This window comes from Corynebacterium propinquum DSM 44285 (assembly GCF_000375525.1).
GTDB classification, from domain to species: Bacteria; Actinomycetota; Actinomycetes; order Mycobacteriales; family Mycobacteriaceae; genus Corynebacterium; species Corynebacterium propinquum.
The window spans coordinates 57,672-99,983 of sequence record NZ_AQXC01000012.1 but is presented as its reverse complement, the minus strand read 5'-3'; the positions used below and the strand labels follow the sequence as shown (position 1 = coordinate 99,983).

40 protein-coding genes (1 of these 40 cut by a window edge) are annotated in these 42,312 nt (G+C 58.0%); 27 read left to right on the top strand and 13 right to left on the bottom strand.

The genetic code is table 11. The features are described from left to right. The coding region (locus B142_RS0110340) for an IS256 family transposase (RefSeq protein WP_018121476.1) at positions 1-699 on the top strand (699 nt) is incomplete at its 5' end. Positions 700-701: 2 nt separating this feature from the next. Here B142_RS0110340 and B142_RS13685 read toward each other — a convergent pair. Next, positions 702-866, bottom strand: coding sequence for a hypothetical protein (locus B142_RS13685; protein WP_018121475.1), 165 nt, complete (start codon positions 864-866; stop codon positions 702-704). A 5-nt stretch (positions 867-871) separates the two neighbouring features. Here B142_RS13685 and B142_RS0110330 point away from each other — a divergent pair, with 5 nt between their 5' ends. Further along, entirely contained in the window at positions 872-1,441 is a 570-nt protein-coding gene (locus B142_RS0110330; RefSeq protein WP_018121474.1) for a hypothetical protein, read from the top strand. A 3-nt stretch (positions 1,442-1,444) separates the two neighbouring features. Continuing rightward, the gene (locus B142_RS0110325; protein WP_018121473.1) at positions 1,445-2,776 is read left to right on the top strand and encodes a carboxylesterase family protein; all 1,332 of its coding nucleotides are present in this window, start codon (positions 1,445-1,447) and stop codon (positions 2,774-2,776) included. 110 nt (positions 2,777-2,886) lie between these two features. Here B142_RS0110325 and B142_RS0110320 read toward each other — a convergent pair whose 3' ends face one another. Further along, on the bottom strand, positions 2,887-3,450 hold the full coding sequence (locus tag B142_RS0110320) for a hypothetical protein (protein ID WP_018121472.1): 564 nt from the start codon (positions 3,448-3,450) through the stop codon (positions 2,887-2,889). A gap of 222 nt (positions 3,451-3,672) precedes the next feature. Here B142_RS0110320 and B142_RS0110315 point away from each other — a divergent pair, with 222 nt between their 5' ends. The 8 genes from B142_RS0110315 (at position 3,673) to B142_RS0110280 (ending at position 14,311) form a co-directional block, all read left to right on the top strand. Then, the gene (locus B142_RS0110315) at positions 3,673-5,556 is read left to right on the top strand and encodes an ABC transporter ATP-binding protein (RefSeq protein WP_026168065.1); all 1,884 of its coding nucleotides are present in this window, start codon (positions 3,673-3,675) and stop codon (positions 5,554-5,556) included. 56 nt (positions 5,557-5,612) lie between these two features. After that, positions 5,613-6,785 carry a MalY/PatB family protein gene (locus B142_RS0110310; protein WP_018121470.1) on the top strand — a complete coding sequence of 391 codons (1,173 nt, stop codon included), beginning with the start codon at positions 5,613-5,615 and terminating at the stop codon, positions 6,783-6,785. Between the two features lie 104 nt (positions 6,786-6,889). Next, positions 6,890-8,293 (top strand): branched-chain amino acid transport system II carrier protein, encoded by a 1,404-nt coding sequence (gene brnQ, locus B142_RS0110305; protein ID WP_018121469.1) that lies wholly within the window; start codon positions 6,890-6,892, stop codon positions 8,291-8,293. Positions 8,294-8,382: 89 nt separating this feature from the next. Then, positions 8,383-9,471, top strand: coding sequence for an LLM class flavin-dependent oxidoreductase (locus tag B142_RS0110300; RefSeq protein WP_018121468.1), 1,089 nt, complete (start codon positions 8,383-8,385; stop codon positions 9,469-9,471). Between the two features lie 13 nt (positions 9,472-9,484). Next, on the top strand, positions 9,485-11,035 hold the full coding sequence (locus B142_RS0110295; protein WP_039734288.1) for an ABC transporter substrate-binding protein: 1,551 nt from the start codon (positions 9,485-9,487) through the stop codon (positions 11,033-11,035). Continuing rightward, positions 11,032-11,988, top strand: a complete 957-nt coding sequence (locus B142_RS0110290; RefSeq protein ID WP_018121466.1) for an ABC transporter permease — start codon at positions 11,032-11,034, stop codon at positions 11,986-11,988. Before B142_RS0110295 ends, B142_RS0110290 begins: the two co-directional genes overlap by 4 nt. Next, positions 11,985-12,821, top strand: coding sequence for an ABC transporter permease (locus B142_RS0110285; RefSeq protein WP_018121465.1), 837 nt, complete (start codon positions 11,985-11,987; stop codon positions 12,819-12,821). The genes B142_RS0110290 and B142_RS0110285 overlap by 4 nt, the downstream gene beginning before the upstream one ends. Then, a complete protein-coding gene (locus B142_RS0110280; RefSeq protein WP_236658175.1) occupies positions 12,818-14,311 on the top strand; it encodes an ATP-binding cassette domain-containing protein in 1,494 nt (497 codons plus the stop codon). The genes B142_RS0110285 and B142_RS0110280 overlap by 4 nt, the downstream gene beginning before the upstream one ends. 28 nt (positions 14,312-14,339) lie before the next feature. Here the strand turns inward: B142_RS0110280 and B142_RS0110275 are convergent, their stop codons facing one another. The 9 genes from B142_RS0110275 to B142_RS0110235 form a co-directional block, all read right to left on the bottom strand. Beyond that, a complete protein-coding gene (locus tag B142_RS0110275; RefSeq protein WP_018121463.1) occupies positions 14,340-15,656 on the bottom strand; it encodes an alpha/beta fold hydrolase in 1,317 nt (438 codons plus the stop codon). A 68-nt stretch (positions 15,657-15,724) separates the two neighbouring features. Next, complete coding sequence (locus B142_RS13040; RefSeq protein ID WP_161796679.1) at positions 15,725-16,264, bottom strand: DUF4230 domain-containing protein; 540 nt, start codon at positions 16,262-16,264, stop codon at positions 15,725-15,727. A 360-nt stretch (positions 16,265-16,624) separates the two neighbouring features. Further along, positions 16,625-18,220 carry a succinic semialdehyde dehydrogenase gene (locus tag B142_RS0110265; RefSeq protein ID WP_018121461.1) on the bottom strand — a complete coding sequence of 532 codons (1,596 nt, stop codon included), beginning with the start codon at positions 18,218-18,220 and terminating at the stop codon, positions 16,625-16,627. A 61-nt stretch (positions 18,221-18,281) separates the two neighbouring features. Beyond that, complete coding sequence (locus B142_RS0110260; RefSeq protein WP_018121460.1) at positions 18,282-19,277, bottom strand: bile acid:sodium symporter family protein; 996 nt, start codon at positions 19,275-19,277, stop codon at positions 18,282-18,284. 36 nt (positions 19,278-19,313) lie between these two features. Further along, positions 19,314-20,273 (bottom strand): bile acid:sodium symporter family protein, encoded by a 960-nt coding sequence (locus tag B142_RS0110255; protein WP_018121459.1) that lies wholly within the window; start codon positions 20,271-20,273, stop codon positions 19,314-19,316. A gap of 163 nt (positions 20,274-20,436) precedes the next feature. After that, complete coding sequence (purE, locus tag B142_RS0110250; protein WP_018121458.1) at positions 20,437-21,000, bottom strand: 5-(carboxyamino)imidazole ribonucleotide mutase; 564 nt, start codon at positions 20,998-21,000, stop codon at positions 20,437-20,439. A 51-nt stretch (positions 21,001-21,051) separates the two neighbouring features. Then, entirely contained in the window at positions 21,052-22,317 is a 1,266-nt protein-coding gene (locus B142_RS0110245) for a 5-(carboxyamino)imidazole ribonucleotide synthase (RefSeq protein ID WP_018121457.1), read from the bottom strand. Positions 22,318-22,388: 71 nt separating this feature from the next. Continuing rightward, complete coding sequence (locus tag B142_RS0110240; protein ID WP_018121456.1) at positions 22,389-22,904, bottom strand: hypothetical protein; 516 nt, start codon at positions 22,902-22,904, stop codon at positions 22,389-22,391. Then, entirely contained in the window at positions 22,904-23,641 is a 738-nt protein-coding gene (locus B142_RS0110235; protein WP_018121455.1) for a biotin--[acetyl-CoA-carboxylase] ligase, read from the bottom strand. The genes B142_RS0110240 and B142_RS0110235 overlap by 1 nt, the downstream gene beginning before the upstream one ends. Before the next feature lie 32 nt (positions 23,642-23,673). On the opposite strand from B142_RS0110235, the gene B142_RS0110230 reads away from it, so the two are divergent. From B142_RS0110230 to B142_RS0110175, 12 genes are all read left to right on the top strand, one after another. Then, complete coding sequence (locus tag B142_RS0110230) at positions 23,674-24,879, top strand: ABC transporter ATP-binding protein (protein WP_018121454.1); 1,206 nt, start codon at positions 23,674-23,676, stop codon at positions 24,877-24,879. A gap of 202 nt (positions 24,880-25,081) precedes the next feature. Beyond that, positions 25,082-26,392 carry an ABC transporter substrate-binding protein gene (locus tag B142_RS0110225; protein WP_026168058.1) on the top strand — a complete coding sequence of 437 codons (1,311 nt, stop codon included), beginning with the start codon at positions 25,082-25,084 and terminating at the stop codon, positions 26,390-26,392. A 1-nt stretch (position 26,393) separates the two neighbouring features. Next, on the top strand, positions 26,394-27,365 hold the full coding sequence (locus B142_RS0110220) for a carbohydrate ABC transporter permease (protein ID WP_018121452.1): 972 nt from the start codon (positions 26,394-26,396) through the stop codon (positions 27,363-27,365). After that, positions 27,366-28,253 carry a carbohydrate ABC transporter permease gene (locus B142_RS0110215; RefSeq protein WP_018121451.1) on the top strand — a complete coding sequence of 296 codons (888 nt, stop codon included), beginning with the start codon at positions 27,366-27,368 and terminating at the stop codon, positions 28,251-28,253. It abuts the gene before it with no gap. Between the two features lie 5 nt (positions 28,254-28,258). Then, the gene (locus B142_RS12575) at positions 28,259-28,465 is read left to right on the top strand and encodes a hypothetical protein (RefSeq protein ID WP_018121450.1); all 207 of its coding nucleotides are present in this window, start codon (positions 28,259-28,261) and stop codon (positions 28,463-28,465) included. A gap of 112 nt (positions 28,466-28,577) precedes the next feature. Beyond that, the gene (treS, locus tag B142_RS0110205; RefSeq protein ID WP_018121449.1) at positions 28,578-30,308 is read left to right on the top strand and encodes a maltose alpha-D-glucosyltransferase; all 1,731 of its coding nucleotides are present in this window, start codon (positions 28,578-28,580) and stop codon (positions 30,306-30,308) included. Positions 30,309-30,420: 112 nt separating this feature from the next. Next, positions 30,421-32,040, top strand: coding sequence for an acyl-CoA carboxylase subunit beta (locus B142_RS0110200; RefSeq protein ID WP_018121448.1), 1,620 nt, complete (start codon positions 30,421-30,423; stop codon positions 32,038-32,040). Positions 32,041-32,097: 57 nt separating this feature from the next. After that, positions 32,098-32,319 (top strand): acyl-CoA carboxylase subunit epsilon, encoded by a 222-nt coding sequence (locus B142_RS12570; protein ID WP_018121447.1) that lies wholly within the window; start codon positions 32,098-32,100, stop codon positions 32,317-32,319. Positions 32,320-32,383: 64 nt separating this feature from the next. Beyond that, a complete protein-coding gene (locus B142_RS0110190) occupies positions 32,384-33,949 on the top strand; it encodes an acyl-CoA carboxylase subunit beta (RefSeq protein ID WP_018121446.1) in 1,566 nt (521 codons plus the stop codon). An 85-nt stretch (positions 33,950-34,034) separates the two neighbouring features. Beyond that, entirely contained in the window at positions 34,035-34,238 is a 204-nt protein-coding gene (locus tag B142_RS0110185) for an acyl-CoA carboxylase subunit epsilon (protein WP_018121445.1), read from the top strand. 23 nt (positions 34,239-34,261) lie between these two features. Further along, positions 34,262-34,885, top strand: a complete 624-nt coding sequence (locus B142_RS0110180) for a Maf family protein (protein WP_147579238.1) — start codon at positions 34,262-34,264, stop codon at positions 34,883-34,885. 58 nt (positions 34,886-34,943) lie between these two features. Then, entirely contained in the window at positions 34,944-35,417 is a 474-nt protein-coding gene (locus B142_RS0110175) for a DUF3151 domain-containing protein (protein ID WP_018121443.1), read from the top strand. Here the strand turns inward: B142_RS0110175 and B142_RS0110170 are convergent. Continuing rightward, positions 35,414-36,502 (bottom strand): Cj0069 family protein, encoded by a 1,089-nt coding sequence (locus tag B142_RS0110170; protein WP_026168055.1) that lies wholly within the window; start codon positions 36,500-36,502, stop codon positions 35,414-35,416. The two genes, B142_RS0110175 and B142_RS0110170, sit on opposite strands and share 4 nt — an antisense overlap. A gap of 84 nt (positions 36,503-36,586) precedes the next feature. On the opposite strand from B142_RS0110170, the gene B142_RS0110165 reads away from it, so the two are divergent. The 4 genes from B142_RS0110165 to B142_RS12565 all read left to right on the top strand — a co-directional run bounded on the left by B142_RS0110165 (position 36,587) and on the right by B142_RS12565 (position 41,469). Continuing rightward, on the top strand, positions 36,587-37,474 hold the full coding sequence (locus tag B142_RS0110165) for a sulfurtransferase (protein ID WP_018121441.1): 888 nt from the start codon (positions 36,587-36,589) through the stop codon (positions 37,472-37,474). A gap of 286 nt (positions 37,475-37,760) precedes the next feature. Further along, positions 37,761-39,539, top strand: a complete 1,779-nt coding sequence (locus B142_RS0110160) for an acetyl/propionyl/methylcrotonyl-CoA carboxylase subunit alpha (RefSeq protein ID WP_018121440.1) — start codon at positions 37,761-37,763, stop codon at positions 39,537-39,539. A 65-nt stretch (positions 39,540-39,604) separates the two neighbouring features. Further along, positions 39,605-40,105 carry a GNAT family N-acetyltransferase gene (locus B142_RS0110155; protein ID WP_018121439.1) on the top strand — a complete coding sequence of 167 codons (501 nt, stop codon included), beginning with the start codon at positions 39,605-39,607 and terminating at the stop codon, positions 40,103-40,105. Positions 40,106-40,350: 245 nt separating this feature from the next. Further along, entirely contained in the window at positions 40,351-41,469 is a 1,119-nt protein-coding gene (locus tag B142_RS12565) for an ABC transporter substrate-binding protein (RefSeq protein ID WP_155860998.1), read from the top strand. A 31-nt stretch (positions 41,470-41,500) separates the two neighbouring features. On the opposite strand, the gene B142_RS0110145 is transcribed toward B142_RS12565, so the two are convergent. Then, positions 41,501-42,312, bottom strand: partial view of a pyruvate carboxylase gene (locus B142_RS0110145; RefSeq protein WP_018121437.1) — the 3' end only. Its footprint extends 2,617 nt past the window's final position; 812 of the gene's 3,429 nt are visible here — the last part of the coding sequence; the start codon falls outside the window, past its right edge; the stop codon is at positions 41,501-41,503.

Sequence of the window (42,312 nt, the reverse complement as noted above, 5' to 3'; positions counted from 1 at the left end):
GACGGAATCAAACACATTCTGGGCTTGTGGATAGCTAAAGAAGAAGGCGCGTCGTTTTGGGCACAAGTGTGCTCTAACCTGGCTAATCGTGGGGTTAAAGACGTCTTCATTGTCTGCTGTGACGGGCTTAAAGGTTTGCCTGANGCAGTAGAAGCAACCTGGCCTGGCTCTATGGTGCAAACCTGTGTGGTGCACCTTATTCGTGCTGCTAACCGGTGGGTGGCCTACGGGGATCGCAAAGGCGTATCCGCAGCGTTGAAGAAGGTTTATACCGCCGCAGACGAGTCCACAGCTAAGGCGGCCTTAGACGAATTTGAAGCCTCTGAGCTGGGTGAGAAATACCCCAGGTCNGTGAAGGTCTGGCGGGATGCGTGGGNGCGGTTNGTNCCGTTTTTGCAGTTTCCTCCGGCAGCCCGNAAGGTNATCTATACGACGAATTCNATTGANTCGNTNAACAATGAGCTGCGAAAAGCCACCCGCAATAGGGTGCAGTTCACCAACGATGAATCAGCACTGAAGACGTTGTGGTTGATGATCTGCAATATCGAAGATAAACGAGCTGCAAAGAGGGCGAAGCAGGGCAAACGAGTCTCGGCGACAGCCGGAAGGCTCATGGAAGGAGCCCGAGTTTCCGGCTGGAAACAAGCCATCAACCAAATGGCCGTGGCCTACCCCGACCGCTTCGACAAATACCTATAAACCTAACCCCACACACAAACAACTTGACACGCTCGATCGCTGGCATCATCGGCGGAAGTCGACAGCTCGCTGATCAGGCTGGCGAGCTCAGGTTTTTCCATCAGCTTCTCGCTGATTTCGTTGATCCTTGCCGGGTCATGGCTTTTCTTCGGTGACACAGTAGTCATTATCGGTGAAACTCCTTTTAGATCAGAGCCTCACACACAAACTTCCTGACACTCTCCCAACAGCTTGCGAGAAGCAAAACAGGGAAAAACAAGAAATCTCTTTATTGTTACGCGCAGGGGCTCTGGGCAAACAAATACAGGAAGAACGGATTGATTACTTTCTGGAACGATTCAACCAATACTTACAGAACATAACCACCCTCGACGAACTAAACGAGAAAATTGATAATCGGTCAGATGAAGATTTCGACCTATTTTCGTTAGCGCCTTATGCTGCATCTTTCGATGAGGATTATATTAGGCATCTATTGCGGTGCTATAAACGTGGAATAATTTCTCCACGAGAGACCTCTTATCACCAAGATCTTGAAGGCAACATTACTCAGCATTATTCTCCTCAATATACTGTGCGCAGTAGAGATATGTTTTACATCAAAGTAAAGCTCCCCTGGAAATCTGAGTTCTTGCAGAATAATTTTCCTTATTCCCCAATCATTTTCCCGGAGAAGAAAGCCATCCAGGACGATCCCTCCCACATCGCTAACGATCCTAACTGGATAAAGCTAGTGTCTTAGTTTATGACATCACAACCACACGTCGTTACTCCCACTGGCATGATCACCGGGGCCTGGAGCAACAACCACACGGTGCGGCGCTTTTATTCCATTCCGTATGCAAATTTCTCCGGGACATTTGACGACGCCGAACTGTGCACTGCCAACGGTGATGTGGATGCCAGCACTCCTGCACCAGAGGCAGTAGCGCTGACGATCGCAACCCCGCCCGACGCCCGCGATCGCGACGATCTTCCGGTCATCGTGTTTATCCACGGTGGATCATTCGAAACTGGTTCACACGATGACCCGCGCCACGATGCCACAGCCAACGTGCAGGCTGGCTGCGTGCAGGTCAATATTGGTTACCGTAAGAAATTACCTGGTTTTGCACGCTTCAATAACGATGCCCCCGGTCATTACCGAGGAGTGCACGACTGCCTACTGGCCTTAGAGTGGATTCAGCGTAATATTGAATCTTTTGGCGGTGATCCCACCAACGTTACCCTGGCCGGACAGTCCGCTGGGGCCAACTTAGTGCTGTGGCTCTGCCGACCGGATCATTATCGGGGCGGTTTCCGGCGCGCAATAGTCATGTCGCCGGCCTCACCACGCCAACCAATCGAGGCCCGCACCTCTACCCTGCGCATGGCAATGCAAGTACCGCTGACTCGCCGCCGTTTGGCCGAACTGCCGCAGAAAAAACTCGACCGCGGCTACCAGCGCTTCAAATACCTACACATTAATGACGTCGCGTTAGGGCCCGACTTGCGCGAATTGGGCGAGCTTGCCGACGTCCGACTGTGGGTATCTACCACACACGATGAATTTCACCACCACCCGCTGGCGGCCACCGATAGCAAGCCGTGGGTGCACAGTGTGCCAGGCTCCAAAGCACTGTTTAAAAAGACCGCACGGGATCTGCAACTTTCCCGTAATTTTGACGAGTGGATGGAAGGTGCGCTCGCGCTGGATCCTTACCGCCCCATGGGCCGGTTGCTCACGGATGCTCTGATTGGACGCTGGGCTGCCAGCGCGGTCACCAAGGCCACCGGGCCAGTCTGGTTGTCCGAATACTACCGCAGCACCGCGGGTGGCGTGCAGCATTCTTCTGATATCGCGTACTTATTTGGCGTCAGTGACGGCGACAATGACAGCGCCAGTGAACATGCCGGGCGCAGACGACTGCACGAGGCTTTATTGTCGTTCGCCCGCACCGGTAACCCCGGCTTTGACAGCTATTCGGCCACAGGGCGCACCTGGCGGCTGGATTTCGGCACTGGACAAGCCACCATGTCAGAATCCCGAGTCCCACGGTTGGCCGAACACTTCCCTACCGAATCCCGGGGGCAGTAAGGCTAGAACGGAACAACCCCGGCGCGCCAGGTCCTCGATGCTGGACGCCCGCCACCAGGCACCAGAGACTAGGCACCCGCCACTAGGCACTAGCCACCGGCCACCAGCCACTAGTTGCTCAGGTTTCCTTCATACACCACGTTGCCGATGGTCAGGCGCGCGTCCCACAGCGCGCCAGGGGTGGTATCGAAGACATACTGCAAGTTCGTCGTGGCGCCAACGCCCAGCGGCAGATCCAACCCGCCGAGTGCCTCGCCATCCTCTGGGTTGGATTGCAATAAATCCACCTTGCTGTAATTTCCACCGCCGTTGCCGGTTTCCAGGGTCGGCTCGTCGAACGCATCCGGCGGCAGGGTCACATCATTGTCGTTGCGCACAGCGATGGTCACCACCGTGCCACCATTTGAGGCCGACACCGCGCCCTGGTAAGTGAAGCTCACCCCGTAGCCTGGGTCTTCCACCTGGGCATTGACGTTGTCGGGTCTGATCGGATCGACATCTTTGGATTTGTAATCCGGTTCCTCGGTTTCTTCCACCTCAATGGTGCTGGCTGGGTCTGCGCTGCTACCACCATTCGGATCCCCGCAGGCCGCCAGGCCCAACGCCAGGGTGCCAAGGACACCGACAAACCAGGCCCGCGTCGTTGTCTGTGGCTTCGCGATTGGTTTCACCATTGGTTTTCCACTGCCTTTCAGCACACTGCTTGTAGCCGTTGGGGCTGGACCACCCCGCCGGGGCTGACCACCCCAGTTTTCGCTGTCTTCCTACGTCCCGTCTATGGTAACCGAAAGCTATCACCGGATACCGCAGCACAACAGATGTTCGTCGACAGTGGCACAATGGTAAGTTCTGCACCCTGACTGATCAGTAATACCTTATGAAAGCGTGAATTCGTCGTGTCTTCCCTATTTCGCATCATGCGCAGTGCCTCGGCGCTGTGGCCGCTGTATTTAGGCGTTATCGTATCCGCAATCGTGGTCGCGGTGGTCTCGATGATCGGGCCGTTTCTGGTTGGCCAAACCACCGACGTGATCGCTGAAGGGATCCGCGAAGGCAACGATACCTCTAAGGTCTTGACGACGGTCTTGTGGCTGGCCGTCGCATTGTTTGCCGCCGATGCGGTACGCGTGCTGGTCGATAACCTTGGCGGCTACTGGGGCGATATGATGGCGGCGCGCCTGCGCCAAATCTTGTCGACGCGCTACTACGCGAAGCTGCTGGCTTTACCGCAACGCTTTCACGATAACCAGAACACCGGTGCGATTATCGCCCGGCTGGATCGTTCCATTCACGCGGTCACGCAATTTATCCAGTATTTCTCGAACAACATGTTCACGATCATCATTCAGTTGTTCGTGATTTTAGGTATCACCATTTTCTATTACTGGCCGTTGGCGGTGTTGCTGGCGCTGTTGTTCCCGACATACCTGTGGTTGACGGCGCTGACGTCCAAGCGGTGGCAAAGCTACGAGCACGAGAAAAACGAAGAAATCGATACGGCGAATTCACGCTTTGCCGAAGCCGTCGGTCAGGTAAAAATTGCCAAGTCTTTCGTTTCTGAGGTTCGCGAGCTGGCAAGTTTCGGCAACGCTTACCGTCGTACGGTCTCGATTACCCGCCCGCAGTCGCGCTGGTGGCATGCGATGGATATCGCGCGTGGGTTGACCACCGCTGTGTTGTTTTTCGGCATCTATGCCGTGATTTTTTGGCGCACGCTGGAGGGCCATTTCTCGCTCGGCCAAATGGTCATGCTCATTCAGCTGATGAACATGGCGAAAACCCCGGTGTTCATGCTGTCGTTTCTTGTCGACGCCGCGCAAAAGGCCATGGCTAACTCCCGGGGTTATTTCCGCATCATGGACGAAGAGCTCGACGACAGCGCCAACCCGCAATTGCGCAAAACCATCGATGCCCCGGACATCCCCGAGGTCGACCCCGCAGTTCCGGCACCGCTGCAGCAGGCAGATTCCGAGCCCGGCTTCGAATTCCGCAACGTGAAATTCGCTTATGAAGAAGACAAACCGGTGCTCAACGATATTTCACTTTCGGCGCCGCAGGGCAGCAAGATCGCGCTGATCGGTGAATCCGGAGGCGGTAAATCCACCGTGGTGAACTTGCTGCTGGGGTTGTACCAGCCGCAAGCGGGCAGCGTGTCCGTGCTTGGCCACGAAACCGCAGAGTTGAGCCCGGAGAAATTGCGTTCGTCTGTCGGCGTGGTGTTCCAGGAACCATCCCTGTTTTCCGGCACGATCCGCGAAAACATTGCCTACGGTAAACCGGAGGCCAGTGACGAGGAAGTCATCGCGGTGGCGCGGCGAGCCAATGCGCACGATTTCATCGCAGAATTCCCAGACGGCTACGACACCGTGATCGGCGAGCGTGGCCTGCGCCTATCCGGCGGCCAGAAACAACGTGTGGCCGTCGCGCGCGCCATGTTGAAAGATGCCCCGCTGTTGATCCTGGATGAGGCTACTTCTGCGCTGGATACCAAGGCAGAACGCAGCGTGCAGGCCGGGTTGGAAGAGCTGATGAAAGATCGTACGACGTTGATCATCGCGCACCGGCTATCCACCATCGCGGACGTGGATACGATCTTCACCTTGGAAAAAGGCGAGGTGGTCGAGTCTGGTTCGCCAGTGGAATTGGCGCGTAGCGGTGGAATATATGCACAGTTGTTGGAGCTTTCGGAATCTGTTTCTGCAAACCCAGATAAGCAGGTCACAGAGGAACAACGGCAGCATTTCCAACGCTATGGCATGGTGCACGACAGCACTAATTAGCTCGCGGTGGCGCTTCCGGCCTGAGCACACACGCGACTGTCACTAGGCTGGGGCGCATGAACACGCAAGAAAAACCTCACCTGAACTTCCCGGATCTGGAACAGCTTCGTGCCCGTGGCACACGCAAGTGGACAGTTTTTGACGACGACGTGCTGCCACTGTGGGTCGCCGAGAGCGATTTTCCCACCGCCGCGCCGGTGCACCAGCGCATCCGGGATGCCGTAGAAGCAGAAACCTTTGGCTATTCCCCAGCGCCGCACACAACACATCTGGCGGAGTCCGTCGCTGAATTTTATTCTGACTACTTCGGTTGGCGCCCGGACCCGCACAATATTGTCTGGTGTGCGGATGTGGTGCGCGGCCTCTTGTTAGGCCTGCAGCATTTCACGCGCGAGAACTCCGCGGTCATCATCCCTACCCCGTCGTACCCACCGCTGCTGGAGCTGCCAACAACTGCTGGTCGGGAGAAAATCGAGGTGTCTGCCTACGGTGGGCTGGATCTCAACGAGATTGAGAAGGCCTTCCAGAACGGCGCCGGTGCACTGGTGCTGTCGAATCCGTATAACCCGCTGGGTGAGGTCTTTTCCCGCGAGACCCTGACCCGCTTAGTGGAGCTTGCCGACGCCTACGACGCGCGGTTATTGCTCGACGAGATCCATGCGCCGCTGGTTTATGACGGCGAACATGTACCGGCGGCTTCGCTATCAGAGAAAGCCGCGCGGGTATGTTTCACCGTCACGGCTGCCTCCAAAGCCTGGAATATCGCCGGGCTGAAATGTGCACAAATCATCTTTTCCCATGACGCTGACCGCGAAAAATGGTCACAGTTAACCGGCGTCGCGAAAGACGGCACCGGCACGTTAGGCATCGTGGCTTCGCAGACCTGTTACCGCGACGCCCGCGGCGAGTTGGACGCGCAGGTGAAGTATCTGCGTGCCACCCGCGATTGGCTCGTGCAGGCCTTGCCGGAGGCCGTCGAAGGGTTGCGGGTTTCTGCCACGCACGCGACTTACCTGATGTGGTTGGATTTCCGCGATACCGCATTGGGTGATCTGGATACCCCGGCGCAGTGGCTTCGTCGTCACGCGAAAGTAGGGTTGAATGAAGGCACGGACTTCGGCACCGGAGGCGCCGGGCACGCGCGGCTGAACTTTGCAACGTCGCGGGAAATTTTGGAAGAAGCGATCGCCCGGATCAAGGCCGCCGTCGACAAGCGGGCAGCTGAATAAAAATCTGGCAATCTGATAGTCTCATCACCGCAAACTGGTTAGGGTCTGTGTACAGTATTCTGAATATTCTTCACTACTCACCCACAAAGTTAAGGTGACTCACTATGGCAACAGCTGCTACCCAGGCTCAGCAGGATTCGGCAGGCGGTTCTGCGAAGTCCGGTGCGGGCATCAGCATCATCATCTTCAGTTCGTTGATGCTGTTTTCGATGTTTTTCGGCGCCGGAAACCTGATTTTCCCGCCGATGCTCGGTGTGCAATCGGGCGAAAACTTCTGGCCGGCGATCCTCGGGTTCGTCGGCTCCGGCGTGGTCTTGCCGGTGCTGGCAATCATCGCCATCGCTATTTCCGGTAACAGCGTGCGCGACCTCGCTGCCCGCGGCGGCGCCATTTTCGGCCTGGTCTTTTCGCTGTTGGCCTACCTGTCAATCGGTGCGTTTTACGCGTTGCCCCGCACTGCTGCCGTATCTTTTGAAACCGCGATCACCCCGATCCTGGGTTTTGAAGGCACGGCCGCGAACTGGATTTTCTGCCTGATCTTCTTCGGCGTCGCCCTGGCTCTGGCCTGGCGCCCGACCACCATCATGGACACTCTGGGCCGTATTTTGACCCCGGCGCTGACCATTTTGCTGATCATCCTGGTGGTTTCTGCGATCACCAATTTTGAACCGCAGACCTTGACTGCTGCTGAGGAATACTCAGAATCCGCATTCACCTCCGGCCTGTTGGAGGGCTACCTGACGATGGACTCCATCGCTGGTCTGGCCTTCGGTATCGTCATCATTTCTACGCTGCGCACCAAGGGTTTTGCTGAAGGCGGTCAGCTGGTTCGCGGCACCATCACCACCGGCATCATCGCTGGTGCATTCTTGGCAGCCATTTATATCGGCTTGGGTTATATCGGCCAGACGCTGCCGGGCGCTGCGGATCATGATTCCGGTGCGGCAATCTTGTCTGCTGCTGCCGAATCCGCGCTGGGTACCCCAGGCCAGATCATTTGGGCTTTCATCGTCTTGCTGGCGTGTTTGACCACCGCCGTCGGCCTGATCTCGTCGACCTCTGAGTTCTTTGCGACGCTGACCCCACAGATGGGCTACCGCGTCTGGGCCGTCATCTTCACCGTGGTTTCGCTGGTGCTGGCCGCGCAGGGTCTGGATTTCGTGCTGGATATTGCCGTGCCAATCATCATCTTCTTGTACCCGCCAGCAATCACCCTGATCATTCTCACTTTGCTCGAGCCCGCATTCGGCGGCAAGGTGAACTTCTTCTTCACCTTCCGCATCGGGCTGTGGACCGCAGTCGTGTGGTCCGCGTTCATGGTCGCTGTATCCCAGGGTGTGGAAGGCCTGGAGTCGATCATCGGCTGGACGCCGCTGCACGCAGTAGACCTCGGCTGGGTATTGCCGGTGCTCATCGCTGTAGTCATTGGTCTCATTATGGATATTTCGAAGCCACGGCAAGCACCAGCGCAGGCTCGCCTGCGCCAGGAAGCAGTGCGCGGAGCATAAACGCATCCACGAGGAAACCTTCGCGCAAGAAGATATTGCACTGGAAAATATTGCGCAGAAGATAATCAAAGACTAATTTGGCGGGCATTATGTCTGATTCTGTTTCCACTGGTTCCGCTGGTTCCACTAATTCCACTGATGCCGCTAGCGCAGCGAGCCCCACTAGTCCCGCCAACGCTTCCGCTCAGAGAATCCCTCTGTCCCTGATTGATTTCTGCACTCTGTATTCCGGAGAATCCACCGCCGACACCATGGCTCGGTCGGTGGAATTTGCTCGTTCTGCAGAAAAACTTGGCTTTTCACGTATTTGGTACGCCGAGCACCACAACATGCCTCACATCGCTTCATCCGTGCCAGCGCTGATCATGGCACACGTGGGTGCGCACACGGACTCGATCCGTTTGGGCGCCGGTGGTGTGATGCTGCCAAACCACTCGCCGTATTCCATCGCAGAACAGTACGGGACGCTGGCGGAAATGTATCCCGGCCGTATCGATCTTGGCTTGGGCCGAGCACCGGGCACCGACATGCATACCTTGGGTCGTGCTTTACGGCGTGATCCGCGTGCGGCCGAAAACTTCCCCGACGATGTGCGCCAACTGCAAGGGTTTTTGGGTGCACCGGAGGATTCCCCGGTTCCCGGTGTCATTGCGATTCCGGGCCGGAATACCAATGTGCCACTGTTTATTTTGGGCTCGTCCATGTTTGGCGCCTCACTGGCAGCGAAATATGGCCTGCCCTATGCCTTCGCCTCGCATTTCGCTCCGCAACACTTGGAAAATGCCACGGCCTATTATCGCGAAAATTTCCAACCCTCCGAATACCTTTCCGAACCTTATGTCATCGCGGCGGTCAACGTCATCGCCGACAAGACCACCGAGGGCGCTCAACAGCAATTCGACCAGGTAGCTCGCAGTCGCGTCCGTGCGTTCGCTGCGCGCGGCCGGAAGATCACCGACGCCCAGTTGGAGGATTTGGTGCACTCGCCACAGGGGCAACAAATTATTTCCATGCTGCATTACACTGCCGTCGGTACCGAAGACGAAGTACGCGACTACCTGCAGGATTTCGCCGCTACCGCACACGCCGATGAGTTGATGATTTCCCTGCAGGGCACCACTTTCGACGACACGGCAGCGGGCATGCAGCATTTGGCGAACGCTTGGCAGCTGGGCTAGCGTGCGCGCACCAATGCGCAAAGCAGGCAGCGCAGTTGTTGCCTCGGTCAGCGCACTAGCGTTGGCCGGGTGCTCGGCTGGGCACACTGCCAATTACGCGCGGCCCGAAAGTGCCGATGCCATCGTGGTGGCAGCAACCTCTGCTGCCAGTTCGCTGGATTTCACCAATACCGGTGGTTCTGCCGCACCCGGCGCGCTGCTGACTGATGTGTATGAGACTTTGGTGCGCATCGACGATGACGGTGCGGTGGTTCCGCATTTGGCGACCTCGTGGCAGGTCTCGGACGATCGCACCGAATATATTTTTCAGCTGCGCGAGGGCGTGAATTTTTCTGATGGTTCGCCTTTTACTGCCGAAACCGCGGCTTTTAGCATTGGTTACGTGCAAACGGAGTGGACGAACGGCCTGAAATCCGGCATGGATGTCGTCGCTAAGGCCGAAGCACTCGATGAATACACCCTGCGCGTGCAACTTAAGCATCCGGATTCGCAGTGGTTGTGGTCGATGGGCACCACCATCGGGGCCATGATGTCGCCGTCGGGCGTGGACGCGCTGGCCACCGATCCCGTCGGCACGGGCCCGTTGACGGTGGAAAGCTTTGCGACGGGGGAATCGATTCGGTTTGTCCCGCGACAGGATTATTGGGGTGAGCCCGCACAGTCGCCGGTGGAAGTGCGTTATTTCTCTGATGCGATCTCCTCGATTAATGCTTTGCAGTCGGGCCAGGTGGATCTCGTGTGGGCCATGCAGGCACCGGAGCTGTTGGATGCGCTGGATGAGGCCGTCAACGTCGATATCGGCACCACCAACGGTGAGATCATTTTCTCCATGAATAACCAGGCCGCGCCTTTCGACGATCCGTTGGTGCGCCAGGCCGCGGCGCTCGCGATTGATCGAGCTGCTGCCAATGAGGTGGTCTTTTCCGGGCATGCTACTGATACTGCGGGCGCTCCGGTCTCGCCGACAGACCCGTGGTTCGACGAGGTTGTCCGCCGCGCCGGTCACACCAACAGCGGTGGCAGCGCCAGCAGCGCTCACACCAGCGGTGGCTATTACCCGCATAATCCAGAGCGGGCACGGGAGCTATTGGCGGAAAGCTCTTACGATGGTGAGCTGGTCACGTTGACGGTGCCGTCGCTGCCGTATGCCACGTTGCTGGCAGAATTGCTCTATTCACAGCTACGCGAGGTTGGTTTCCAGGTGGCGGTAGAAACCGTTGAGTTTCCGGCGGTCTGGCTGAATCAGGTGCATGGTGCTGCGGATTATCAAGCCTCGATCATCGCGCATCTGGAAGCCCGCGATACCGAGCATATGTTTGGCAACCCGGATTATTACCTGGGCTATGACAACGCGCGGGTGCGCGAGCTTTTCGACGCCGCCGACCGCAGCGAGGACCCATCTGCGGAGATGAGCGCGGCTATCGCGCAAATCATGGATGATGCCGGGGCCCTGACTGTTGCGAATTTGCCGAATATCGTGCTGTCCGATCCTGCAATTTCTGGGATTCAGCCGACCATGGTCACTGATGCGATCAACTTGTCGAGTCTCCGGGAGGTGCAATGAGTACCACCGGCACGGTTCGGGTTTTCGCCCGGGTATTTACGCGCTTTTTCGTGTTATTGGCGCTGGCCTCAGTGCTGACCTTCTTGCTGCTGCGGGCAGCTCCCGGTAACCCGGCGCGGGTGGCGCTCGGGGTTTCTGCTTCTGACGAGGACGTCGCGGAGTTGTCTGCCGCACTGGGTTTGAACCGCCCGTTGGTGGTGCAGTATCTGGATTGGATCGCTGATCTGCTGCGTGGTGATTTCGGTACCTCGCTGGTTTCGCAGGAAAATATCACCTCGTTGGTGTGGGATCGTGCGCAGGTGTCGCTGATTTTGGTGGGCTTGGCCATGGCGCTGTCGTTGGCTGTTGCTGTGCCGGTTGGTTCCTGGCTGGCCTACCGGCAGGGTAAGCCGGATGCCGCGGTGGTCTCCGGGTTGGTGCAGTTGGGCATTGCGGTGCCGTCGTTTTTGTTGGCGATCGTGCTGGTCGCCGTTTTCGCCGTGCACCTGGGTTGGTTACCGGCTGGTGGCTGGTTGCCGCCGAACTATGGTTTCGGTGGGTTCCTTGCGCGTCTGGTGTTGCCGGTGGGTTCCTTGGCGCTGGTACAGGCGGCGATTTTGACGCGTTATGTGCGCTCGGCGGTGTTGGAGGTCATCGAGCAGGATTATATGCGCACCGCTCGTGCCAGCGGGTATTCGCGCTTGCAGGCTTTAGGCCGCCACGGGCTGCGCAACGCTAGCCTGCCGGTGCTCACTGTCGCCGGGGTGCAGTTGGCGACGCTGGTGGCAAGCGCGGTGGTCATCGAACGGGTATTTGTCATTCCGGGTTTGAGCTCCATGCTGTTGGATGCGGTCAATTCCCGAGATCTGCCCACTGTGCAATCGCTGGTGATGGTGCTGGTGTTTTTCACCTTGGCCGTGACCCTGGTGGTGGATCTGGCTTATCGGTTTATTGACCCGAGGTTGCGCACATGAGCACATCGCCGCAGAAAAATTTGTCGCTTTACCTGGGCGCTGGCATCGTCGGGCTCGTCGTCGTGCTGGCGGTGGTTTCGGTGTTGTGGACTCCGCACGATCCTGTGCAGGCGGTCCCTGCAGACCGTTTGCAGGGCCCTTCGACACAGTACTGGTTGGGGACTGACCGCTTCGGCCGCGATATTGCCTCCCGGCTTATGGTGGGCGCGCAGATCACGCTCGTGGTTGGTGTCATCGCCGTGGGAATTTCCGCGGCCGTAGGCATCCCGTTGGGTATCTGGGCTGCTATGCGTGGCGGGTGGACGGATGTCTTCATCATGCGCGGCGCGGATTTGTTGTTGGCTTTCCCGGCATTGTTGTTGGCGATTATCGCCGCTGCGGTATTTGGGCCTTCGGTGGTGACCGCGATGGTGGCCATTGGGATTTCGGGGGTTCCGGGGTTTGCGCGCGTCGCGCGGGCTGGCGCGCTACAGGTGCTCACGCAGGATTATATTTCTGCTGCACGCATCTCGCAGGTGCCGGAGCCAGTGATTGCGTGGCGCCATATTTGGCCGAATATTCGCGCGCTGGCCATTGTGCAGGCGTCGGTGGCTTTTGCCCTGGCGATTCTTGCCGAGGCCGCACTGAGTTTCCTCGGCCTTGGCGCCAGCCCACCGAATCCGTCGTGGGGTTTGATGCTGCAGGCGGCGCAAACTCAGCTGGGTACTTCCCCGCTGCTGGCACTCTGGCCGGGGCTTGCGATCGCGGTGACTGTACTGGGCTTTAACATGCTTGGCGACGGCTTACGGGACGCGTTAGATCCCCGCCACAGTGCACACAGGAGGAAGCGATGACTAACGCACGACTTAGAGGCTCCATGGGCTCTGCAGAGGAGCAACACCTGATGGACGTCGACAAGCTGCGTATTCAGGCTGGTGGTAGCGTGCTTGTCGACGATCTCAGCTTTTCGCTTTCCCCTGGCCAGCGACTGGGCATCATTGGGGAATCCGGGTCTGGAAAATCACTGTCGGCCTTAGCGCTGCTGGGATTGTTACCGCGTGGGGTGGCAGCCACCGGTTCTATCCGCGTTGCAGGCCGCGAGATGCTTGCAGCAGAGCTTAGCGCCCGCAAGCAGGAAAAACGCTGGGCACAACTGCGAGGCAAGCGCATTGGCATGGTGTTCCAGGAGCCCATGAGCGCGCTGGATCCGCTGATGAAGGTGGGTCGGTTATTAGGCCGCAACGCCAGTGCTCTGCTGGCGGAAGTTGGACTGGATCCGGAGTTCGTTTCCCGTTATCCATTCGAATTATCCGGTGGGCAACGCCAGCGGGTGCTGTTGGCGCTGGCTATCTCGCAGGATCCTGAGGTGTTGATTTGTGACGAGCCAACGACCGCGCTGGATGTCCTTGCCCAGGATGAGGTGCTCAGCGTGATTGAGTCGCTTGTGCGCGAGCGCGGTATGGCATTGTTATTCATCAGCCATGATCTGGCTGTGGTGCAGCGGATGTGCGCTGATGTGCTGGTGATGCACAATGGCTCGGTTGTTGAGCGCGGTGCTAGCGCGGAGGTACTAAATAATCCCCGCGAGCCGTATACGCAGCGGCTGGTGGCGGCTTCTCGGCACGAGTTGCCCGCGCGTGCGCAAGTGTCAACGCAAACGCAAAACACCTCCGAACCGCCCATCATCACGCTCGAGGGGGTTGCGCATTGTTATGATGCGGCCCCGGTGCTACGCGATATCAACTTGCAGGTGCGCCGGGGTGCGCGCCTGGGCATCGTGGGCGCTTCCGGTTCTGGGAAATCCACGCTGCTGAAACTCATCGCAGGTTTGGAGGCTCCGACTGCCGGGAAAGTCCAGGTCAACGCTGGGGTCCAGATGGTGTTCCAGGATCCGTTTTCTTCCCTGAACCCGCGGCTGCGCATCGGCCGCGCCATTGCGGAGGGCGGCGGTAGCGATGAGCGCATCACAGAAATCCTGGCCGAGGTCGGGTTGCCCGACGATGCCACCGCCCGCTTGCCGCACGAGTTTTCCGGTGGCCAGCGCCAGCGCATTTCCATTGCGCGCTCGGTTGCTGGCAACCCGGATATTCTGCTTGCCGACGAAGCCGTCTCCGCGCTTGATGTTTCCGTACGTTCCCAGGTATTGGAACTACTGGACTTGCTGGTCGACGACTACGGACTGACCTTAGTGTTCGTGAGCCACGACCTGCACGTGGTGCGCCAGATCTGCGATGAGACGGTTGTCATGCGCGACGGCCGGATCGTGGAATCCGGTGCCGTCGGCACGATGTGGCAGAACCCGGCCCACGACTACACCGCTCGTCTACTAGCAGCGGCACTGTGATTTTTCACTGTTAAAAGATTCTTCACTGTTAAAAATCGCGGACCTTATCACGCAAGGCTTCGAAGATTTCCGCGCCTGCGTAGCCGATGCCGTCGTGCTGATACAGGTTGGTGACATGCAGGCGACAATCCGCATAAGCGCGCGCGGTGTCTAAGGACAGCTCGAATGGCACATACATGTCGTCGAAATACGTCGCAGCAGCAGATACTGGCGCGGTTGCTAAGACCGCACGGTCATACGGCGAGGTCTGGAAATCGTATTGTGCCAGATCGTGGGCACCTTCGCGGAAAGCGTGCAGTGCGGGATCCTCATCGAATTGCCACGGGAAGACATGCTCACCTGTCAGATAAAACGGTTCGTTCGAACGGGGATCGGCGTTTTCTTCGAAGCCTGGGATTTCTTCGCGGATGCGGTGCGCAGACCAGTTCGTAGCGCCCGGGGTTACCACACCGCCGTAGATGGATTCGTGGATCGCGGCATACAAAGGGCCGTCGGCAAAAGACACCATTCCGGCGACGCTCGTCAAAAAATCAGTCTTCAACCGTTTTTCGCCGCCAACAGTGCGGAATGGATCTTCAAATAGGTACGCCAGGGTGTGGAATCCCGGCCCCTGCCCCAGCGTGATGCCGATGGTGCGCAGACGACGTGCACTCAGCCGCTCGCCCGTCGGCAAGAGTTCTTGGGACTGATCCAGGTGGTGGCAGACCTCCCGGACGCGCTCATCGATCCAGGGGTACTCGCGATACATAGCGTGGTGGCGGGCGCGCACTTTGTCGAAGGTGGAACGGTAGACGTCATCTATGCCCACGCTCGTGGCGGGTAGGCCACCGGTGAGGTAGGCATGCTCGATGGACTCTGGGTAGCGCGACAAATACGAGGTAATGCAGAAGCCGCCAAAGGATTGGCCGAACAAGGACCATTTTTCAATGTCCAGGGCCTTGCGTAGGGCTTCGGCGTCGTCGACGATATAGCTTTGCTGGAGTTTCGACAGGCGCTCGACGCTTAAATCTTCGGCTGGGCTGGCGCTATCGATACGGTGGGAACGTCCGGTGCCGCGCTGGTCCAGCAGGATGAAACGGAATTCTTCCAGTGCTTTGCCCACTACCCCACCGATCTCTGATCCGGCGACTTTGCCTGCCCCTCCGAACGGGCGTGGTGCGGGGAATCCTGGGCCGCCCTGCAGGTAGACGATAGCGGGTTTGTCTTCGTTACCGTCGGCGTAAATTTCGCGGGCGTAGAGTTCGAAGCTGCCGGCGGAGGTATTGTGCGGGTCCCACGGGACGGTGAGCGTGTGTTCTTTGAGGTTGTGGCCAAAATGGCGACTGGAAGTGGTATTGAGAGACATAACTTATGTCTAGTGCTGGGGTCGCGGCGCGTCAAGGCGCGCGGAGCTGAACCCGAATACTCGGCGGCCTAGGAAACTTGGACTCGAACCTCGTAGCCGTCCTTGTCCGATCCTGTCAAAAACGCCTCGGCCTGGGCCGCAACCAAATCAGTCACACGCTGCTGCGCTCGCTCGAGCAAACCATTCTCCCTGGCCTTATCCTCAGCTCGCTTTTCTTCACTGTCCAAGAACTCCGCGTAATTTTCCACCCTGACCTGATTCAAAGGGTTGAATGACTGGTCATATACCACCACGGACGAGGGCTCAATTTCATTCGAGAGGATCTCCGCCTGGAAAACCGTGATGGTGACAGTACGGGCGACGTCGTCGATATGCACATCCGACTTCTCAATGTTTTTGACCCCTGCCTTCACCACCCCGTCGTAGGCAATAAGAAAATGCTTTCCCGTCAGCGGAACCCTGAACCCTAGTGCCCTCCACCCGTCTTCCTCAAAGCGTCCCACGGCAGAATACGAGTACTGCTCAACGGCCACTTCCGAGATCTCCTCGAGCGTGCCACCGATGCCCGTCGACGTAATGGAGCGAGTCGGCTCCTCCAATAGGCTCATCTTGTTGAGGCCAAAGAGAGCACCCACCGTCAGAACAATTCCTACCAGCAGGCCAGCTACAACTTTCAGCACACCCGACATTCCGCCCCTTGTCTCCATACACCACAACATTGTCAACAAATCGGCACTACATCGGCCGATATTTTTACATAAGATACCATGGCGCTGGCCACGAGGCGGAGTACGGACGTGTGATCTATTGCCACTTATTTAATCAGGAAATTTTTAAGCCCCGTGGAATTTCGGGGGGGTGAATTCCACGGGGCGACGTCTCCGGCAGGAGGGCCAGAGACCACTCGGGGGGGGGTGGTGGCCCGGGCCACGGCCTGCGAAGACATCTCCTACTATAACGAAAAGATCTTAACGCAGCAACCCAGTTTTCTTTCCCAGAGACAAACTGCGGCTCAACACCTTTGACCAGGCCTTTTGCGGAAGACACCGCGGCCCCCAAATTGGGAAACCACGTTGTTGTGCGATGGTTTTCGGCTCAGTGTATTTATATAGGCCTTCTGCGCCATGGCGGCGTGAAACCCCCGATTCTTTATAGCCACCAATCGGACTATCAACCGAGGCCCAACCCGCAACGTAGCCGTCGTTAATGTTGACAGATCCCGCCTGCACCCGTGGAGCAATCTTCCACGCGGTTTTCGGTGCCGCAAATACCGGAGAATTCAGCCCATAGCAGGTGTCATTTGCAGCCGCGACGGCTTCGTCCAAATCCGCCACCGGCTGGATGTACACGACTGGCCCAAAAACTTCTTCGCGCAACAGACGGGCACTATCCGGGACATCGAGCAGGATCGTCGGCTCGTAGAAATACTTACCCACATCCGGCCGGGCCTTGCCACCAGTAAGCACGCGCGCACCTGCGGCTTTCGCATCATCCACGAACTCTTGCACGGTCTCCAGCTGGCTTGCACTGACCAACGAGCCTACCTGGTGTTTCCAGTTCAGCGCACCGCCTAGTTTCTGCGACTGGAAAGCCTCCGCAAGCTTTTCACAAAATTCGTCGTAAATATCGTGTTCGACATAAATGCGCTCGATGGACACGCACAACTGCCCCGTATTCGACAGACACGCATGCGTGATCGCGCGCACCGCGGTATCCAGATTGGCATCCTTGGCGACGATCATCGGGTTCTTCCCGCCGAGTTCCGCAGAAAAACCGACCAGGCGTTTACTCACTTGCTCCGCTAGGATCTTGCCGGTGGCTGTCGAGCCGGTGAACATCAAAAAATCGCAGTTTTCGGCAATCGCACTGCCCACTACCCCACCAGAGCCGATCACGACAGTGAACACACCGTCAGGAAGCCCCGCTTCAGACAACAAGTGCGCAATCAGCAACATCGTAAACGGGGTGTGCGAATCCGGCTTGGCGACGACGGTGTTACCCGCCAGCAGCGCCGGGATAGCGTCGGCAATACCTAAGCTAAACGGATAATTCCATGGACTGATCTGCCCAACGACACCCTTGGGATCATGATGTAGATAGGTTGTGGTCAGCACCGGCATGCCACCGCGCTTTTTCTGTGGACGCAGCAGCCTGGGCGCTTGCCCCGCATAATACCGGGCATTGTTAGCCACGTCGGTGACCTCATCGAACGCGCCCGAACGGGCCTTGCCCATCTCCAGCTGCACCAGGTCCATGATCAGCTCGCGGTTGCTGAGCACCAGATCATGGAATTTTTCGATGATCTTCGCGCGCTTTTTCACGCCGAGCTCATGCCACTCGGGTTGCACCGCACGTGCTTTATCGAAAGCCTCGACCGCGACATCAGCACTAACTTTCGGGACCCACCCCAGTGGCTGGGACAAAAACGGTGTTGCGATTTCGACGCTTTCTGCAGCGGTTGCACCACCTGCCCCGGTAAAAGCAAAGGTCCGTAGAAAATCGGCAAATTTATCGGGCAGTGGTTGCAGGGACAAACGCTGAGGTACGGTTCGTTGGAAGATCATGCCCCGCAATTATAGCGGGGAACCAATTAACACACCCGATTTTTTGTGAGCTAAAACGCATTTAGCGGGTGGCGGGTAGCGACTGCGACACCACGCCACCAGCATCGGTATCCGTGGCGTTCGGAATCGCACGAGAAAAACGCCGCACCATCGCAGAATAGATAGCGCCGGTGATGTTGTGCAGCACGGCGGCGACAGCACCCGGCAATGCTGCTTCTAGGGTAAAGAATTTTGCGGCCATGCCGGAAGACAGACCCGCCGATTGCGTACCAATTTCGACCGCCATGGTGCGGTTATGCGATGGTGGCAGCTTAAACAAAGCGCCAGCTGCATACCCCAGGAGATAACCGAAAACATTGTGGAGCAACACAGCAACCACCACAATTACACCAACTTGCGCGAGCCGCTCGCCATTATTTGCCACGGTAGGAAAGACCACCCCGCCAATACCGACGATGGAAACCCACGGCAAGATCGGGCTAATTTTCGCGATCGCAGTATCCAAAATATAACGCAAAATAAGCCCACCGATCACCGGAACCAACACGGTTTGCGCCAGAGTCACCGCCATGCCAGCACCATCGATGGCAATGTCTTCCCCAGCTAATGCGAGCATGAGCAACGGGGTCACGATCGGCGAAAGCAACGTCGACACCGACGTCATGGCCACGGACAGCGCGACGTCGCCACGCGAAAGATAAGCGATCACGTTCGACGAGGTTCCGCCTGGCACTGAGCCCAGCATCAATAGCCCGACGGCCAGCGCTAGATTCAGCCCCAAGAGCTCGGCGACGCCCACCGCACACAGCGGCATGATCACGAATTGACCAACCACCCCGATAAACACCGGCCACGGCCTACGCGCGATTTCCTGAAAATCTGGGATGGTGAGTGTGAGTCCCATCCCGAACATGATGATCATCAGAAAATAGGTAATTGCCCCGGTCAATGGCACAAACGGCGCAGGGAAGAAATACGCAATGATCGTTCCTACCAAGATGAAGGCAGGAAATGCGGTCACGGCGATGGCAGCCGAGCGGTCCTCAGAGGTTCTCATTGTCACGGTCGATGGTCACTTTCTGAAATTTTATTCTTAACGAGCAGGTTGGGTAGGTCGTGCAGCATCGCTGCCCGTCCGGCGCACGATCGTGGCAAAGACTGCGCCGGTGATGTTGTGGACAATCGCAGCCACCACGCCCGGTAGCGCGGCTTCTGGACTGAAAAATTTTGCCGACATCGCCGAGGCCAAACCTGATTGCTGGCTACCGATTTCGATGGCGACGGTGCGGTTATACGACTGCGGCATGCCCAATAGTTTGCCACCAAGGTATCCCAGCACATACCCGATGACATTATGCAGCAACACGGCGATCACCAGGACAAATCCGACTTGTGCCAAACGCTCGCCCGCGCCTGCCACCATCGGGAACATCACCAAGCAGATACCGACGATGGATACCCACGGCAGGATCGGGGTGATCCGAGTGATGAAGCCGTCGAAGAAATAGCGCAGCACCAAGCCACCCAGCACCGGCAGTAACACGGTTTGCACCAAAGTCTGGGCCATTCCGGCACCATCAACAGCAATGTCTTCCCCGGCTAGTGCCAGCATGAGCAGTGGGGTGACAATCGGTGAGACCAGCGTGGATACTGAAGTCATCGCCACCGACAGTGCGACATCTCCGCGTGCCAGGTAGGCGATCACGTTCGAGGCGGTTCCACCAGAAACCGAGCCGAGCATCAGCAGTCCGACGGCGAGTGCGGAATCCAGATCAAAAAGCTTGGCGACACCCACCGCAAACAACGGCATGATCACGAACTGGCCGATCACACCGAGAAAGATTGGCCATGGGCGACGCGCGATTTCTTGAAAATTTGGGATGGTGAGCGTCAACCCCATCGCGAAGAGAATCAGCATCAGAAAATACGTGATGTAATCCGCGAGCGGCAGAAACGGTGCCGGGAAGAAATACGCAATCGTGATCCCCACCAGAATGGCGACGGGGAACACGGTAACGGCTAGCTTCGCGGAGCGATCCTCGGAGGTTTTCATTCAGACAGTATGACGGATCACACGCGTACTGTCAGTTCACAGCCAATTTTCCGGGGATTTTTATTCAGGTTTATTCAGGTTTATTCAGGTTGCTATGGCCGTGACACGATCCCGTGGTACTCAACCGCGCAGCCTCGGCCCATCTAGACCCGTCTAGGCCCGTTTAGGCCTCTTCTTCAGCCATGCGTTCGAGTTTCTCGCGCAAACGTTGGTCTTTCTTTTCGACGTCAGCAGCCATGGACTCCTGGTATTTCGCCATGGCGTCAACCAGCTCTGGCTGCCCCGCCGACAAAATACGCACCGCCAACAGCCCGGCGTTTTTCGCCCCATCAATCGAGACCGTAGCCACCGGCACTCCGCCTGGCATCTGCACGATAGACAGCAAAGAATCCAGCCCGTCCAAGTTTTTCAGTGCCCGGGGAATCCCGATCACGGGAAGTGGAGTGGCCGCAGCCACCATACCCGGCAAATGAGCGGCACCGCCTGCGCACGCCACGATGCACTTCACGCCGCGTTGGTGTGCTTGTTTCGCATACGCCAGCATTTTTTCTGGGGTGCGGTGAGCCGAAACCACGCCAACTTCAAATGGCACCCCGAATTCCGCGAATACTTCTACGGCGGGCTTGACGGTCTCCCAATCAGAATCCGATCCCATGATCAGTCCAATAGCAGGGCCGTTATTCTGCGTGTTCTGTACGTGATGGTGTTGCGTAGTTTCTTGGCTCATCTTTGCTCCTCCTCGTGCTCACATGCTCATCTTCAGATGCTCATCTTCAGACTAGCCGGTGTAGCCATCGTCCCACCGGGCATTAACCACGAAATTCGCGGCCAATGCGGCTTGCCGACGTACTTCCGCGGCGTCAGCCCCTCCGCTCATGTTCACATGCCCCATCTTGCGGCCTGGACGATAATCTTTGCCGTATAAATGCACCTTGGCCTGTGGAAAACGCTGCCACACTGCGCGCACACGTTCGCGCATCGGCATCTCCGGATCAGCCTCACCACCCAATACATTCGCCATCACGGTCACCGGCGCAGTGGCGTCCGCTGAACCAAGCGGATAATCCAGCACCGCCCGCAGATGCTGTTCAAACTGCGAGGTCACGCACCCATCTTGGCTCCAGTGTCCCGTGTTGTGTGGGCGCATCGCCAACTCGTTGACACTCAACCGGTCGGTACCTGATTCATCAACATAATGGAACAATTCGACCGCCAAAACGCCGGTCACATCCAGTTGCTCGGCCACGGTCACTGCCAGTTGTTCAGCTTCACTGCGCAGAGATTCCGGCAAACCCGGCGCGGGTGCAACGGCCTCGGCACACACTCCCCCGGCCTGCACTGATTCCACCACTGGCCAGGTCTGCAGCTGGCCGGATGGTGCACGCGCAACCATTGCGGAGAGCTCGCTGACGAAATCCACCTTGGTTTCTGCTAGCAATTCGACGTCTTCTGCCAGTAGTTCGTCGACAAGAGCTTCTAAATGGGCTATCGATTCCGGGAACCAGACGCCCTTGCCGTCGTATCCGCCGCGGCAAGCCTTCAGACAAACTTTGCCGTCGTGCTCCTCCCAAAACGCACGGGCGCTCTCGGAATCGGTGATCGGTGCAAATGCCGGCACCGGCACGCCGAGGCTGTCCAGGTTGCGGCGCATCACCAGTTTGTCCTGCGCGTTTTCCAAGGCAGCAGGACCTGGCTGGATATTCACGCCTTCCGCTTGCAAGGTGCGCAGGTGCTCTAGCGGCACGTGTTCATGATCAAAGGTGACGGCATCAGCACCAGCGGCAACCGCACGCAAATCATCCAAGTTACGGTAGTCGCCGATGTAAACATCGCTGGTGACCTGGGCCGCCGAAGAATCTGGCTTGCCTGCCAAAACGCGCAGCGATTGCCCCAATTCGCTGGCCGCCGGGGCCATCATGCGCGCCAACTGCCCATCGCCGACGACTGCGACTACTGGAAGATCAGCGGCGGGTGTCCGTGCCGGGCTTTCAGCTGCAGCGGAATTGGATTGTTCTGTCTCAGATGGCTCAGATGGGTTAGTCACAAAAACTTATTGTAACCGGGCTCGCACTAAGCCGGAAACCATCGCTGTTTCAAGCTGCTGCACGTTGCGGGTTAAAAATATGGGCTCGGGTGCAAAGCATTGTTGATTTCCCCGACGACTTTCTTGGACTTCGGAACTCCGCCGAAATACAGCGGATACGAAAACCCACGCACCGCCAAAGAAATCCCTTTGCGACGCCGCGCTACATCCAGCACCTGCCCTAAGGGAATGGAATCTACCTTTGCTGTCAGCTTGGCGGGGCGGGCGACGATCCTTTGGTTGGTCACGATGAACCGCTGTTTGCGACTGCGCAGCAACGGCAACACAAATCGCCATACCACCAAAACCAGCCACACCGTGACCACACTGTTGTGCAGCAGCACGGGATCAAACACACCGGTAGCGAGGTCCGGTAGGTTATGCGGGTTATCCAGCCAACCAATACCCATCCAGGCCACACCGGTAAGCAGGATGACTTCCAAAAATGGGAAGACCAGCGTGCTGGTTGGCGCAGTCATATCCACCAACACCTGCTCGTCCGGTTTGATCGCCAGCCCGCGGCCACCGCCTGTGCCCATGCCCGCCATTAGCTATAGTTCCCATCTTGTCGACGCAGATGGGACACGTCGCCAGCAGAAAACGCCTTGCCATCGATGCTGATGCGCCCATCATCGGTGACAGTATCGACGGTGCCTTCAATGGTGTCCGAATGGCTCTCCAGGCGCACCCGCACACCAATTGAGGCACAGGCCGAGCGGTAATCATCCAGCAACTGTGGGTCGTTGTCCTGCCATTGCTGCATGCGCTCGTAGAAGTTGCGCAGCACATCTGCCGCGACCTGCGTGTGATCCGTTGATTTCCCAGCAATCTGCAGGCTGGTGGCATGCGGCACCGGCAATTGATCTTCGCGCAACGCCACGTTGATGCCCCAACCAACGACCACGCGAGCTCTCGGCGCTGCACTAGCTTCCGCCAGAATTCCGCACAGCTTCTTTTCTCCCAACAGCACGTCATTGGGCCATTTCAGGCGGGTTCCACTAATCGCATCCGCGACCGCCAGACCGGCAGCCAGCGGGATCGTGCCAATGCGATCCAGCGAAGTAGGCATCAGCAGCACCGACATCGCCAGATTTGCCCCTGGTGGGGCTTCCCACACCCGACCCAATCGGCCTTTGCCCGCGGTTTGGTTCGTGGTGATGCGCACCGTCCACGGCCCAGCGTCGGCGTCGGCAAGCAGATCGGTATTCGTCGATTCGGTGGATTCCGTATAGGAAATAGTCGCGAAATCCAGGGCGTCGGCAAGCTGGCGGGCATCAAGACTCATGGTCGATATTCTACTGGTGCTACATTGCTTGCATGGCAAAAGTCACGTTTGAGTCGGTCACTATTCAGTATCCCGGCGCAGCGGCACCGTCGGTTTCCGAGTTGGATCTTGAGATTGCCGACGGCGAATTCTTGGTGCTGGTCGGTCCCTCTGGGTGCGGCAAGTCCACTACGCTGCGCGCACTCGCCGGGCTGGAAGATATCAGCTCCGGGCGCATTCTTATTGGAGACAAAGACGTCACCGGCACCGAACCGGGCGAGCGTGATATCGCGATGGTGTTCCAAAACTACGCGTTGTACCCGCACCTGACGGTCGAGCAGAACATGGGTTTCGCGTTGAAGCTGGCGAAAGTTCCCAAAGCTGAGATCGCGAAAAAGGTGGCAGCCGCCGCGGAAACCCTGGGGCTGACGGACTTTCTCAAGCGCAAACCGAAAGAGCTTTCCGGTGGTCAGCGCCAGCGTGTGGCCATGGGACGGGCGATTGTGCGGGAACCGCAGGCATTTTTGATGGACGAGCCGCTATCCAACCTCGATGCGAAGCTGCGCGTGCAGACGCGTTCCGAGCTGGCCGCATTGCAACAGCGCCTGGGCACCACGACGATATATGTCACCCACGACCAGGTCGAAGCGATGACCATGGGGGATCGCGTGGCGGTGCTCAAAGATGGCCTATTGCAGCAAGTTGCCCCGCCACGTGAGCTTTATGACCACCCAGCCAACGAGTTTGTCGCCGGTTTCATCGGTTCCCCGGCGATGAATATCTTCCCGGCCAGCGCTGTGTTTGCCGACGGCGATGCGGATGCGCATCACGGCATTCGTTTTGGCGTGCGCCCTGAGCATATGCAGGTCCACATCGCCCCTGCTGACGACACCAGCCGGCAATCCCCTGAAGCCTCGGAGGCCCCCGCAGTCCCCGCCTCCCACGCCACGGTGCGCGGAACCATCGACATTGTCGAAGAATTAGGCGCGGAATCCTATATTTACCTCGCGCCGGATGACGCGGCTGGCCGTGATGGTATTGGCCGCGGTGTTACTGGCAGTGATAATGCAGGCGCACATGGCGACGGCACTCCCCACCGCTTCGTGGCTCGCTGGTATGCCGATACACGCCCCCAGCGTGGCCAGACAGTGACGTTGTCTTTCGATCCTGCCAGTGCCCACCGCTTCGATGCCGAAACCGGCCAGGCTGTCAGCGATAACTCTGTCACCGCGCGCGCCAGCGGCGGACACAACAAGTAGTTTCCACCCCCAACATTCCCTATATTGGGGGTGAATTTCCAGATTTCAGCGCGCAATACTGTGGATTCATTTTAAAGTTAGTCAACACCTGTGTGCACACCGCCACTCGCGAGTGATTCGCGCGGCACGTCACACACCCCCGACCAGAAAGGTGCCTCGCCCCATGACCTCCAAGCCACTCAAGACCAGGACCCTGCCGTCCATGCGTTCCCTGGCCACCGGCCGTACCGGCAAAGTTGCTGCCACCGTCTTCGCCTCTTCCCTGGTACTTGCTGCCTGTTCTTCGGAAGATTCAGCAGACAGCGCCGGTTCTGGCTCCGATTCCTCGGCAGATTCGGCCGGATCCACCGCCGAGAAATCCGGTTCGAGTGAAGAAGGCCGCGGCCCGATCACCTTCGCCATGGGCCGTAACGACACCGATAAGATCACCCCAATTATCGAAAAGTGGAACGAAGAGCACCCCGACGAGCAAGTAACGCTCGAAGAGCTCGCAGGCGAGGCCGATGACCAGCGCGAAACCCTCGTGCAGTCCCTGCAGGCCGGCAATTCGGACTATGACGTCATGGCACTGGATGTCATCTGGACCGCCGACTTCGCTGCAAACCAGTGGCTGGAACCACTCGAGGGCGACTACGAAGTTGATACCTCGGACCTGCTGGATGCCACCGTGGAATCCGCAACCTACCGCGACACCCTGTACGCATTGCCGCAAAACACCAACGGCCAGCTGTTGTTCCGCAACACCGAACTGGTGGATTCCGAGCCGGAAAACTTCGATGACCTGGCACAGTCCTGTGCGGATCTGGACGACGCCGTCGAGTGTCTGACCCTGCAGTTGAAGCAGTACGAGGGCTTGACCGTCAACACCATCGGCTTTATCGAAGGCTGGGGCGGTTCCGTGCTGGACGGCGACGAAGTCACCGTAGATAGCGCCGAAGCCGAAGCTGGCCTGCAAGCACTAGTTGATGCCTTCGAGGACGGCACCATTTCCTCGTCGTCACTGTCTGCTACCGAAGAAGAAACCAACCTGGCATTCACTGGCGGCGAGACCGCCTACGCCATCAACTGGCCATATATGTACACCAACGCGGAAGAAGCAGACGCGACTTCTGGCAAGTTCGAGGTGTCCCCGCTCGTCGGTAAGGATGGCGTCGGTGTGTCCACCCTGGGTGGTTACAACAACGGCATCAACGTCAATTCGGAGCACAAGAAGACCGCGCTGGACTTCATGAAGTTCATCATCAACGAGGAAAACCAGACCTCGTTCGCGGAAAACTCCTTCCCACCAGTACTGGCGTCCATCTACGAAGATGAGTCCTTGGTTGAGCAGTTCCCGTACCTGCCAGCGCTGAAGGAATCCCTGGAAAACGCCGAACCACGTCCGGTTTCGCCATTCTACGAGGCGATCTCGAAGGCCATCCAGGACAACGCATATGCGGCATTGAAGGGCGACAAGCCCGTCGATGAGGCTGTTGCGGACATGAAGAAGGCTATCGAGGCTGCCTCTCACTAATATGCCTGCACGCACTACCTGGAGTTCACAACTTCGGCAGGCTGGTTGGCTCATTGCCCCAGCGTTGATCGTGCTCGCCATCGTGATTGGTTATCCGGTGGTGCGCGCGATCTTCTTGTCGTTTCAAGGAAACCGTCGACTCGACCCCGAAACAGGGTTGTTTACCGAAGGCGGTTTTGCCGGCCTGGATAATTATCTGTACTGGGTCAATAACCGGTGTATGGGCTCTGATGGCACCGCAATCACCTGCCCTCCAGGCTCTCTGGCGACGGATTTTTGGCCGGCGGTGGGCATCACGCTGTTTTTCACCGTCGTGACCGTCAGCCTGGAAATCATTCTGGGTATGGCCATGGCGTTGATCATGAATGGGAAATACCGTGGCCGCGGTCTGGTGCGTGCCGCGGTGCTGATCCCGTGGGCGATTCCGACGGCGGTGACGGCCAAGCTGTGGCAATTCATGTTTGCCGATCACGGCGTCGTGAACTCGCTGCTTGACGCCAATATTCACTGGACAACAGACCCGTGGGCCGCGCGATTTGCGGTAATCATCGCCGATGTGTGGAAGACGTCGCCGTTTATGGCTTTGCTGATTCTCGCTGGCCTGCAGATGATCCCCGATGAGGTCTACGATGCCGCCAAGGTGGACGGCGCTAGCCGCATCCAGCGCTTTGTCCGCATCACGTTGCCACTGGTCAAGCCTGCCCTGATGGTGGCGATCTTGTTCCGCACCCTCGATGCACTGCGCATGTATGACTTGCCAGTGATCATGATTTCTGGTTCTTCCAACTCGCCGACGGCAGTGATCTCCCAGTTGGTCGTCGAAGATATGCGTCAGGGCAATTTCAATTCCGCTTCTGCCCTCTCGACACTGATCTTCCTGCTGATCTTCGCCGTGGCGTTTTTCATGATTCGCTTTTTGGGCGCCAATGTTTCCGGCAGCAAGCGCACGACAACACCGCAGGAGGTGTCTTAAATGAGCACGGCACACACTGAGGCAGCTCCATCTAAGGCAGCTCCACGCGCGCGCTCGGGCCGTCGGCCTGCACAGCTTTGGCACTACCTGGGCCTGGCGTTCATCATCTTCTGGGGCTTGGCACCGTTTTATTGGATGGTGGTCACCGCACTGCGCGATTCCGACCACACCTTCGATACCACCCCGTGGCCCACGCACGTCACTCTGGACAACTTCGCTGATGCCTTGGCGACGGACAAGGGCAACGACTTTGTGGGCGCGATTGTTAACTCGCTGTTGATTTCCTTGGCAACGACCGGCCTGGCTGTCGCTGTCGGCGTGTTTACTGCCTATGCCATTGCACGCCTGGAATTTCCGGGCAAGGGATTCATCACTGGCTTGATCCTGGCTGCGTCCATGTTCCCGGCGATCGCGCTAGTCACCCCACTATTTCAGCTGTTCGGTGACCTGGAGTGGATCGGCACCTACCGGGCAATGATCATCCCGAATATTTCTTTCGCCCTTCCACTGACCGTCTACACCCTGGTGTCGTTTTTCCGGCAATTGCCGTGGGAATTGGAAGAAGCCGCGCGCGTCGACGGCGCATCACGCGGGCAAGCCTTCCGGTTGGTTCTCTTGCCGCTGGCAGCCCCGGCGTTATTTACCACGGCGATCATCGCGTTTATCACCACCTGGAATGAATTCATGCTGGCACGCCAGCTGTCCAACCGGGCGACCGAGCCCGTGACCGTCGCCATTGCCCGTTTTTCCGGTCCGTCGGCATTCGAATACCCGTATGCCGCCACCATGGCTGCCGGTGCTTTGGTGACCATCCCGCTGATCGTCATGGTGCTGATATTCCAGCACCGCATCGTCTCCGGCCTGACTGCTGGCGGCGTGAAAGCTTAAGCTTTATGCACGGCGATCGGGCCCCGGAGCACTACAGCCAGCGGGATCATCTCGTGTGGCAGACCATCGCTGGCTTCGTCGGGTTTTTCACCGTGCTAGCCGGCGTGCAAGCCGTGTGGAACGTGTTTCAGGATGAGCCTGGGGTGCTACCAGCGCTCGTGTTTGCTGGCATGCTCATTCTCAGCGTCGTTGTCTGGCGCGCTAGACCATAAAGCAGGGTCCGCACCCCGCCCGGCCATACCCCACACCCAGCCATATCCCGTACCCAGCCACACCCCATACCCCGCCATAACCGCCATCCACTACTGCAAGGAGGTCGCCACCATGTGGTACAAAAACGCGATTTTCTACCAAGCTTTGGTACCGGCTTTCTACGACGGGGCAGGCCGCGGCACCGGAACCATCAGCGGGGTAACTGCCAAGCTGGATTATTTACAGTGGCTGGGCGTGGACTGTGTTTGGCTCCCGCCGTTTTTTCATTCGCCTCTGCGCGACGACGGCTACGATGTTGCCGATTACCGATCGATCCTTCCCGCCTACGGCACCATGGCCGACCTGGAGGAACTACTGGACCAGGCGCATAAGCGCGGCATGAAAATCATCACTGACCTGGCACTCAACCACACCTCAAGTGATCACTATTGGTTCCAGCAATCCCGCACGGACCCAACAGGGCCCTACGGTGATTATTACGTCTGGGGTGATGATCCGAACCGCTACCCGGAAATCCGCGTGATTTTCACGGACGTAGAAACCTCCAACTGGGCCTATGACGAGGTGCGCGGGCAGTACTATTTCCACCGTTTTTATTCCCACCAGCCAGACCTCAACTATGACTGCCCCGCGGTGCACGATGAGGTCTATGCCATCATTCGTTTCTGGATGGACAAGGGCCTGGACGGCTTCCGCTTGGATGCCATCCCCTACTTGTATGAGCGCGATGGCGTCGGTGGTGAATCATTGCCGGAAACCCACGAATTCATCCGCTCCATCCGTGCACTGCTGGATGCTGAGTACCCGGATGCGATCATGCTCGCCGAAGCCAACCAGCCGCCGGAGAAGGTGGTGAATTTCTTCGGCGAGGGTAACGGCGATCAGTTCCACATGTGTTTCAACTTCCCGCTGATGCCGCGGATCTACCAGGCTGCCGCGCGCGGGGAGGCGGCTCCGATTTCGGAGATCATGGCGGAGATGCCAGCTCTGCCTGCCACCGCTCAGTGGGGCACGTTTTTGCGCAACCACGACGAGCTGACCTTGGAAATGGTCGACGACGCCGAGCGCGAACTCATGTATGCCATGTATGCGCCGGATCCGCAGATGCGCGCTCACGTGGGCATTTCGCGCCGCTTGGCCCCGCTACTGGGCGGTGACCGAAATAAGCTCGAATTATTCAAGGCCTTGTTGCTGGCCATGCCGGGTTCGCCGTTTATTTATTACGGTGATGAGATCGGCATGGGCGAAAATCTGTATTTGCCGGATCGTGATTCCGTGCGCACCCCGATGCAGTGGTCGTCGGAGCGTAACGCAGGTTTTTCCACCGCGGAGCCAGAAGCTTTACGACGCCCGGTGATCGCGAATGAGCGCTTTGGCTATCAAGCAGTGAACGTAGCTGCGCAGCTGCAGTTGGATAATTCGTTGTTGCGCTGGTTCCGCGAGCTAATTCAGATTCGCAAAGCACACCCGGCATTTGGCGAAGGAACCTATCACGAGGTCGTACAAGTAGCTACAGAAACTAGCGCAGAAAACAGCACCGACACTCCCGCTCGTGGTAATCCCGCGATTCTGGCGTTTACCCGGGCATGTGGTGCAGCCGATGGTGCGGCGGGGCCAGCCGTCGACAAGCAGCGCCCGATTGATCAGCACCCCGCCGAAGTGGTGCTGTGCGTGTTTAATTTTGCGGATTCCGCGCAGGCCGCACACCTGGATCTTTCGGCTTTTGCTGGGTGCACGCCGGTGGAATTATCCGGAGGCGCGCGCTTTCCGCAATGCGGCACCACGCCGTGGACGGTGATGCTGCCGCCGCATGGTTTTTATTGGTTTTCGCTGGAGGCTTAGCCTTTGTTGCTTCGTTGGCTACGGCGCGACGAACATATCAGTTTTGTTTTGTGACTAAACTCACCCGCATATAAACGTGCTTTCTATCGCAAAACCTGCCTATAGTCTAAACATGACTATTTCCTCACCTTTAGAGAACTTGGCTGCGGAAACCACCGCGGAAAAGATCGCCGACCTCAAGCGCCGCCGGGAAGAAGCCCACGCCCCCATGGGTACCGCCGCACACGACAAAGTGCGCTCCCAGGACAGGCTCACCGCGCGTGACCGGCTGGATTATCTACTCGATGAGGGCTCGTTCGTAGAAACCGACCAGCTCGCCCGGCACCGCACACAGGATTTCGGCATGGGTGCGCGCCGCCCGGTCACCGACGGCATCGTGACCGGCTGGGGCACTATCGACGGGCGGGAGGTGTGCATCTTCTCGCAGGATGGCACCGTCTTTGGTGGCGCGCTCGGCGAAGTTTATGGCGAGAAAATGGTGAAAATCCAAGAATTAGCCATCACTACCGGTCGCCCGCTGATCGGCTTATACGAGGGTGCCGGTGCCCGCATCCAGGATGGTGTGGTCTCACTGGATTGGATCGCGCAGACTTTTTATCAGAACATTCAAGCCTCCGGCGTCGTGCCACAGATTTCGGTCATCATGGGTGCTTGCGCAGGTGGGAACGCCTATTCACCCGCGTTGACGGATTTCGTGGTCATGGTGGATAAGAAATCCAAGATGTTTGTCACCGGACCGGACGTCATCAAAACTGTCACCGGCGAGGAAATCACGCAGGAAGAACTCGGTGGCGCTTCCGCACACATGGGGCTAGCAGGCAACTCGCATTTCACTGCCGACACCGATGAAGAAGCCCTCGATTGGGTACACGACCTGGTGAGCTACCTGCCAACCTCTAATCGCGTGAGCCCACCACGGGAGCACTACGTGCCGGAAACCGGTGCCGTCGAGGATAATCTCGCGGACACGGATTCGGCATTGGATTCCATCATTCCGGATTCCCCGACCCAACCCTATGAGGTCCGCGATGTCATCGAAGCGCTGACCGACGATGGCGAATACCTAGAGATTCAGGAAAAACGCGCCGAAAACGTCGTGATTGCTTTTGGCCGCATCGAAGGCCAGACGGTCGGTTTTGTGGCCAACCAACCGCAGGTCTATGCGGGTTGTTTGGATATCGACTCCTCCGAAAAGGCCGCGCGCTTCATCCGCACCTGCGATGCTTTTAATATCCCGATCGTGTTGCTTGTCGACGTCCCCGGATTTTTGCCCGGCGCGTCGCAAGAATACGGCGGCATCCTCCGTCGCGGCGCGAAACTGCTGTACGCCTATGGCGAAGCCAGCGTCCCGAAAATCACCGTGACCATGCGCAAAGCCTACGGTGGCGCGTATTGCGTGATGGGGTCGAAAGGCCTGGGCGCAGACGTGAACTTCGCATGGCCAACGGCGCAGATCGCGGTGATGGGAGCAGCTGGTGCGGTGGGGTTCATTCACCGCAAGGAACTCAAAAAAGCCGCCGACGACGGGCTGGACACCGCTGCCCTGGCGGCGTCATTCGAGCGCGAATACGAAGATTTCATGCTCAACCCGTATAAGGCCGCCGAGCGTGGGCTGATCGACGCCGTAATTTTGCCGAGTGAAACCCGCGGCATGATCGCGCGCAATCTGCGGCTGTATGCCGATAAATCTGTCGCCCGCCCGGCGCGCAAGCACGGCAATATCCCGCTGTAGTTTTCGCCTGTAATTTTCAGTGAGTTTTCACTTAGTTTTTCGAAAGGATTTGTATTCATGGCTTCTCTGAACTTAGCTTCTACCCAATCTCCGCTACTGCAGATCACAAAAGGCAATCCGACCCACGACCAACTCGCAGCCCTGTCGGCAATCGTGTCCTCGCTGGCGGCACGCCCGCAGCGCACCACCGCAGCGCGTACTCCGCAAACCCGCCGTCTGGTCGCTGATATTGGACGCGAATACCTGCCGGTCCAGTTCCCCCACGTCCGCTTCTATTAAGATCTATTAAAATTTTCGCGGTATCATTTCCTGGTTTGGTACCCGTTCTCTAAACTAGACACTTATGACTGCTTCCCAACCGGATATGACTACCACCGCAGGCAAGCTCGCCGACCTTGCCCAGCGCCTAAAAAACGCAGCGCAGCCCGTTGGAGCTGAGGCCGTCGACAAGCGTCACGAGGCCGGTCAGCTCACCGCGCGCGAGCGTGCAGAGCAGCTGCTTGATGCTGATTCCTTCGTCGAAACCGATGCTCTCGCGCGGCACCGGATCAGCGATTTCGATCTCGAGCACAACAAGCCGCTCACCGACGGTGTCGTCACTGGTTACGGAACCATCGGCGGCCGTCGGGTCTGCGTATACTCGCAAGACAACACGGTCTTTTCCGGGCAGCTGGGTGAAGTCTACGGCGAAAAGATTTGTAAGATTTATGAACTAGCCACCAAAACCGGCCAACCAATCGTCGCAATCCACGAAGGCACCGGCCCGCGGTTGGCCGAGGGCATCGTCACCTTGTCGATGTATTCCAAGATTTTGGCGCACATGACCAAGGCATCTGGTGTCGTTCCGCAAATTTCTGTGGTGACCGGCCAGACCACCGGTTTGCATGCTTTCACCCCAGCATTTTCGGATATCGTCATTATGGTCGACGGCGAGGCCAGCTTGCACCACGCAAGCCAGGAAGCTATTGCCCATGCCACCGGAACCCGGTTGGATGCCCAAGCGTTGGGAAGCGCAGAAATCCACGCCACCGAATCCGGCACCTGCCACTTGCGTGCAGAATCCGACGCTGCGGCATTAGAAACCGCACGCACTGTCATTGGCTTTTTACCTGTCAACAACATGGCAGAAGCCTTGCGCACCGAGGCGGAAATTCAGGTCGGCTCGGTCCAAGACAACGTCACTGATACTGATTATCAGTTGGATGAGCTCATCCCGGACGATGCCCACGCTGCCTATGATGTCCGCGACGTACTCAATATTGTCACTGACGACGGTATCTTTGAGTTGCAGCACGAATACGCACCGAATATCGTCACCGCCTTCGCCCACATTGAAGGACGAGCCGTGGGTATCGTGGCCAACCAATCCGCACATCAGTCAGGTGCGCTGAGCTCGCAGGCAGCGGAAAAGGCCGCGCGTTTTATCCGCACCTGCGATGCCTTCAACACGCCCATCATTGAATTCGTGGACGCGGCAGATTTTGTGCACAGCGACGCTGAAGAACGCTCCGGCCTGCTGCGCCGAGGCGCAAAGCTGGCTTATGCATACGCCGAAGCCACGGTACCGAAAATCACCGTCATCCTGCGAAAAGCCTTCGGCTCCGCCTATGTTTTCATGGGCTCAAAGGATCTCGGCGCTGATCTAGTCTATGCCTGGCCAACGGCCCAGATCGCAGTAGCAGAGGCCGAAGAAACCGCCCGCGGCATTTTTGGTACTGATGCTACCGAAGACAAGGCCGCGGAAATGGAAGAAAAATTCATCCACCCCTACGCCGCTGCGGAGCGCGGATACGTCGATGCCGTCATCCCGCCGAATGAAACCCGCGGTCACTTGGTCGAAGCCCTGCGCATGCTGGGCCGCAAAGTGGTCATGACGCAGCAGAAAAAGCACGGCAATATCGCGCTGTAGATAATCGCACTGTAGATAATCGCACTGTAGATAATCGCACTGTAGATAACAGCATCCCATCACGCTGGAAGGAATAATCGACGCTGTGGAATCGTATTCTGTCGTTAACGGCGACCCAAGCAAGGGTGAATTAACCGCGTTGACCGTCGTCGTCGCGCAATTACATACCCGCGCCCGCGCCGAGGCCGCTGGTGTGCACGCTCCACGCAATCGCTGGGGCACTGGGCGCAGCCTCGGCGGACGCCCCGTGTACAACCCTTCGGCCTACCGGAATGTGCACTTTGATTAGTGAGTACTGTGACGACTAACTCGCTGACGACTAGCTCGCACCGACCCCGGATTGTGCTGGCTTCCCAGTCGCCATCGCGCGCTGGGATTTTGCGTTCTGCGGGCGTGGAGCCACTCATCGCGCCCGCCGATGTGGACGAAGCCGCGATCCAAGCTGGGCTGGCTGCAGCCTCCCCCGCCGAGATTGTCACCGCCTTAGCGCAGGAAAAAGCCGAAGCCATCGCGCACGATTATCCCGATGATGTCGTCATTGGTGGTGACTCCATGCTGCTTCTCGACGGCGAGTTGCAGGGCAAACCGCATACTGAAGCAGCCACGGTGGAACGCTGGCACGCACAAGCTGGGCGACACGCCGAGCTACTGACCGGCCACTGCCTGATTGTCGCCGGGCAGGTCTATACGGAAGCTGCTACCACCGGCATCGATTTCGCCCAAGCAAGCACAGCCGATATTGCAGCCTATGCCGCTACCGGTGAGCCGTGGAAATGCGCCGGCGCATTCACCTTAGAAGCTCTGGGCGGCTGGTTCATTGACCGAATTGACGGCGATCCGTCGTCGGTCATTGGGCTGTCGTTACCCGTGGTGCGCCGCGCGCTGTATCACTTCGGCTTTGACGTCTCCGATTTCTGGAACAAGCTGCACGAATAACCACACTGCACGCCTAACCACGCGGTGAGGTGCACAATTCTCCAGTAGTCTATGGGGCATGGAAATGAAAGACATGCTTGCCCCAGAACCGCTGAAACTGCCCGCCGATCCGGCCCAGGGCCAGGATCTGCAATCTGCAGATACCGCCCTGAAATTCCCGGAAAGCCCTCTGGTGTGGGCGTTTCGCGCCGAAGAAACGCTGAAGATGCTCAGTACGAGCGAAGCCGAATCCGTGTCTTCGCTGTGGGCCTCACAGTCCACCGCGGAGGGCTTATCGCGCAATGAAACAAAACTCATCGCTTATTCTTGTGCGCGCACCGGCTACCACCGCGGCCTCGATCGTCTGCGTGCCAACGGGTGGAAGGGCTGGGGCCCGGTTCCGTTTTCCCACGAGCCCAACCAGGGTGTGCTGCGCGCAATCGCCGCGTTGGCACTCGCTTCGAAAGCCATCGGCGACGACGCCGAATACGATCGTTGCCGCCAGATGCTCTCGGATGCGGACCCAGGCAGCGTCGACAAGCTCCTGGGCTAAGCCCGAGCCTGTACCCGCGAGATCACTTCCGCGGCAATTTTTTCTTGGATTCCAGATTCCAGCTGAGAACTAAAGCCGACGCACGAGCAGTTGATCTCGCCAAGCACATAGGCATCACGGGTGTTATCCGCGCCCTCAGCGCCCTCTGCGCCCTCAGCACCACCGGCAAGAATGAAATCGGCCGTCCACAACAGCGGCATGGCACCGCCCAACTCGCCGCCGAGGCGTTCGGCGATCACCGGGCGGAACCGTTCGAATACGTCCAACAAATGCGGCCACGCATCCGGGGTGTCATGGGTGTACTGCGCCCCAGAAAATAGCGTCGCGGAGAAATTATTTCCACCGGCCGCCGGTTTTTTGTGGATCACAGACACCGGCATATCGCCGACCAGAAGAATCCTGATTTCGCCTTCCACAATGCGCGGCAAAAACCGCATGTCTACCAGCATGCCATTATCGCCGTCCAGGTAATCCTCACACTGTGTCATGAACTCATCCAACGTGTGAGTTTCCGTATGGTTATCCACGGCTTCGGTGCACGTGACCAGCGCATCAGATGGGATAGGCGCACCTGGTTCCGGTCGCGCGGATTCATCTGCCAGCTGCACACGCCAAATACCTTCACCGGTCGAACCACGGTTTTGTTTGAGCACGCGCTCGCCGCGGGCCAACGACACCGGAAACGCAGAGCGGAAGCTGGCTACGTCATAGTAGGCCGCGGTATCGGCAGGCACCAGATCGGTGTCATTGAGCTTGACCAGCGCGTCCTTGGCACCATAAGCGAGCATTTCTGCGGGGCGGGAAAACGCGGCCAGCCCGGCGTCGGCAAGCCTTTCCAGCAATGCAAAATATCCGTCCTCACCGCCGGGGATATTGCCCGGGTTAACCCGCGAAATATAAGCGTCAAAGGAACCGGCGACGTAGTCGAAAATCTTGTCCGTCCATTCCGGGCGGTACACCACAACTTCCGCGTGCCAGCCCGCAGCCTGCAGCGCCTCAACGATGGGCTTGGTATCGACCCGGTTGCCGTGAATGGTTTTGTCGTTGCCGCCTTCGATTTCGAAAATGACGACCGCCTCGTGGATGTCGCGACGCATGGTTGCTCCTTGCCTAGAGAGTTTTCGATAAGATTTGTAGAGTATACTTTCCACCACTTGAAAGGCTGACCCGTGGCTGTTGCTTTCGATAACCATCCGTCGTTTCGGGACTATGCGGACCCAGGACGGCTGGTGTCTGCGTCGTGGTTATCCGCGCGGTTAGGAGTCAAAGGATTACACGTCATTGAGTGTAATGAAGATTCCGTGCTGTATAACATCGGGCATTTGCCCTCTGCGCTGCGGATCAATCCGGAAGAACTCGTTGATCCCGCCACGCTCGATGTTATTGACGGCGAGGGGTTTGCCGCACTGCTGTCCCGGTTGGGCATTTCCCGCGAGGACACGGTGGTGTTTTATGGCGACCGCGGCAACCGGTGGGCGTGTTTCGCGCTGTGGGTTTTTGAGCTTTTCGGCCACCCGGATACCCGGATTTTGGATGGCGGGCGTGAAGGCTGGATGCAAGAAGAACGCGATACCTCACTCACCCCAGCACTGGTCATGCATCCGTCTAATTACCCGGTGTGCGAAAGAAATGATGCCGGTGTGCGTGCTTTCGTCGATGAACTTGCCGACGACGACGCCTTGACCGCCGTGGACGTGCGCTCCGCCGCGGAGTTTTCTGGGCTGCCACACCAGCAGGACGCTGCCGAGCGGGAATTGGGTTCGGGCCCGGGCGCGGTTACTACCCGCAGGCAAGGCCATGTGCCTGGTGCGATCCATCTGCCGTGGAAATCGCTGATGACACCGGCTGGGATGTTCCGTTCGCGCGCGGAATTGGATCAGCTGTGGCCTGCGGAGGACAGCGTGGTGTATTCGCAGGTAGGCGCCCGTGCGGCGCTGGTCTGGTTCGTCGGTCGGTTTTTGCTTGGTCATGACAAAACCCGCATTTACGACGGCGGCTGGTCCGAGTGGGGAAATATGGTCGGCATGCCCATCGACCAAGGCACGGGCACGTCGTAACTGGGCTGCTTACGTAACCGGGCAAAGCACGTAACCGGCTGCGTACATATCTGGCTGCGTATGCAGTGCTGGGAATTGTCATTTCGCACAAATTGCGGCATCATTTTGGGACACGAACCAAAACCTGATGGTTTTCTCATGTTTTGGTGTGTAAGAATAGACTGAGACGAAATCACGCGTTCCAGAAACCACACGCTGACGAAATCACGCATTGCGGTACCTGGCACGCGGAACGTGGAACGTAAAACGTAGAACGATTTTTTATTAAGCGCTATGGAGGGCCAACGTGGCTGAACAGACGAAAATCACCAAGGTATTGATCGCCAACCGCGGCGAAATCGCGGTACGTATCATCCGCGCCGCCAAAGACGCCGGAATTGGTTCCGTGGCGGTCTATGCGGAACCTGATGCCAACGCCCCATTCGTTGGGCTTGCCGACGAAGCTTTCGCCTTGGGTGGTTCCACGTCTGCAGAATCCTACTTGGACTTCGATAAAGTGCTCGATGCTGCGAAAAAATCCGGCGCCGACGCCATCCACCCCGGCTACGGTTTCTTGTCAGAAAACGCGGATTTCGCCCGCGCAGTCATCGACGCTGGTTTTATTTGGATTGGCCCATCACCTGACGCTATCGCGGACTTAGGCGATAAAGTCACTGCTCGCCACATTGCAGAAAAAGCCGATGCGCCCATGGCCCCGGGCACCAAGGACCCAGTCGCCGATGCCGCAGAGGTAGAAGCTTTTGCCGACGAGCACGGCTTGCCAATCGCGATTAAAGCGGCTTTTGGTGGCGGTGGCCGCGGTATGAAAGTTGCCTACGAGCGCGAGGAAGTCGCCGAGCTCTTTGAATCCGCCACCCGCGAGGCCACCGCTGCTTTCGGCCGCGGCGAATGCTTCGTCGAACGCTACTTGGACCGCGCCCGCCACGTCGAAGCCCAGGTGCTGGCAGACCAGCACGGCAACGTCATTGTCGTCGGCACGCGTGACTGTTCGCTGCAGCGCCGTTTCCAAAAACTGGTGGAAGAAGCCCCTGCCCCATTTTTGACTGATAAGCAGCGTGCAGAGATCCACGAATCCTCCAAGCGCATTTGCCGCGAAGCCGGATACTACGGCGCCGGTACCGTCGAATTCCTAGTTGGCTCTGATGGGCTGATCTCCTTCCTGGAGGTCAATACCCGTTTGCAGGTAGAGCACCCAGTCACCGAAGTCACCACCGGCATCGACCTGGTGCGCGAGCAGTTCCGCATCGCCGAGGGCCAAAAATTACGCTTTACCGAAGATCCACAGCCGGTGGGCCACGCTTTCGAGTTCCGTATCAACGGCGAGGACCCAGGCGCGAACTTCATGCCTGCCCCCGGTACCGTCGCTACCTACTCCGAGCCAGCTGGCCCTGGCATCCGCGTGGATTCCGGCGTGCGGCAAGGCACGGTGATCGGTGGTCAATTCGACTCCATGCTGGCGAAGCTCATCGTGCACGCAGAAAACCGTGACGAGGCACTGGCTCGCTCACGCCGCGCCTTGGATGAGTTTGTGGTTGACGGCATGCCGACGGTCATCCCCTTCCACCGCGCCATCATCGACGATCCGGCATTTGCCGCCGCCGATGCCGAGGGCTTTACGGTCTACACCAAATGGATCGAAGAGGAATGGACCAACGACCTGCCGGCATTTTCCGGCGAGCACGTGGAGCCAGACGCCGAGCCGGACCTGCCACCGCAGAAATACGTCGTCGAGATCGATGGGCGTCGCATCGAGGTGGCATTGCCAGGATCGCTTACCATCGGCGGAGGCGGCGAGGCGCCGAAGAAGAAGGCAAAAAAGCGCCGCGGGGGCAGTTCCAAATCCGCTGTCTCGGGCGATGCAGTCACAGCGCCGATGCAGGGCACCGTCATTAAAGTCGCTGTGGAAGAAGGCCAGGAAGTCTCAGAAGGTGATGTCATCGTCGTTCTCGAGGCCATGAAAATGGAAAACCCAGTCAAGGCGCACAAATCTGGCACGGTTACCGGCCTGAATATCTCCGAAGGTGGCCAGATTGGCAAAGGCGATGTCATGCTGGAGCTGAAGTAGTTGTTTGGCTAGTTCTGGCGACAAAACAGTTCGGAAGCAATACAATTCGACTATCATGAGTAGCTATGCCTAACGACACAACAATTACCCTGCGCCCTGCCACCAACGACGATCGCACTTACCTGTCTCGCCTGCACTATCTTGCCGACGTTTTCGGTGACGAGAGCCGGGATCTTCCCGAAAGCGAGTCTGCTGACCACCACAAATACGTCAACCAGTGGGACCCATACACCCAGGGTGGTGTCATCGCGATATCGAGCCACGCGGTACCAGCTGGCGGTTTGTTCCTGCGCTACTGGAAGTCCAACAACCCTGGCTCTGGCTGGGTGGGCTACCCAGAGGTTCCGGAGCTCGTGATCGCTGTGGAACGCCGCTATGCCGGCCTCGGGTTGGGCACCCGCCTCTTGGAAGCCGGTGTGGAACTAGCGCGCACACAAGGCGCCCCAGGTATCTCTTTGTTCGTGGATAAGGACAACCCACGTGCGCGTGCCCGCTACGAGAAATTCGGATTCGAATACAAGACGGATTCCACGATGATCAAGTGGTTCGCGACTCCACGCGTTTAGCGGGGGCGTTGTGGGAGTCTAGCGGGGCCGGTCTGCACGTTGAGCGGGATTTAACCCGCCACGGCTCCGTGGCTATTTCATCGTCTCCACATCATCACCACCGTTTCATCACCCAGCTTCACAATAACTTATAAATTTGGCTATGCTAACCTATTGGACGTAATAAGGGTAGACTAGCAACACCGTACGCTAGTTCGGCGTTTTTGGTCTGCACTTCAGTTTTGCGACCAGGAGGTACAGCCACAGTGCCAGCATCCCCACTGCCCGAAGCAGCAGCAGTTTCCTCACCACTTCCCCACAGGCAATTCTCCCCACACCCAACGTCGATAAGCAGGCAATCGCTCGGCAGCCCATTTCATAGCCGGAAGGCCAGAAGCGCATTCCTCGCAGTCGCCTGCAGCTTGGGGCTACTGACTGCATGTACCGCACCAGCCGATGATTCTGCGCACTCCAGCCAGAATACAACCACCGGCACTGCAGACAACACACTCAAACCTGCAGAATCGTCTGCTACACGGACAATTTCGCACGCAATGGGAACGACGGAGCTGGGCGAAGAAATTACCACCGTCGCAGCACTCGACCGCACGGTATTGGACCCAGCTATCGCTCTGGGCTTGCACGTCGTTGGCTTCACCGAGCTCCAAGGAGGCAGCGAAATCCCTGCTTATTTCGGAGATGATGGCGAGAAATATGCAGGTGACGCGGTCTCGGTTGGTGAACTTAGTGACCCGTCATTAGAGAAAGTCGCTGCGCTGAAACCCGACGCGATCTTGTCGTCGAAAGTCCGGCATGAAGATCTCTACGAACGGATGAGCAGCATCGCGCCGACGGTTTTTTCTGATTCTGGAGGCCATGGCTGGAAAGACAGCTTGCGCCTGGTAGGTGAAGTAGCGAATAAATCCGAAAAAGCCGACGAGCTCATCACCGACTACGAAGAGCGTGCTGCGCGCATCGGTGATCGCGTACGCGAAAAGCTCGGGAAAAACCCTAGCGTGACGTCCGTGCGATTCGTCGATGGGCCAACTCGGATCTATAAAGACGACAGCTATATCGGGGTGATCTTTGCCGATCTCGGCTTCGCACGAAATGACGCTTCCACCGGCACTGGGTTCAGCACCGAAATTTCCGCAGAAGAAATCGCCAAAGCGGATGCAGACTACATCTTTACCAGCGCGTATGGCGACAACGATGGCGAAGCCGCAAAGACACAAGAAGAGTTCCAGCGCAATCCGCTCTGGAACCAACTGCAAGGTGAGATCCACGATGTCGACGACACCATTTGGATGAGCGCCGTCGGCATTTATGGAGCAAACGAAGTACTCGACGATATCGCCGAGTACTTCGAAGTGGACGCAGACTAGCTGGACAGAGACTGGCTAGTCTAGTCGCGCACTAGTCTTCCTTGATCACGACGATCAAGTCTCCACCCTCCACGCTGGTGGCCTGGCCCATCGCAACCCGTTCAATGGTGCCATCGACGGTGGCAGAAATTTGGGCCTCCATCTTCATCGCTTCGATGATCGCCACCTCGTCGCCAGCAGAAACCTTGTCGCCGACCTGAGCAGTTGGGTTCACAACACCAGCGAATGGTGCGGCCACATGCCCTGGGTTAGACTTATCAGCCTTTTCCACGGACGCCACGGATGATTCCACGGAGTTGTCGCGGACCTTGATCGGGCGGATCTGGCCGTTGACGTTCATCACGACGTTACAGATGCCCTTTTCATCCGGATCACCGACAGCATCCAGGCGCACCACCATGGATGGCGGGGTAAAGCCGGTCTCATCCGGGGCGAAGTGCAACACGGTTTCTTCGCCTTCCACCAAGCCGTAGAAGAACACGCGATCATCCAACGCGGACGTATCGCCGAAGCGGCGTTTGAACTCGGCGAATTCTTCCACCTGCTTCGGGAACAGCAAACGATCCAGGCCGCCGCGGCGCACCCACTTGTCGTCGTCGGCAAGCGCTTTTTCTTCTTCTTCCGGAACCTCGGTCAAAGCTGGCTTAGATTCGGAGCGGCCCGCCAGCGCCTTGTCCTTCAATTCTGGCCACCCGGCAGGTGGGGTACCCAACTCACCGCGCAAGAAGGCGATGACTGAATCCGGGATGTCGTATTTCTGCGGATCAGCGGCGAAATCCTCCGGGGATACATTCGCACCCACCAGGTGCAGCGCGAGGTCACCGACCACCTTGGACGACGGGG

Excerpts from the sequence above, each read along its gene's own strand:
- B142_RS0110260 (WP_018121460.1), bottom strand. The coding sequence starts at position 19,277 with ATGAGAACCTCTGAGGACCGCTCGGCTGCCATCGCCGTGACCGCATTT.
- B142_RS0110325 (WP_018121473.1), top strand. The coding sequence starts at position 1,445 with ATGACATCACAACCACACGTCGTTACTCCCACTGGCATGATCACCGGG.
- B142_RS0110200 (WP_018121448.1), top strand. The coding sequence starts at position 30,421 with ATGACTATTTCCTCACCTTTAGAGAACTTGGCTGCGGAAACCACCGCG.
- B142_RS0110220 (WP_018121452.1), top strand. The coding sequence starts at position 26,394 with ATGCCTGCACGCACTACCTGGAGTTCACAACTTCGGCAGGCTGGTTGG.
- B142_RS0110255 (WP_018121459.1), bottom strand. The coding sequence starts at position 20,273 with ATGAAAACCTCCGAGGATCGCTCCGCGAAGCTAGCCGTTACCGTGTTC.
- B142_RS0110175 (WP_018121443.1), top strand. The coding sequence starts at position 34,944 with ATGGAAATGAAAGACATGCTTGCCCCAGAACCGCTGAAACTGCCCGCC.
- purE (WP_018121458.1), bottom strand. The coding sequence starts at position 21,000 with ATGAGCCAAGAAACTACGCAACACCATCACGTACAGAACACGCAGAAT.
- B142_RS12575 (WP_018121450.1), top strand. The coding sequence starts at position 28,259 with ATGCACGGCGATCGGGCCCCGGAGCACTACAGCCAGCGGGATCATCTC.
- B142_RS0110240 (WP_018121456.1), bottom strand. The coding sequence starts at position 22,904 with ATGGCGGGCATGGGCACAGGCGGTGGCCGCGGGCTGGCGATCAAACCG.
- B142_RS0110310 (WP_018121470.1), top strand. The coding sequence starts at position 5,613 with ATGAACACGCAAGAAAAACCTCACCTGAACTTCCCGGATCTGGAACAG.
- B142_RS12570 (WP_018121447.1), top strand. The coding sequence starts at position 32,098 with ATGGCTTCTCTGAACTTAGCTTCTACCCAATCTCCGCTACTGCAGATC.
- B142_RS0110235 (WP_018121455.1), bottom strand. The coding sequence starts at position 23,641 with ATGAGTCTTGATGCCCGCCAGCTTGCCGACGCCCTGGATTTCGCGACT.
- B142_RS0110190 (WP_018121446.1), top strand. The coding sequence starts at position 32,384 with ATGACTGCTTCCCAACCGGATATGACTACCACCGCAGGCAAGCTCGCC.
- B142_RS0110155 (WP_018121439.1), top strand. The coding sequence starts at position 39,605 with ATGCCTAACGACACAACAATTACCCTGCGCCCTGCCACCAACGACGAT.
- B142_RS0110300 (WP_018121468.1), top strand. The coding sequence starts at position 8,383 with ATGTCTGATTCTGTTTCCACTGGTTCCGCTGGTTCCACTAATTCCACT.
- B142_RS0110295 (WP_039734288.1), top strand. The coding sequence starts at position 9,485 with ATGCGCAAAGCAGGCAGCGCAGTTGTTGCCTCGGTCAGCGCACTAGCG.
- B142_RS0110320 (WP_018121472.1), bottom strand. The coding sequence starts at position 3,450 with ATGGTGAAACCAATCGCGAAGCCACAGACAACGACGCGGGCCTGGTTT.
- B142_RS0110285 (WP_018121465.1), top strand. The coding sequence starts at position 11,985 with ATGAGCACATCGCCGCAGAAAAATTTGTCGCTTTACCTGGGCGCTGGC.
- B142_RS0110225 (WP_026168058.1), top strand. The coding sequence starts at position 25,082 with ATGCGTTCCCTGGCCACCGGCCGTACCGGCAAAGTTGCTGCCACCGTC.
- brnQ (WP_018121469.1), top strand. The coding sequence starts at position 6,890 with ATGGCAACAGCTGCTACCCAGGCTCAGCAGGATTCGGCAGGCGGTTCT.
- B142_RS0110215 (WP_018121451.1), top strand. The coding sequence starts at position 27,366 with ATGAGCACGGCACACACTGAGGCAGCTCCATCTAAGGCAGCTCCACGC.
- B142_RS0110265 (WP_018121461.1), bottom strand. The coding sequence starts at position 18,220 with ATGATCTTCCAACGAACCGTACCTCAGCGTTTGTCCCTGCAACCACTG.
- B142_RS0110275 (WP_018121463.1), bottom strand. The coding sequence starts at position 15,656 with ATGTCTCTCAATACCACTTCCAGTCGCCATTTTGGCCACAACCTCAAA.
- B142_RS13040 (WP_161796679.1), bottom strand. The coding sequence starts at position 16,264 with ATGAGCCTATTGGAGGAGCCGACTCGCTCCATTACGTCGACGGGCATC.
- B142_RS0110230 (WP_018121454.1), top strand. The coding sequence starts at position 23,674 with ATGGCAAAAGTCACGTTTGAGTCGGTCACTATTCAGTATCCCGGCGCA.
- B142_RS13685 (WP_018121475.1), bottom strand. The coding sequence starts at position 866 with ATGACTACTGTGTCACCGAAGAAAAGCCATGACCCGGCAAGGATCAAC.
- treS (WP_018121449.1), top strand. The coding sequence starts at position 28,578 with ATGTGGTACAAAAACGCGATTTTCTACCAAGCTTTGGTACCGGCTTTC.
- B142_RS0110280 (WP_236658175.1), top strand. The coding sequence starts at position 12,818 with ATGACTAACGCACGACTTAGAGGCTCCATGGGCTCTGCAGAGGAGCAA.
- B142_RS0110290 (WP_018121466.1), top strand. The coding sequence starts at position 11,032 with ATGAGTACCACCGGCACGGTTCGGGTTTTCGCCCGGGTATTTACGCGC.